Below are 57,671 nucleotides of genomic sequence, written 5' to 3' on the forward strand. Positions count from 1 at the left end.
TCAACATCTATAATCGGAATGATTAATATAGGAATCACTATTTATGATTCAGAAAACTTTTCGGAAGTTAATACCGGAGATGAGGTATTTGTATTGTTGGATGAAAATGATTCTGTAAAATAGTTTCGTAAAAATGAGGTTAGCCAGCTTATCTGGTTAACCTCATTTTTAATAAGTTAAGCGAATTCCAAAACGAAGAGATAATATTTGTGGCTCAGAAACTATGGCCTGTGCATTGTCAGCTTATTATTGTTTGATGATGAATATTATATCGGAGAGAATAAGATTTCAATTATTGATGGGGGGATAAAAGAACAAGTAAAGCACTTAAAAGAACTATTGATTGTTAAAGATAACACTATAACAAAGTTTAACTTTCAAAGTCCTAAATAAAGAAAGTAGGGAAGAAGATGGAATATGAGTTGTATTTAGTTTCGCAGATAAATCAGACTACACTAAAGTATATGTTATCAGAAATAGTGGGTAGCGTTGTAGGGGAGCAAGTAAAAATAAGTGCAGATCATGATGATGATGAGTATTGCTATGTTAGCTGTCAGTATTTTTCCGCAAGTATCGAAACGAAAGATATATATGATGTTGAATATCTAAGGGAGGAATACAAAATGACTATAGATACAGAAATTAGCATTCAGTTAATTACAAAAACATATGAGGAAGGAATTAGAGCACTATTTGAAGTTTTTGGAAAAATCCTGAAAAAAATAAAAGGGGACATGGTCCTCGAAGAAAACGGATCGAGACAGTTATTTATGAAAAAGGGCGATGTATTAATTGTTAATACGAAATTACACGAATATCAAAAACAAATAATGACAAAAGAACTGCTCAATTTACTTAGCCATCCATATATAGAGAAGGATTTATCGGAGTAAAACAGCTTATTAAATATCACCAGAAGAAAATACCTTAATTTGACCGATAGGAGATGCTTCACTTGTACGATGAATTTGACCAATATATTACAGAATTTTCTGATGAAAATAGTAAAAACGATTTCTGGTATGATGTAGGTGCTGTAAAAGCCACTGAAATCTTATCGAAATTCAGTCAACAAGATTGGGAGGTTTTATTTAATGAAATTAGTAATAAAACTATGGGATGGAAACACAGTTTGGCTTATTGCTTAGATGATGCAAATAATATTAATGAACTGAGAGCGCTATTTATGTTGATTGATACTGATGATGAAGAATTGATAGAGCTATGTGTAGACTCATTGAGAAGTTTTGTTAATGAAGACAACAAGCAACTTATTCTGAATAATACAGGTCTTATAGAAAACATCAGAAAAAAAGTGAATGACAGCGGCCACGCAACAAGAGCTGTGTTTGCAGATTTTCTTCAAAGATTAAATGATTAAGTTAGTTTTCAGTTAGTTCAAAAAGGTCGATTATGGTTGAAGTGAATCCCTTAGAATAAACATTGGAAAAACCCCTGGTGTTACTCTGATGAATTCTAAGGGGGGCCTTTTTAAGGCGATTAAAGGACGAAAGTTCGAGTCATATTCTGAAGAATGGAAGCTAGAAGCGATTCGGCTTTATCGGCTTTATATAGAAGAGAAGTGGACATACCGGGAGACCAACGCATGCCTTGGCATTCAAGAGCTGGATGACATCAAGAACTTTGGCGGAGGCACAAAGTTGAATCGAGAAATACATACTATTTTACAACCGGAAACAACCACAGCGAAATTTATATATTGATGCCGGCAGGTTACCGACAATAGTAGGCTGCCTAGGTGTTTCTTCAATGTCCTTTGAATAGGGTCTTAATCAGGACAAGTATTACCATAGTTAATCTGTTTTTTATCTTTCTTCACCATGTTCATTGAGACACACCATATTCCATAGAATAAGTCGCTATAATTGGTATATGGATAAACATCAAGTGATCGAGGGAAGTGAGACGGTGCATTTTGATATTCATGAAATACGCGATTATTATGATTCAGACCTACATAACTATGATTTTAATGGTTTAGTAAGTATCGGAGTAAGTCTAGAAAATGCAGATTTTATGACAGACATAGGAGTGCCGGAAGCATATAATGAGTTTGTATTCTATGGTTTAAATGATTTTCAAACGATGTTAATTGAGGATGTACCATTTATAAAAATCGGCCACTATACGTCTTATGGATATGGACTTTACTTTAAAGTAGGCTGCGATGAGCTTTTTACTAGCTCTCCTTATCATCTGCCTTTAATTTATATGCTTAACAAGGACTTGAAAACATTCTTTTTGTTTCATTTGATTAGGCATGAAATATCAGCGAGGATGAGAAAAGAAGGCGTATATACTTCATACCTGTATGCGGTTGAGCTGCGCAGGTTGTATACGGAAATTGACCCCATAGCAATGGGAGATGTGGAAGGATACTGGTCGCATTTAATAGAGGATTATGAAACTGGTTTATGATAAACTTTCAAAGCTCCTTTCCAACCATCTTTGATTATGAGTGGGAATGGACTTTTTTTATGTCACAAATTATAAGTTTAGGATTGTTATATAGACAGACAAGGAAGTGATCTTTTTGCAGCCAATCCTCGGAAAAGCGGAAGATACGGTTCAGGAAATATTTATTTATGTCCACATGAACCTTTATAGGAAGCCCGAAGACCAACAGGCCTGGAAATGACGATCACCGTTTTAAAAAAAAGCAGCCAGAAAGGGAAAAACGATGAACAGACCAAAAGAAAATGTATCCTCCATTGCTCAACTGCTGAAGAAATCCTCATTGACCTTAACCGCGGTAGCAGTGCTGGGAGGTGTGATCCCCTGTGCCGGAACGCTGACCGAGGCTAAGGCAGCGGCCTTAGATGAGGCATTAAAACCGGCTGTGCCATACAGTAATTTGCTGACGGCGGCTACCGGCGCGGCCGGGAACGCCACACCCGCCAACCTCAGCGTGACGCATGACGGTGTGACACTCCGGGTAACCCATCTAATTTACGACAAAACACGGTTGTCCTTTGTCATAGAGCGCCAGGGCGCAAATTTACCGGATGATGAATCGGTTGTTCTTCTTAATGAAGAAATAGAAAAAAACAAAAAGGGGAAAGGGTATATTAAAAGACCAACCCTATTCATTGACGGACAAGAATTGGGGGCTTTGGGCGCCTTTGGCGACAATCCGAAAATCAAAAGCTCAAGCAGGTATGAAATCGGCAAAAAAGCCGATTGGCCCGACCAGTTTGAGTTGACGATCCGGGTCCAAGTGACGGGGGTCAAAGAAGCCTTTGAATTCAAGGTACCGGTAAATATCGATGAGAAATCGATCCTCGTCAAGCCGAACCTCACGAAAAAGCACAAACAGTTCAGCTACACCGTCAAAGAACTGTATATGTCGTCGTCTACGACTCAATTGGTCATTGACAGCACGGGCAAGGTGCCCGCAACTTCAAAGCAGGCGGGTAAATATATCGCAAGTATGATGTATTACGATATCGTGGACGACCAGGGGAATCTCATAAAGCAGCAGATGTTCCCTTATTACAACTTTCTGCCGAAAACCAAGTATCACATTGACGAAATGTACAACCCGGTGAAAGGAACGCCGAAGTACCTTACGATCAAGCCGTTTACACTGACGGTCAATAAAAAAGACTGGAGCGTCGTCGGTCAAACAAAAAACAGCGTCGGAACTAAAACCTATTGGAAAGAACTAGAAATGAAGATTCCCTTGGATAAAGCCAAAAATTAGCCGGACAGGCTGTTCCAAGAGCAGCTTTGATAAGCTCCTCATAGGCATAAACGGGTGAAATTATAAAAAGAACAGAAATATACCGTTAGTTCAAACAGGTTGATTATGGTCAGAAACTGCCATGATTGACCTGTTTTTTTGATTTACCGCCGCCGCTTGAGCACAGAGATGTGGCCCTATTGAGATTTATTTTGCCAAAAGAAGCGCCTATAGAATGGACAGGAGGAGAAGTGAGTGCGACAGACCATGATCAATTGACTTAAGTAGGACCCAAGCCAGGCTTGGCCACCTTGAACATGTCCATGATCAGGTCCATGAAGTGCATCTCTTAGAATAGACATGGAAAAAAAAACTATATAAAATGAACTCATGATTTAATTGAGAAGCCATTTTGGGTAGGTACGGGTTATACAACAAATGTCTGAGGACGAACACGGTTACATTGCTCAAAATCGATGCATCGACATCCGACCCGGCACCTCGTGTCTAGATGGTGCCCGCGGCTGTCCGCAGGAAGATGTGGGAGGCATTTGGGGGCATAAGCATATGCTAGATGTACTGCATACTCCCAATCATCCGGAGAGGGAGCATTTTATCGGCTGGGTTCGACAAGGATATGATCCCGAACATTTCTCCTGTGAAGAAGTGAATCAGGTGCTTCAACGACAGAAGGACAAGCTGATCCCCAAGTCACTGGTTAAGAAGCCGACAGGAAAAAAGCCTGTTAAACTGACGAAGTCTGCTCTTAATAAGCATCTGAAGCAACTAAGCCATGACCAGCTTATCGATTTGGTCAAGGCTTATTATGGCGCCAGCAAAGATATGCAGAAGTTTCTTGCCGTAAGAATTCTAGGGGATGAAGCGATAGAATCCCTGTTTCAAGAATATCGCAAGAAGGTGGAGCAAGAGTTTTTCCCTGAACGAGGCCATGGGAAGTTGCGACTTAAAGAGGCGGAACAAGCGGTATCTGAATTTGAGCGATTAACCGAAAGTGCACGGTACAGTCTGGAATTGAAATTGATCTACGTCGAAAATGGAGTCGATTACACCTTAAGCTACGGGGATATTGATGCACGCTTCTATTATAATATCGTGTCCATGTATGCCGAAATCATCGATCAAGTGAATGAGGATGAAACGGCCGAGTTGTTTGATAAATTTGAGGAGCGTCTCGAAGCCGCTGTTTCGAAAACAGAAGGGATCGGCTGGGGTTTTCATGACAATTTGGCCGAACTGTATGTTCAAATACGATGGATTTAGTTGAGGGGTATTATGCGAAAAAAAGCGAATCAGATCCAAAACTCGGAGTCCGCGCAGATATTGGAGCAAGACGAGAATTTCTACTTTATCGCCGGATATACGGATGGGGGCTTTCCCTATGGCATCACGTGGGAGGAATATGAGGCGGAACAACATAGTGAGGTGGAAAATGTGGAGAAATATAGAATGCGGCCTGTGAAAGAATTGAAATTGACCAAGCAGCAGTTTCAGGAGATCGTGGATGCCCATGACATGTATGTAGAAGGGATGGAGTCCTTCCTGAATATCGAATCTGGCGATGTTGTCATGTTACGGACATTTGATATGGATGAAGAGGACGAAGAATTAAGCGAGATCATTGAAGAAGGATTTAATGAAATATATTTTTTGATTCCCGTGCGGGAGTCCAAAGAAGGATACGCAGATATGGCCAATTTTGCTGTAACAATAGAAGATAAGACGTTGCAAACCCAATTGATGTCCATTTTGAGCGGCGGCAAGAGGATATTCCGAAGATTTAAGGATACGTTATCTTCCAACAGTGAGCAGTTAGAGCGGTATTACCAGTTTGTTGAGGAACAGAATCGTAATCGAGTTTTAGATTGGTTGGAATCCATTGATGTGAAGTTGATTTTCGAGTAATTAGGGTTGAAGTGCTTGGCTCTATATTGTTAGTAGAGCTGGACTAGGAGTTGATTACAATGGAGCAAAAACTTCATCCGAATGTCATTCGATATTGGCAAATCACATTTGGCATACATACGTTCAAATGGATCCTTATCGGCTGCATTCCTCTCATGATCAGGATAATATGGTTACCGGCCTGGGGGTGGTTAACCATAATTTCCTGTCTGGTGGAATTCTATTTCATCACCAAAGGACTTGCCTTCATTTGTTTCGGCGTCTACAGAAAATATTCCCGAAGAAGCTATCTCTTAGGAGATGAAGAGCTGATGATTCGATGGGGGAATGTGTGGTCAGATAACTCCTCCATTATTCCGCTTAGCCGGGTGCAGCATGTAGATCAAGAACAGAACATGCTTGCCAAACGATTGGGCTTATCGGAGCTAACCATTACAACAGCAGGGGATCATCACTTTATTGTGGGACTGACAGAAGAGGACGCTGCTCTGCTGCGCAGACAAATCATTGAACTATCTAAATTAGATAACAAGGATGCTTATTATGATTAAGCGCCATCATCCCATTACCGTCATTTATAAAATCTACAGTCAAATCCGGTATTCAATTATTCCTCTTACCGCTTTTGTCTATAACGAGATTCGAGCAGGAACCGGACAACAACCTGATTGGGTATATCTGGCAGCCACGATATACGGCGTTGTGACAGGTGGCTGGTCGATTCTTTCTTGGTTTAAAGAAACCTATAAACTGGATTCCAAGGTGTTGCTTATTACGAAAGGTGTATTCACCGTAACACAAAGAGCGATTCCACTTATGAAGATTAATAACATAAAAATCGAACAAAGGTGGCTGTATCGGCTTATCGGGATCGCCAATGTTGAACTTCAAACGAGTGATTCCAATGCTGATGCCGATGCCCGCTTGGTTACATCCCGAAAGATGGCAGACTTCCTCAAGAAAACTATTGGGCTGACCGAAAACCCAAGTGCGATTCCTTCAACCAAAGAACATCATGTGACCAGAAAAGAAATCATGATGCAATCCATGAGTTCAAATACATTCTGGTTAGGACTTCCTGTCACAATCACCGTTATTCAACATTTGTGGAGTAGGTTATTCCCTACACCGGAAGGGGAACAAGTTAGCTTCGTGGATCTATTCAAGAAAGAAACTTGGAGCGGAATAACCTCAGATGACAGTATAGAAATGACACTGTATTTGGCGGCTTTCTTGGGGATATGCGCAATCATTACTTGGCTGTTTTCTATTGGCGCGGCACAATTACGCTATAAGGGATGGCATCTATCAAGAGCTGGCAATGTAATTTCCATTCATTATGGTTGGATGGAACAGAAATCGGTGCAGATTCAGATAAATCGTATCCAATCCCTGCGAATTAAAGAGCTGATGTTTGGGCGTTTGTACGGATACGCCTCTATATGTATGGATTGCGTCGGATATTCAGGGGAACGGAAGGTCAAAATGCTGATTCCTTCCATCCGTAGCTCGGTAGTAGTCGAAGTGCTGGGCCGGTTGCTTCCCGAGTTTGGCATTCGGCCTCCCAAGCGTAGTTTACAACGTCATACATTATACGCTGCAGCAATTCCAAGATTAATGTTGCTCGCAATCGGTATCTTAATAGGGTCTTATTTTACCATATGGCTTTTGACAATTGTTTTGGTCCTTTACATCATCTATAAGTACATGTCTTACGTCTATGTTCATACGAAATGGGAAATCGCCGCGAACTTGTTTATTTTACGCAAAGCAGGCTTCAATCAAACGACTGTGTATCTTCTGCGTGAATCCATCGAATCCTTAAGTATCAGGCAATCATGGTGGGAGCGGATATTTCGTATTTATGAGCTGGAATTGGACATTGATTCTCCTGCGAACGTCCGAGAATACCGTTTGTCTGGGGTCACGAAACAAGACTGCGATGAGATTCTAAAGTGGTATAAGAATAAAAAGTTGAAACTCCCTGAGGGAGTATGATTGAGCAGAAACTCTACTCACAAAGGAGCTAGAAACTATGAACGACCAGCCCACTGAACTTCATTGGCAAAGGGAGCAAATTTGGAAAGGCTGTATGTTTGCCGCCATCGCGCATGCCATTATGGTTGCGCATTTTCCCGAGTTTTCGCATGAGCATTCCTGGGATGGAATTAACTACAATGTTCAAGATACGGAAGGGATAAGAGGGACGGTGACCTTTGGACCTAACTATGTTGTGGCCGCCTTCCGCGATGAGCACAGTGATCGCTTGGCTGTAAATGATGTACGTGAAGCCGCGGATTATTTTAAAGGAGCACCGGACGAAGTGCTTGAGTTTGCAAACAGCGAAACCCTGCAGTATTTGCTGGATGAGGTGGATGGACAGGTGAAGCCGCTGATCACCGGTTCTTTTTGGACAACGGCTAATCGTACCTACACTTTGAATCGGCAGGAAGAGCTTTACAAGGGTGGTCTATCCATTTTGGAATATCAGCTTATGGAGCCTGATGAAGCGCTGGAGGCTTGGAAGGAAAACTATGGGATGACGGACGAGCAGTGTGAGCTGCTGTTGTCGGTATACAACCGGAAAATTACAAGCCCAGAGGAAAAGATCGTTTTGACCAAAGACGAAGTGAAACAAATAGGTGAAGCAGATGAAGAGGGATTAAACGAAAGCAAAATCTCCTTTGAAGAAATCGGTATAGAGTGGGAGTGAAAAAAACTGCTGTTAGTGCGGCCTGGGTGATCGGGTTGGGGCATGTCCACGCTCGTGTTTGATGGTTTGCTGCTGTATTATAGTGCCTGCTGCAGTTTTGTTTCTGCTGCATTTTAGTGCCTGCTGCATTTTAGTGCCTTCCTGACGGGTATCTCGGGTAGAAAAAGTGCAGTAGACACCCGCCAGAAATGGCACAGTGAACGAAATGAAGTCAGTTTACGGATTACAGTCAGTTTATGGATTACAATCAGTTTACGATTACAGTCAGTTTACGAATTACAGTCACAGATTACAGTCAGTTTGGCGGTCTACAGTCAGCTTACGGACCTGTCTTCTGGTTCATGCTGCGGCCAGCAGGCAGTTTTAATTCTGTATAAGCCGCCAGTGAATTAACTCCCCTCAAGCGTTGACAGCGAAACCATGATCCATGGGGAAAATTTGTCTCCGAGTTCCCTATTGGGGTCGTGGATTCGGAACAGATACGCTTCGCCTGATTGATTTTTCCAGACGATATAATCGCCTGTGACTTCGCCGCTTGTCTGCAGATACAGCTCCGCATAACCCAAAGGATGCTCGATCAGTTCTCCACTGTAGTCCTTAGGTTTACCATTGGCGGAAAGTTCGGTTTGCCCCTGCTTCTTCAGAGCAGCAAGGTCGTAGCCGGCTGGCAGCGGTTCAATTTCCGCATAATAGTCCGGGTCCTCGGTGAGCGACAGTCTACCGGACTTCGGATCAAAGGTAAAGCCGTCAAAAATATACAGCGAATAGCCGTCACCCTGCTTTAATGTACCTTCTTGCCCGGGAACTCCGCCTTCCTGTTCGCCAAAAGACTTCGTCTGCGGGCGTTCGGACGGCTGCGCGCTGCCTGCTCCTGGTCCAGCGGACGCCTCTGCCGCCGTGGCCTCCGGCGCGGCGGATGGTGCAGTGCTGGCTGCCGCTTCCGGCGCGGCAGACCCTTCAGGACTGGCCGGGGTTTCGGGTGCAGCAGATGGCGGCAGACTTGCAGCAGGTTCGCTAACCGGCGCGGTGGCTGCACTTGATGCCGCAGGCGTTGGCTCATTTGCGGCGTTATTGCTGCAGGCACCGAGCAGCGAGGCGGATACGAGCATTAGGCTTGCTGCTGTGGTTAATCCTATTTTTTTCATATGATCCCTCCTCTTCGGAATACTGCTTATTACCCGATTTTTCCCAAATTACCCCAATTGGTGGCCCGCTCAATAATCCTCCGTACCCGAGGAGTCGAGCGGAGCTGCGCCGCCGGCATGCCGTTTGCGGTATTCGCCCGGCGTGAGGCCTGAGCTGCGTTTGAACATCCGGATAAACGAGTTGGCGTTCTGGTAGCCGACCTGCAGCGCGATGTCCTGGATTCGCAAATCGAGGTTTGTCAGCAGTGCCTTGGCCCGTTCGATCCGCAAGCTGTTCAGGTATTCGCTGAAGTTCACATTGGTTTTTTCTTTAAAAATACTCGATAGATACCCCGGCGTTAAATTCAGCTTATCCGCCACCAGATTCAGGTTGATATCCTCCCCGTAATGCTGATCCAGGTAATCCAGCACAAAGCCGATCACCGGATCTCTTGTCTCCGTGCGGCTTGAGATCGCCGCCAGCACCGGGCGCACCAGCCCGTGCAGCCAATCCCTGTATTGCTCCGCCGAATAAAACGTTTCCGGCGGCTTGCCGTTTGGCGGCACCAGCTTTTCCGCCGCCTGCTCGGGCAGGTTCAGCTTGACCACGGTTTTGCCGATCTGCTCCGCGGCCCCCCTGGCGAATGCCCGGAAATCGGCCGCCGCCGCATCTTTGCTTCGCAGCTGCTCCAGCTGCCGGCCGATCCAGCCGAACACGGCGTCTTCGCTGCCGGACTGCAGCAGGTTGTGCAGTTCTTCCCCGTGCGTCACTTTTAAATGGAAGGATTTAGCTGAAGAAGCTCTCGGCTCCACGATCACCTGTGTTTCCCCGTTTAATCTCCGCTCGTTCAGGAGCGGCAGCAGATTATTGTAAGCTTCCGTAAACGCCGTTTCCCCGGAATACACGGGACTTACAGCAATGGTCAAATACAAAGACGGCTCGTTCCGCAGCACCTCTTTCAGCGTATCCAGCACCTGAAGAATGCCGCTTTGCGGGCCCGGATCAAACAGGAGCAGCAGCAGCTGGTCCTGTTCCGGCTGCAGCGCCACGCTTTCGCCCCCGTCGCCGGTGAACAGCTTCTGAATCAGCTCCCACAGCATCAGAGTGTGGCGTTCGGACGCATCCGGCTGGTCCTTAAAGCTGATTTTGAACAAAATCGAGGCATAAGGGCGGTCCGGCGGCAGCAGATCCTCAAGCTCCGCCAGCTTGGAGCCAAGCGGGATATTTTTTACTTTATGCGTAAAAGCATACTGGCGGACCAGCGAGTTTTTGCGCTCCAGATCGGTCTGGATGAACCGGTGGTTCTCCAGAATCGAGCTCAGCCGGTCGCCGATAATGGCAAATTCCTTCACGCTGCCCAGCTTGCCCGGCCCGCCGCCCGATTTGCGGTCCAGTGCGGCAATCAGGCGCTGCAGCGGCTGATTGACCCGCAGGCTGAAGAACAGGGAATACAGCACGCTGACCAGCACGGTGGCCGAGAGCAGCGCGGTCAGCAAGAGGCGCATGCCCTGCATGCCTTCCGCTATGGCAGAGACCTGAATCACGCGGGCATAGGTGAAGCCGGTTTGGCGTCCTTTTTCATAAAAATAATATTCGTTTCCGATCCGCTCGTGCAGGCTTCCGCCGTCCGCCAGCTGCGCCGCTCGGACCGGGTTCTCTCCAGTGGAATACAGCAGTTTCCCCTGTTCGTCAAGAATGTAAAACGGATTGCCCGCAGCATCACCGTAAGCGGTCAGCATACGCGCAGGGTCCAGCATGATAATGCCGTACACCTCTTCATAAGGAATCGCCTTGACCAGCACAGGCAGCATAAGCCCGAGCTGGCGCGTGGAATGCACGGTATTCTCCGTAAATGGCGCGGCGGGCAGCACCTTCATGAACTGATTGCCCATCGTTTCCCGTCTCCAGAAGTCCGCCGGATACGCGCCGCTGGCCCAGTATTTGCCGAACATGTCGTCCGCGCTGCTGAGGCCGTCTTTTTCCAGCACGTAGTCTTCTTTTTTAAAGAAAAGAATGAAATTCCGAATATGCAAAAAGGGGTTGGTGTACAGGGTGGCCAGGTCGGCATTGACCTCGCGCGGGATGTCGTACCGCCGGTTCTGGGCCAGATGGCTGAGGATGCCCACATTGGCGGTCCACGGTTCCGATTGGGTGAGCGTAAGGATCATATTCTGGGTGAGCCGGAAATGATTTTCGTACCCTTCGACCGTCTGCTGCAGGTTCAGCTCGTTCTGCCGGACAATCTCGTCGTAAACTTTATCACTTAAGTAGTAATAAGAGAACAGGGTGAATGAAGCAAAAGCCAAAATCACGCTGAGGAAGCTCAGCATCAGTTTGACGAACAGGGCATTCGGAGCGAATGTGCTTGCGCGCGGACTTTTCATATGGAATTCCCCCTTGAATGCAGCCGTTGATGATTGGATTTTATTTTATCATAGCTCCATAAAACTGACACGAACAATATACACTTTCTCCGATTCATACGCCGTTTTGAGGAAATCCGCAGATTGGACGAAAGTTTATATAACAGGGAGATAGCGCTTTCCAAAGAAATGCGGCTATAATTCGGAGACAAAGCCCGGGAAACCAGGGTAAGTAAGCTGACATCAACGAGGGTTGCCATTACATTAAAGAAGGGGTATGCCTATGGGCCAAGCGAACATGTTTCAAGAAATCAGACGGGAGCCGCCGGAGCTGGCACGCACGTCTCAATCGAAGCTGCTGCGCACCTGGAACAAAAACAAGGCGTTATGGCTGATGTTCCTGCCTTGCCTGCTGTATTATCTGATCTTCCGGTACGCCCCGATGTTCGGGCTTGTGATCACGTTTAAGGATTACAATCTGTTCAAAGGCGTGTGGGACAGCGATTGGGTTGGCTTCAAATATTATCAAATGTTTTTGCAGAACCCGGACTTTTGGCCGCTGATGAAAAATACGTTTTTGCTTGGCGTCTACAAATTGGTATTCGGGTTCCCGGCGCCGATCATTCTCGCCATTTTGCTGAATGAGGTCCGCAAAGCGGCCTTCAAGCGGTTTGTGCAGACGGTCAGCTATCTGCCGCATTTTATCTCCAATGTTATTGTGGCGAGTATGGTCATTATGTTCCTGTCCCCGACCGGAGGTCTGATTAACAACCTGCTGACCGGACTAGGATTTGCACCCATTAACTTCATGAACGAACCCGGCTTGTTCCGGGGGATTTATGTCCTGTCGGAGATTTGGCAGCATATCGGCTGGGAGACGATTATTTTTCTGGCTGCGCTGACCGCAATCGACCCGATGCTGTATGAGGCGGCCGAGATCGACGGGGCGGGCCGGATGCGCAAAATCTGGAACGTCACGCTGCCCGGTATTGCGCCCGCCATTGTGATTACGCTCATTCTGAATGTCGGCAAGGTGCTGGAAATCGGGTTTGAAAAAGTGTTCCTGATGCAAAATCCGGCGATATACGATACAGCCGACATCATCAGCACTTATGTTTATAGGGTTGGCATGGTGCAGGGCAATTTCAGTTACGGCGCTTCGATTGATTTGTTTATGGGCATCATCAGTCTGATTTTTATCTACTGCGCAAACTTCATCAGCCGCCGCGTAAGCGAGACGAGTCTATGGTAAGAAAAGAGGTGCGTATGATGCGATTCCCCCGGATTTCCTTGTTTCATATTGTGAGCGCCTGCGTTCTGCTGCTTGTGGTGACGGTTACGCTGTATCCGTTCCTGTACATGCTGGCCGTTTCCTTAAGCAGTGACGTGCATGTCATGAAAAACGATGTGACCATCTGGCCGAAAGGCTTCAATGTCGACATGTACAAACTGGTGCTCGGCGATCCTCAAATCTGGACGGCATACAAAAATACCCTCATTTACACCGTCCTCGGCACGCTGATTTCCCTGGCCGTCACCTCCACAGGCGCTTACGCGCTGTCCCGCAAGGATATGGCCTTGCGGAAAAGCTTCACGATGCTGATCGTTGTAACGATGTTTTTCAGCGGCGGGATGATCCCGACCTTCCTTGTAGTCAGCTCGCTGAATCTCGTCGATACCGTCTGGGGGATGGTGCTCCCGGGCGCCGTCAGCACATGGAACCTTATCCTGATGCGCACGTTTTTCTCCGGTATCCCCAAAGAGCTGGAAGAATCGGGCCGGATGGACGGACTAAGCGAAATCGGTATTTTTCTGCGGATTATCGTTCCGCTGTCCAAAGCGTCCTTTGCCACCATCGCTTTGTTTTACGCGGTAGGCATGTGGAATAACTTCATGTTCCCGCTGCTGTATCTGCGCAGTCCCGATTTATATCCGCTGCAGGTGCTTCTGCGCAACCTGGTGCTCGCCGGCAGCGCAAGCACGGGTGATGTAACCGGAATTGGAGGTGATAACCAGGTTGTCGAGGAGTCGCTTAAATATGCGACTATAATGGTATCCACGCTGCCGATTCTCGTAGCGTATCCGTTTGTGCAGAAGTATTTTGTCAAGGGGGCCATGGTTGGCGCGGTCAAAGGGTAATGCGAAAGGCGGCTGCAGCTGCCGCACAAATCCTCATAAAATCTTCACTAAGGGAGAGATGACGATGAAAAAATGGAAGTCCTTGATGCTGCCGCTGCTGATAGCGGCAACCGTAGTGTCGGGCTGCGGCGGAGGCGGCAACAACGCAGCTCCCGTGTCCGGCGCGGAAGGCGGCAATGGCGCCGCTAACAGCGGAGACGCCAAAACGGAAAAGACGTTCACGGCGCTGCTCGACAACAACCCGACGTTCCCTTATTCCAAAAGCTGGCCGGTCTGGACGTGGCTGAAGGACCGGACCGGCGTGTCGCTTGAGGTGCAGACGCCTTCCGGCAAGCTGGATGAAGCCCTGAACCTGGCCATCGCTTCCAAAGCGATGCCGGATCTGATGTATATGCCAAACCGCAAGGAATCCAACAAGTTTGGACAGCAGGGAGCTTTGGTCGATATTCTGGAGCATTTGGACAGCATGCCGAACCTGTCAAAGTGGATCGAGCAGTACCCCGATGAAGCCAAAGCGGCATTGTCCGCAGACGGCAAAATGTTTATGTTCCCGAACCAGGGTTTCGGCGAAACGAACCGGATGATCTGGCTGTACCGGAAGGATGTGTTTGACAAGGAAGGCATCCAGCCGCCGGCTACCTACGAGGAGCTGTACGAAGCGCTTAAGAAGCTGAAGGCGAAATACCCGGACAGCTACCCGCTCTCCATCCGCTACGGACAAATTCCGGACGAGATGAACGCAAACATGACGGTCAACTATGGAACCGGGGATGGCGCGTATTATGATTTTGACGCAAAAGAATGGCGGTATGGCCCAACCGAAGGCAACTATAAAACAATGGTCGAAATGTGGAAACGGCTGTACGACGAAGGGCTGGTTCCGCCCGATTTCCTATCGCTGCAGACCAAACAGTGGCAGGATATGATGTCCACCGGCAAATCGTTTGTGACGATTGACTACATCAGCCGGGTCGACTTTTTTAACAATGCGATGCAAAAAGAAAATCCCGAGTTCAGCATGCAGTTTATGGCTCCGCCAGCGGGAATCGAGGGCGGGAAGCAGCTGAATCCGTATTTTCACTACATGGAAGGCGGTTTGACTGTAGCCTCGACCTCCAAACATATCAAAGATGTGATGGCGTTTATGGATTTCTTTTATTCGGAGGAAGGCCGTACGCTCAGCAGCTGGGGCGTGGAAGGCGAAACCTTTGTTAAAGAAGGCGGTACGATCAAATTCAAACCGGAATTTACCGACGTGATCGAAATGCGGAAGCAGACCGGACTGCAGACGAGCGGCACCTACACCTGGATTGATTTTAACGCGCATCTGTCCCTGTTCTCGGACGATTTGAAGCATGCGTTTGAAGAAGCGGCCAAATACGATCCGCCGGCCATGCAGCCGCGTCCGGCCTTTACAGAGAAGGAAAACGAGACGATCTCCATCACCGGGCAGGCGATCAAGAAGCACCGTGACGAAAGTTTTGCCAAGTTCGTTACCGGTTCGCGGAGCCTGGCCGAGTGGGACAAATACGTGGAGGAAATGAACAGCCTGGGCGTGGACCAACTGCTCGCAACCTATAAAGAAGCTTATGACCGGGTGCAAAATATTCAGCTGAACGGCAATTGATCTTTATTGCCAACAGATACGGGCGAAAGGCGTCTCCCCTCGTTGTGAGGGGGACGCCGCTCTCTTCACGGAAGCCGATCGGGTGTGTAGTTACAAGTTCATACAACAATAAAGGGCCTTTTTCAGGCGGATGATAACGCTGCAGGCAACCGGGTGTGTGTGCGGCTAACTGCCGCAAATGTGCATGTCGCTTCATTCCACTTACTCAAAGGAGGCGTCGCTTAGTGAACCAAAGGCCGCTTGGACCCAAAAAGGGGCTAATCCTGCTGCTGCCGGTACTGCTGCTGATTGCGGTGATCGGAACCGCGTTCCCGGGCAAAACCCGGGCCGCCGGAATCCTTACGCTGGATGTGCCGCCTGGAGGATATGTCTCCAGCGGGGGGGTGCTGGAAATCACCGGCACGTATACCGGGCTGTTCGATATTCGTCTTTATGTAGATGGAACGGGGCAGTTCGAAGCCGTGCTGGACGACCCGGACGGGGATGACAGCGGACGCTGGTCGTACGCGCTGGACACTTCGAGGTATGACGGCAGCATCGGCCTGGTCGTCCGGGGGCTCGACACCTCCACCCGATACGGCGTGTGGAGCGAGCCGGTGAATGTGAAGGTGAACAACCCGGCAGGCGCTGCGCCGGATGTAACGATCACCGGGCCGGCCGAAGGCGTGTCTTTGAACGGCCAGGTAAAGATTACGGTGCAGACCGAGTCGGCCGCTCCGGTGTCGCTGGTCCAGGTGCGGGTGAACCGGGGGCCTTGGAAGCAGGCGGTCCGTAGCGGCAGCCAATACGCCTACAAATGGGATACGGCCGGATTCGGCGGCCGCACGGTCAGCCTGGAGGCGAGAGCAACTAATGCGCCGGGACGTTACGGCTACAGCCCGACCGTATATGCGCGCGTAGGGAAGGTGACGCCGGAAGCCCCGGCTGCACTGCCGAAGCAGGACCGCGCGATGTGGATATGGGAGCCGGAGAGCTATAGTCTGCTGCTTAATCCGGGTTCGCGGGCGGTGCTGGAGGCTTTTGTCACAGATACACAGACCTTTGGTTCGGAACCGGTGCGCACACTGTATCTGGCTGTGGGAAGTTATGCCGGCTATCGCGCGCTGGAGGAGCAGGAGGATGAACTCCGCTCGTTTATGCGCTGGGCGCATGCACGGGATTTAAGTGTACACGCACTGGTTGCCGGCGGCACCTCTCCGCCTTATATGGGCGCCTATGAACGCTACCACCATCATGCCGTGCGGGAGATGGAGCAGATTCTTAACTACAACCTCTCCGTGCCGGAAGAAGAACGTTTTGATGGCATTAACGTCGATATCGAGCCGTATATTTCACCTGATTTCAAGCATCCGGGTAAGTTCCTCCAAAAGGAATATTTGACCGGGCTGCAAAAAATGATCAAACGCCGCGAGGCGGCAGGCATCCGGCTGCCGTTTGGACCGGCCGTGCCCAAATGGTATGACTCCTCGGAGCAGGGAGCGGACATTGCGTGGAACGGTTCCGTGAAGTGGCTGTCCGAACATATCCAGGACATTTCGGACTATATCTCAATTATGGATTACCGGGATTCGGCGGACGGCAGCGCCGGAATTATCGCCGGTGCGGCGGGCGAGCTGGCTTACGCCGAGCGGATCGGGAAGCCAAATTCGGTGGTGATCGGCGTGGAAACGCTGGATATCGCGAACAGCGGCGATCCGGAGACGATTACCTTCCGTGAGGAAGGCCGGACCCATATGGAGGCTGAACTCGACAAAGTGTATGCGGCATCGGGACAAAGCGGGGCGTTTGGCGGCATTGCCGTCCACCATTACGACTCCTACCGTGCGCTGCCATCCTACTGGGGACCAGGCGGCTCGGCGTGGACTCCGCCGGCGGACAATCAGCCGCCGTCTGCTCCGGCAGGCGGGCTGCACGCCAAGGCTGCCGACTTCCAGACTGTGAAACTGAATTACGGAATGGCGGCCGACAATACGGAGATTGACCGGTATATCGTGTACCGCAGCACGGTTTCCGGCTTTGCGCCCGGCGCCGCTGATATTGCCGGACTCTCGCGCAGCCTGAACTTTACGGATAAAGGACTGCTGCCCGAAACGACCTACTATTACCGTGTCGCGGCGCGCGATTTGCAGGGCAATATCGGGCCCGCATCCGGTGAAGTCTCCGTCACAACGGGCACAACCGCGCTGAAGCCGGCAATCCTTAGCGGAATGCATGTATCACGCAGCGGCTCCGCGGCATCCGTCACCCTGAAGGTCCGCGATTACGCTACGGGAGAGGCGGTAGCGGACGCTCTGGTGGAAGGCCGGTTTACGTATGCAGGCGGCAAGTATGCGGCCGGGACAACAGGACCAGACGGGAGCGTTACGCTGAACTCGGAAGAGGTGCCAAGCGGCCGCCAGATCGGGTTCGAGCCGCGCAGAATCCAGGCGGCGGGGTATTATTACGCCTCCGGACACGATCTGACGCATATGGCGGCGCTGCTGCCGCATCAAGGATTAAGCGGACTAACCGCAGGTCCAGGGACGTGGAACAAGCCGTTCGCAGCGGAAGAAATGCGGTATACCGTCATGGTGGACGCTGCGGCGGCCGAGCTGCAGGTGGCGGCTGTTGCCGCCAGCCCATCTGACCAAGTGCGGATTAACGGAGAGGCGACCGAATCGGGCGCGGCCGTGACTGTGCCGATTGGTTCCGGTCCCGGCGAAGTCTCCGTGGTTGTTTATCATGCTGACGGAACCTCGGATGTGTACGTGCTGCAGATCAGCCGGAAAGCAGCGGCAGAACCCCGGCCGGTGGTTCCTATTAACGAGGACGCTTATGTCTATGAGCATCAGCCGTCGATGAACTTCGGGACGGAGCCTATCCTCGAAATTGCTGACATTCCGAAGGCACAGGGCGGGGGAGACCGGATAACGCTTATGCGGGCCGGGCTCCATCCGGATACAGCGCCGCTCCAATCCGTCACGCTGAATGTGTATGTACCGGAAGCGCCGCCGACCCCCGTAACCTTGGAGCTAAAAGGCTACAAGGGGGCGCAGTGGACCGAAAGCGCCTTAACCTGGAACAACCGCCCGGTCAGCGGCGGAACCCCGATTGGTTCTGCCCGGGTAAATGGGGCGGGCTGGTACAGCGTGGATGTCACCTCTTTTGTGGCGGAGAGCCTGGCAGCCGGTCTTGATCCAACCTTTCAGTGGTCCGATCCCAATACGTCGGGGATTCTTGTCCGGCTGAGCAGCAGAGAAAGTGACGAGCATGCGCCGTATTTGAAAGTGGAGGCAGCCGAGTAAATCTCGGGGCGGTTCCGGACATTTACGGAAGAGCCTACCTTATGGAGAAGCCTGTCTAGACTGGCCGTTGCAGTACTGCAACGCCAGGAATGCCAGGAATACCAGGAATGCCAGAATGTAGCGGAGTGAAAAACCAGCACACAGCGGGCCGGTGTGCCGGCCCGTCAAGGAGAGAAGTAGAGATGAACGATCTGATCCAGCCTATAGAAATTCACCAGGCGGACAACATGCCTGTACAGGTCTATGAGCGGCGTAAAGAGATGGGAGACGCCGCCGCCGCGCGTGTCGCGGACAACATCCGGGAGCTGCAGCAGGATGCGGGCCGGGTGGTTCGCATCGTGTTCGCCGCGGCCCCGTCCCAAAATGAACTTTATGCAGGTTTGGCCGGAGAACAAGGCATCGACTGGTCGCGGGTGGCTGCTTTTCATATGGATGAGTATATCGGTCTGGCAGCCGAGGCCCCTCAGCGCTTTGGCCGCTATTTAACGGACCGCCTGTTCAGCCGGGTTCAACCCGGCAGGGTGGAACTGCTGGACGGACTGGGAGATCCGGAGCAGGAATGCCGCAGATACGCGGAGCTGCTGAATGAGAGGCCGATTGACATCGTCTGCCTCGGCATTGGCGAAAACGGGCATATTGCGTTTAACGACCCGCCTGTCGCTGATTTTGCGGACCCATATCCGGTAAAAAAAGTAGAGCTCGACGAAGCCTGCCGCCGCCAGCAGGTGAATGACGGCTGCTTTGCGGAGATTGGCGGGGTGCCGACCCATGCGCTGACACTTACGGTGCCTGCGCTGATGGCAGGCCGCCGCCTGTATGCGATTGTGCCGGGGGCCTCCAAACGCGCCGCCCTGCATGCCGCGCTTCATGGCCCGGTCACCACGGCATGCCCGGCCAGCATTTTGCGCACCCATCCCGGCATTACGCTGTTTACCGACCGGGAGGCGTACGGCCTGTGAGCGGCCCGGTGACGGGCAGGCATTACAAAACCGGCAGGCCGGTTGAAGTCAGCCTGGCGGACGGGGGGATCAGCGCCGTTACGGAGCTTCCGGAGCACCCGTCCATGGCGGAGTGGCCTTGGCTTGCACCCGGCCTGATCGATGTGCAGGTGAACGGCGGCTGGGGGCTGGACCTGAATACGCTGCCGCTTACGCCGGACACGGTATCGGCTTTGTCCCGGCGGCTGCTAGCCCGGGGCGTCACCGGCTACTGTCCGACGTTGATCACCAACGGCGAACCGCAGCTGGGGCAGGCGGCTTCCGCCATTGCGGCCGCTGTCCGCCAGGATGCTGAAGCCGGCGCGGCTGTTCTGGGCATCCACCTGGAAGGCCCGTTCCTGTCGCCGGAAGACGGGCCGCGCGGCGCGCATCCGAAGGAGCATATCCGCCCGCCTGATTGGGACGCCTTCCTTCGCTGGCAGGAAGCGGCGGAAGGGCTGATCCGGATCGTGACGGTTTCGCCGGAGTGGCCGGACGCGCTGGAATTCATCTCCCGGTGCAGAGCAGCGGGTGTTATCGTCTCGATCGGGCATACGGCAGCGACGCCGGAGCAGATCCGGGAGGCGGTTGCAGCTGGTGCAGCCATGTCCACGCATCTAGGCAATGGAACGCATTTGACGCTGCCCCGCCACCCCAATTATGTGTGGGAACAGCTGGCGGCGGATGAGCTGTACGGCTGCATGATCGCGGATGGGCAGCATCTTCCGCCGTCCCTGCTGAAAGTCATTTTGCGGACGAAACAGGCTCGCGCCATTCTGGTCAGCGATGCCGTATCGCTAAGCGGAATGCCCGCGGGGACGTACCGCCTGCACATCGGCGGGGAGGTGGTGCTGACCGGGGAAGGCCGGCTGCACCTGGCCGGCAGCCCCGGGCTGCTGGCCGGTTCCACCATGATGCTGCCGGATCAGGCGGCTTATCTGGTGCGGACCGGCCTGGCCCGTCTGGATGAAGCGCTGGACTGCGCTTCGGTCCATCCGGCCCGGCTGCTCGGGCTGGATCAGGCGGCGGGGCTTGCAGCCGGCGCGCCGGCTGACCTCATTCGTTTCCGCCTGGGCGCCGGTGCCTTTGAGGGGATCGAATGCTGGAAAAACGGGCGCAAGCTGCCGCGCGGCAACGAAAACGGCAATGGAAACGAAAATGGAAATGGCCAGGTCGTAGGCGGTGGATAAAGGCCATTACACTGGCCCCGATATCGGTGATGATATAGGCATGACATCGGCCCCGACGTTGACGATTGTTATAGGCCATGACACTGGCCCCGACATTAATGATTATCATAGGCATGACATCGGCCCCGACGTTGACGATTGTCATAGGGCATGACATCATTCCTCACGTTGACGATTGTTATAGGCCATGAACTGACCCCGACATTGGCGATTAATATTGCGGTGTAACGAATTTCATATGTACACTTACGGGCCTGGCTTTCCGCCGGGCACAGGAGGAACCGAATGAAAAGTTTGATTCCACAGCCAAAGCAGATGGTGATGTCTGAACAGAAAGGGCTGCATACGGGCGACGGGGTTCGACTGGAACTTTATGCGGAATACGCCGATCGGCGGCTGGAAACGCACTGCCGCCGGGCGTTTCCGGCAGCGGAGCTGACGGTCAGTCCGGCGGAGCGGGGATTTACGCTTGTGATCCGGCTGCAGGCATCGGATCGTTCCGCAGCTGAGCCGGAAGGCGGCGAGTCTGCTGGTCCCGTTGCTGCCGAATCGGACGCAGCATCCGCTCCGCCAGTTGCAGCAGATGCTGCCAGCTGGGCCGGGCTAGATGGCCGGGCTGAAGGCTACCGGCTGGAGGTCGCTGAAGACCATGCGGTGCTTCGCGCGTTGGATGCGCCGGGCTTATATTACGGGCTGCAGACGCTGCTGCAGCTGCGCCGTCCGGAGGGCGAAATTCCGGCAGTGTCCGTGACGGACTGGCCAGACACGAGACTCAGGGCGATGAATTTCGACCTGCGCCAGACGTTTTCGAAGCCCGAACGGCTGATCCATTATATCGCGGATTTTTCCTGCTACAAAATCAACGCGCTGCTGATCGAATACGAAGACAAATTTCCGTTCCGCAGGCATCCGGAGGTGGTCCATCCCCGCCACGCTTTGAGTGAAGCGCAGCTGGAAGCGCTGCGGCAGACGGCTCACGAGCATTTTATCGAAATTATCCCGCTGCAGCAGAGCTTTGGCCATCTCGAATATGTGCTCCGCCACAGCCAGTGGCGTCATCTGCGGGAGACCGAGCAGTCTACCGGCGAGCTTTGTCCGTCGAATCCGGCTTCCTTCGTCCTGGTCACCGAACTGCTGGAAGAAATGATGGACGCCCATCCGGATTCGCGTTACATCCATCTTGGGTGCGACGAGGTCTACAGCCTGTGCGAATGCCCGCAGTGCAAGGAGCAGTTTGGCGGCGTGCGGGAGCGGGCGTTTATCGCGTTTTTGAACCGCTTGATCGCGTTTGCCGCCAGCCGGGGGAAAACCCCGATTTTTTGGCACGATATGCTGGATCAATGCCCGCCGGATGAACTGGCCCAACTGGACCCGCGCAGCGCGGCGATGATCTGGATTTACAACGGGCGCAATATCGAAGCGGAGGTGTCCGCGCTTACGGCCAAATTCAGGGCGCTTGGCATTGAAGTGATGGGTGCGCCGGCAGTGCGCAGCTTTGACTGGGCCGAGCATCAGAATTACCCGGTGCTGCCGAACCGGACGGACAATCTGCTACAGTGGGCGGAGACGGCGGATAAGCTGGACATCGGCTGTATGGTCGCCACGAACTGGACCGGACCGTTCAGCCTCGGCGTCCCTTACGGCATTTTTGAAACGACCTGGTATCCGATGCTGCTGCATGCCGATCTGGTCTGGAACCGCGCAGCCGATACGGAGTCCTTCATCGACCGGTTCCTGGAACGGTTCCATGGCGTAGCCCCCGCTGCTGGTCATGCCAAGCTCGGAAATTACCGGCTTGAGGATTACTACGAAATCATCTGGAAGCTGCTGGACGAGGTGCAGGAAAACAAGGACTACGCGGAGCTTATCAGCGTCATGCATGATTACGAGGTGGCGACGGACCGCTCGAGGGCGATCCACAAATATGTGTACCGCTGGGAGCTGTATCCGGGCGACGAGGCGGAATGGACTTCACTGCTGAACAATTACAGGCGGAACCGGAGCGGCCGCGATAACGTCCGGCCCCGGATGCAGGCCGCGCTGGAGCGTTACCAACCGTCCGATATGGCGGAGCATTATGTGAAGTCGCGGATGTACCTGCACGATTATTTGGAACGGACGCTGTACGCCGAGCTTGGACTTGGACGTGCGGAATAAACGTAAGCGGCACACAAGCAATAAAATGGGGAGGAATAAACCGGTGATGCAGTCAAGCCAAAAACGTTCGCCAGCAGCGCTGAACCTGGGAACCATGGAACCGGAAACAATGAAACTGGAAGACAAAATTGCCCTGATGTGCGTGGTCGGAACGCCCTCCCTTCAGGCGGAGCCGGAGTTTCGGCAACGGATGAACCGGCACAGATTTGGCGGGATCGGACTGTTCCCGTTTAATGTGCAGGATGAGCAGCAGACATTGGCCTTAACAGCTGAGGCGGGAAACATTGCTGATACGTACGGAATGCCGCAGCCTTATTATATTTCGGTGGATGAAGAAGGCGGCACGTTGTCCAAATTTAAAAGCTTTTACCCTTACCTGCCCGGCAACCGGGCGGTAGGTCTAAGCGAAGATCCGGAAGCCGCGTACAGCCTGGGCCAGCTAATCGGCAGCCAGCTTCACGCGCTTGGCATTCCGATGAACTGGGCACCTGTGCTGGATGTCAATACCAACCTCGACAATCCGGTCGTCGGTGTCCGCTCATTCGGCGAAGATCCCCGGCAGGTCGCCGCGATGGGCCGCAGCTTTATCCGGGGCATGCACGAAGCCGGGGTGGCGGTTACGGCCAAACATTTTCCCGGACACGGCCAGGTCAGCGGCGATTCCCATGTCATGCTGCCGGAATGCGGGCTGACGCTGCAGGAGCTGCTGGAAGGACCGCTGCTGCCATTTGCCGCGGCGGTGGAAGCGGGGACCGATGCGGTGATGATGGGCCATCTGGTTTTTCCGAACATTCCGGAGTCGGACGGTCTGCCGGCTTCGCTCAGCCCTTTTTTTGCAGCCGGTCTGCTGCGCGGACGCCTCGGGTTTGAGGGGATAATCTGTACGGATGATATCGAAATGGGCGCGATCCGCAACACGTACAGGCCGGAGGAGGCAGGGGTGCTTGCTGTGCTGGCCGGGAACGATATGATTTTGATGTGCCATACGCCGGAATTTCAGGATCGGGTGATTGAGGGGATACTGGAGGCGGTTCGGGACGGACGGATCAGCGAGACACGGATCGACGAGTCGGTTCGCCGGATTCTGCGGCTGTATGAGAAGTTTGGCGAATACCGCGCGGCGGCCCAGCCGATCCCCAGGGACCAGTGGGAAACAGCGGCACTGCAGCTGGCTCGAAAAACAGTGAAAATCAGCCGGGACCCGCAGCGGCTGCTGCCCCTGTCCCCTGTGCAAAAGTATCTGCTGATCCTGCCCGTGCAGGAGCGGCTGACGATTGCCGATAATTCGGGCGATGCGGAATTTCCGCTGGCTTCTCTGCTGGAGCAGGCGGGTTACTCCGTCACGCTGCGGCGCTGTTCCATGAAGCCGGATGACGCTGAAATCGGAGCAATTGCGGAGCAGGCGTCCCAATGCGATGCCGTCATTCAGGCGACGCTGAACGCTCATTTGTTTACCGGCCAGCTTCGTCTGGCCGAGACGCTTGCCGCCCGGAAGCCGCTGCTGAATCTGATTTTACGCAATCCTTATGATGATACGTTTTTGCCAAAAAATGCATGCAGCGTTCTGCTCTGCTCGGCGTCGGATTATTCACTGAAAGCGCTGATGGAGGTTCTGATTCCCGGAGACATAACCCGGTAAAGGGGGTTGTATTATCCGCTTGCTTCCCTGGCTTTAATCGCTAGTTGAGGGCAAAAAGGTGCTGTCTAATGAGTGCCTGGACAGCCCTTTACAATTCTCGGACCGCCTTCTAACAGCCCTCAGACCGCCTTCTAACAACTCTCAGTCCGCTTTCTAACAGCTCATAGACCGCCGTTTGACCGCCTAATCACTAATCACCTTCCTGCCGCAGGGGGTGATTTTTTTTCATCCCAATTGACAGGTTATGGAAGGCCTCGTTATAATCTAGCACGCGATGGATTTTTTTCATTGGCGCTTGAAGAAAAAGCTGGAGGCTAATAACATGCACAAATTACACATGCTGAACATTGAATTTGAACATCAAGGGTCCAAGCAGACGATCACACCGGTTCTTTTGGCGGAAGGCAAGGACGTTATACTGGTGGATTGCGGCTACCCCGGATTCCTGCCCTTGATTGAACAAGCCATGGAACGTGAAGGGGTGGCGCTCCAATCAATGACCCATCTGCTGCTGACGCATCACGACAACGACCATATGGGGACTGCCGCAGCAATCAAACGCACGCTGCCCGCGGTGTCCGTTCTTGCCCATGAGATTGAGGCGCCTTACATTGAAGGCAAGCGGAAGTCGGCGCGGCTGGAGCAGGCGGAAGCAGGGTTGGAGGAGTTGAGCGGAGAAGCACGAGCATTTGCGGAAGGTTTTATCCGGATGCTGCAGCAAGTGGAGCCGGCACAAGTGGACCGGACGCTGGCGAGCGGCGAAAAGCTGCCGTGGTGCGGAGGAATTGAGGTAGTCCATACGCCGGGCCATATGGCGGGGCATATCTCTTTGTATCTGCCGGCAGCCCGAACACTGATTGCGGGCGATGCCGTGGTCATCGAAGCAGGCAAACTGCAAATTGCCAATCCGTCGTTTACGCTGGATCTGAAAGAGGCGGTCCGTTCGGTACGCAAGCTGCTGTCCTATGACGTGGATCAGCTGATCTGCTATCATGGCGGCTTGTTTACTGGAGATGTGAAGTCGGCGCTGACCGGTCTTTTAGAGGAATACCAACCTTATGCTGCGGAGTAAAGACATTCGGCAAACGGGCTGTAATGTCCCCCTATTCCTGCTGTTTGAGCAGACCCTTCTGCATACGCTTGGAAAAAAGTTATCCGGCTCCTTCCGGTTAATGTGAACAATCCGGTCCATCAGGGCCGGTTTTTTTGTGTGCGGCAGCCGGAGTAAGTCATCACAGTAAGTCATCGCAGTAAGTCATCAAGGTAAGGAAAAGCACACAAGCCGGCGCCTTACCATTGTTATAATGAAAGCGTATTTATATAGAAGAAAGAGAGGGACAACTGATGAATCAACTGGTAACGGAACGTGATTTTAGCTGCACAAGAGAGGGATTGACGATTCGCGGTAAAGAATTTTTGCCAACGGACGGTGATTATCTTCCAGCAATTATTCTAAGTCATGGATTCGGCGGAAATTCAAAACAATTAGAGAGGGATTGCCAGGCGTTTGCTTCATGGGGTTATGCGGCGTATTGTTTCGATTTCTGCGGGGGCTGCGCTGACGGCGAAGGAAAAAGTGACGGCGAAACAACCGGCATGACAGTGCTGACCGAATGTGCGGACTTGCAGGCGGTTATGGATTACATCACAACGCTGCCTTATGTGGATGCAAGCAGGTTGACGCTGATGGGCTTCAGCCAGGGCGGGTTTGTCTCTGCGCTTGCGGCGGCCGGACGTCCGGAGGAGGTAAACGGGTTAATTCTTCTTTACCCGGCGTTGTGTATCCCTGACGATGCACGCAAAGGGGCGCTGGGTGGATCTTCTTATGATGTCCAAGCCGTTCCGGAGGTTATAGATTGCGGCAATATGCGAATCGGCAGGAGGTTTCATGAAACGGTGGTGGAGATGGATCCTTTTGAGGCGATACACGCATATAAAGGACCTGTGCTGCTAATGCATGGTACGGCCGATACAATCGTAGATTTCCATTACTCTGTTCAGGCCCAACAATCTTATGCGCCGGGCCAATGCCGGCTGGAGCTAATCCCGGATGCCGGGCACAGCTTTACGGAGGAGCAAATGGCCAGCGCGATGGAGTCCATCCGCCAATTTTTATCGGAGGTGTAGCGGCCGGGTTGATCATCCTCATCCTCCTTTTGCAGGCTGCTGTGGCGCAGCCAATTGTCTGCTTCCAATGTACACAAAAACAGCGCGCGGCGAACTCTCATTCGCCAACGCGCTGTTTGATATCCCCCAATCAGAATGCCGGCGTCCACTCCGCGCCGTTCTCCCGGGTTTGAACCGTAAATTCCTTGCTTTGCAGATTAGCGGACAGCTTGGCTTCAGTGTGCTCGTGCGTCCAGACAATTTCCAGCTCGTGTTCGCTGCTCTCCTGGATGCTGATGTCTCCATTAAACGCCGGGCAGCTGTTCCGGAACCGCAGCAGCTGGAACAGGCGCTGCACGACCGGACGCTGTACTTCCGCATCGATTTCCGCCTGGGAGTAATAATGCCGGTTGATGTTGCGTCCTTCTTTGGTGTTTTCCAGCAGTTCAATGTCGTTTTCCCCGGCAAGCAGGCCGACATAGTAGATTTGCGGAATACCCGGAGCAAAACACTGCAGCGCCCGGGCGAGCAAATAAGCCTGGTCGTCGTTGCCGAGTGCGGAATAATACGTACAGTTGATTTGGTAAATATCCAGGTTGTTGTACGCTTCGGTGCTGTAGATTTTTTTGACGTTGGCGCCTTGGCTGTACAGGGCTTCCCGCGTCATTTCCGCTTCTTCATCCGACAAAAGATCCTTTACGTCCACAACGCCGATGCCGTCATGCGTATCCAGTGTCGTGAACTGCTTGCGCGGGCAGATCCGCAGCCAGTGGGCCAAGCGGTTGACCTTGCCGCTGAACAGCGCATGCAGCACAAGCATCGGAAGCGCAAAATCGTACACATAATAGTCCTGACCGGCGATCTTCAGCTGAATGCTGTAATGCTCATGGATTTCCGGCAGCACCGTGATGCCGTGAGGGCGGACGATATCTTCGGAGAATTTGAGCATTTCCCAAATGTCCGGCTCGACAAAAAAGCAGTTGGTTCCAATTTTTTTGTTGGCATAAGCAAAAGCGTCCAGACGGATGATCGAAGCGCCTTTTCCAGCCAGGAACGTGAGGTTGTCCAGGATGAAGGTTTTTGTCGTTTCGGTGGTCACATCGAGGTCGATCTGCTGCTCGTCAAAAGTACACCATACTTTTTCCGTCGTGCCGTCCTTGAAGGTCACTTCCACATAAGGCGCGCGCGGCTTGCGTTTATAGATCAGATCAACGTCCGCTTCCGTAGGTTCGCCGCCGGGCCAGAAGTTTTTGTAGCGGATGAACAAATCGGCGTAAGCCGACTCGTCTTTTTTCTCCAGGAAGTCCTGGAAGTAAGGGGACTGGCGGGAAATATGATTAATCATGAAATCGTACATCATGTAAAATTTTTCGCTCATGGCTTCCACTTCGGACCAGTCGCCAAACGCTTCATCCACTTTGGTATAATCCATCGGCGCAAAACCGCGGTCGCCGGACGAAGGGTAGAAGGGCAGCAGATGGACGCCGCCGACGACTCCCTGAAGATGTTTGTCCAGCACTTCATTAAGCTCTTTCAGATTGCTGCCCAGGCTGTCCGCGTAGGTAATCAGCATCGCTTCATTTTTAATTTGCATAGCGACAAGCTCCTTTCTGTTTCAAAAAATTATAGCCTTTGCGTAAACTTCCACACCATGCTTTCGTAGTCTTCTTTCCACAAAGCGGGAATAGCAAGCCCGCTGTTCATCAATTCGTCGCCGCCGTACACCTTTCCTTGTTCGCAGGCGTAATCCGCCTGTTCATCCAGCCCCTGAAGCAAAATACGGCTGATGCGGCTGTTCGCTTCCGCCCCTGTCCGGAAGTAAAAGACGAGCGCATCACGTTTGTCCTTGGACACGAACATCCACGCCGTTTCACTGCCCTCAAACGGACTGAGCAGCCGGTACAAATCGCCGAACTGGATCAGCGCACGATGGGCGGAATAAAATTCGATTTGGCTCCGGATCGCCGTCTGTTCTTCTTCGCTTATAGCCGTCACGTCCAGCTCGTAGCCGAAGTTCCCGCTCATGGCGACATGCCCGCGCATTTCCAGCGTCGTGGTGCGGTGCACCTGGTGGTTCGGGACGGCGGATACATGGGCGCCCATGGCGCTGACCGGGTAGACGAGGCTGGTGCCGTATTGAATTTTGAGGCGGGACACGGCGTCCGTATTATCGCTGGTCCAGGTCTGGGGCATGTAATACAGCATTCCGGGGTCGAACCGGCCGCCGCCGCCGGAGCAGCTTTCAAACAGCACATGCGGGAACGCTGACGTCAGCTCTTCCATGATTTTGTATAAACCGAGCATGTAGCGGTGTGCGGTTTCGCGCTGGCGTTCCGGCGGCAGGGCGGGGGAGCCGATTTCCGTCATGTGGCGGTTCATGTCCCACTTTACGTAAGTGATTGGAGCCGAGCGCAAAATATCCGATACGCTGCGTACAATCTCGCTGCATACTTCCTCCCGCGTAAAATCGAGCACCAGCTGACTGCGCCCCTCCGACCGGCTGCGGCCGGGAACATGCAGGCACCAATCGGGATGTTTGTGGTACAGCTCGCTGTCCCGCGAAATCATCTCCGGCTCAAACCATAAGCCGAACCGCATGCCTTGATCCACGATGGAGCCGGCCAGTTTGCCGAGCCCGCCCGGCAGTTTGCTTTCATTTACAAACCAGTCGCCGAGCGATGTTTTGTCGTCATTGCGTTTGCCGAACCAGCCGTCGTCAAGCACAAACAGCTCCATACCGAGTTCGCGGCCCGCTTCCGCAAATTGTTCAATCGACTCCGCGTTAAAATCAAAATAGGTGCCTTCCCAGTTATTGATCAAGATCGGACGTTCCCGGTCGCGGAATTCGCCGCGGCACATCCGCTCGCGGAACAGGCTGTGAAAGGTCCGCGACATTCCGCCAAGGCCGTCCGCCGAGTAGACAAGCAGCGCTTCCGGACATTGGAAGGCTTCACCCGGTTCAAGCCTCCAGCTGAAGTCGAAATCGTTTAGCCCGATCGAAGCCCTTGCGGTGGAGAACTGGTCCACTTCCACCGAAGCGGTGAAGCTGCCGCTGTACACCAGGCTGAAGGCGTATACTTCGCCGGACCGCTCGGTGGCGTCTTTGCGCGCCAAAGCAAAAAACGGATTATGCTGATGGCTGCTTGCGCCTCTGCGGCTTTCGATAGACTGGATGCCGGTGTGCAGCGGCTGGCGTTCCACATGCCGCTCTCTGGCCCAGGCCCCCGGCAGATGCACAAGGTCGAAGCCGCTGTCGCGGAAATCGACGTTGGCGCTGAAAGCCCGCAGCACCTGCTGCGGCTGAGTTCCCTCATTGCGCAGGAGCACGGAGCGGGCAATCACGTTCCGCTGTTCATAGACGGTGTAGGACAAGGTGGCGGCCAGGCCGGACACCTCGTCCGCCAGCTCAATCAGCAGCGTTTCCGCTTCGCTGCCGTCTTCGGCGTAAGCGGCGGGCAGCCCGGGCAAAGCCGGTTTGCCCGCAACGATCCGGTGCGAACGCACCCGAAGGTCGGAGACGGTGGTGCCGTCCTGCAGCTGGACCTGATAAGCCGGATTGCGGAAATCCGTTGCGCCGAAGGCGGGATATTCCTGCGGCAGCGTGTCCAGCGAAAAGGTGCGGTCGTCCGGATCGGGATTCGGAGAAAATCCCCGGTCCAGGTATTGAAGCTTGTTGCTGCCGGCATAGCGGCGGAGCCGTTTGCCCCAGTACAGATGGCTCAAATAGCCGTCGCGGATGATTTGCATAACATAGCTGCTGCCGCCCGCAGTTAAATGAAAGATGCGGGATTCGGCATCATACTGAATACTCAAAAGGGCTCACTCCTTAGATATAGTTGCTGCTGTCGGCTGGATGCCGACAATCAGCGGATCAGCTCTTGACGGCTCCAGCCGACAGGCCGGCGATAAAGAAACGCTGAAGGAACAAATACAGCAGTGTCAGCGGCAGCATCGACATCAGGGAACCGGCGGCGACCCAGCTTATGTTGCTGGTGAACTGGGAGAAAAACGCCGACAGCGCCACAGTGAGCGTATGCATGCGGGTCGATTGCAGGAAAAACAGCGAAAACTGATAGTCGTTCCAGATCGACACGCCCGACAGAATGATCGCCGTTACCGTAACCGGCTGCAGCAGCGGCAAAATGATTTTGAAGAAGAGGCCAACGCGCGACGTCCCGTCAATCATTCCGGCTTCGTCCAGCTCTTTTGGAATGGTGCCGATAAAACCGGTGTAGAGGAAAATCGTCATCGGCAGGTTGAAGGTAACGTTCAGCAAAATTACGCCCCAGTAGGTGTTGAGGCCGTTCAGATCCACGACGAACTGGTACAGCGGCACCAGTACCGTCAGAGGGGGCACAATCAGCGCCGAAATAAAGACGATATAAACGAATTTGTTCAAACGCGTCTGAAAACGGGACAGCGGATACGATGCCAAGGAGCCGACGAGTATAATCAGCAGTACGGAACAAAACGTAATGATGATATTGTTAACGAACGCGCGGTCGAGATTGGCGTACTCCCAGGCGTTCTTGAAGTTGTCCATGTTAAGGTAACCCGGAAGAATCCATTTGGAGCTCAAATCGCTGTCTTTTTTCAGGGCCGTGCTGACAAGCAAATAGAGCGGGATGATATGAATCAGTCCGATCAAGCCCATTAAACCGATTTGCCACTTTTTAACTTTGGTCAGGTTCATGATGCATTCTCCTTTTTCCGCAGCAGAATCAGGGCGGCGATGCCAATGACGCTGGTAATAAAGAACATCAAGTTCCCCATCGAAGCCGCGTAGCCGGCATCCTGTCTGGAGAAATACATTTGATACATCATCGTCGACAGCGACTGGGACGCATAACCCGGACCGCCGTTGGTCAACGCGACGATCACGTCGAACAGCTTGAGGCCGCCGATAATGTTGATAACGACGTTGATGGTGATGGAAGGAGCCAGCAGCGGGAAGGTGACATTTTTGAACTGCTGCCAGGCGGATGCGCCGTCCAGCGAAGCGGCTTCGTAATATTCGGCGGAAATGGACTGCAGCCCCGCCAGATAAATAATCATCGCCGTTCCGACGAACTGGAAGGTGTTGACGAAGGTAATCAGCCAGACGTTCCACTGCGGGTTGGCCAGGAAGTTGACCGGTTCGCCGCCGAACAGCTTTACAATATCGTTCAGGGCGCCACCGTTCATTTGAAAAATAAAATACCAGATGTAACCCATAATCAATGGGCTGATGATGACCGGCAGATAAATGATGGTTCTGACAATCCCTTTGCCTTTAATGCTCATATTCAGGAGCAGGGCGTAGAGCAGGCCGATCAGGTTCTGCAGAATGGTACTGCCGATGCCGTAAATCAGCGTATTGCGCACAACCGTCCAGATGTTCGGGTCGGTGAACAAGCGTTTATAGTTGGAGAGACCGACCCATGCGGACGATTGAGAGTAACCGTCCCAGTTCGTGAACGAGATCCGGATGCCGTTTATAAATGGATAAAAAATAAACACGGCGAATAAAATCAGCGCCGGGAAGTACATCAGGTTGATGCTGAAGGTTGATTTCTTCACGCTTATCCCTCCTATATCAGGAAGAGAGAGCCCTCCTTACCGCGAGGACTCTCCGCTTCCTTTCTCTTTTGCTTATTTTTGCTGCTGCGATTTCAAGCGATCGACTTCCGATTTCATGTTTTCGCTGTATTTTTGCGGGGTGATGTTGCCCGCCAGCAGTTCCTGGGCGTTTGTGATCATCACGTCCCACATGCCGTTTGGCAGATAAACGCGGTCAAAATAAGGCAGCACCTTAACGTCTTTGTACTTGTCGTAGTATTCGCTGAATGCGCCGCCGCCCGATACGTCTTTAAACGCGGCCGGCGAGAGGGTGGCGTCGGATACTTTTTTTACGTTGTCCGGCTGGGCCAGATAGTTCAGGAACGCTTTGGTTTGTTCCGGATATTTGGTGTCCTTCCAGGCGGCCAGAGCCAGGCGTTCGCCGCCGGCAAAGGTAGGCTGATCGCCTGCTTTGATCGCGGGCAGCGGGGCAATCCCCATTTTTACGTCCGGATTGATTTTCTGGATATCGGCGTAGGAGGCCGGCGTATGGAATGCGAACGCCAGCTTGTCTTCGGCGAACAGGCGGGCTTCATCGGCATATTTTGCCGTCAGCAGGTCCTTGTTCGTGTAGCCTTTTTCGTAAATTTCTTTGAATTTCTCAGGCAGGTACGTCCACTTGTTCCAGTCGAACGTACCGTCCAGCAGCGCCTGCGCTTCATTTTGTTCAGGCGTGATCAGCAGCGGGTTCGCCATCATGTCGAAAAATTGGCCGATCATCCAAGGATCCAGGCCGGAAAAGAACATCGGCGTGACTTCGCCGCCGCTCTCCGTTTTGATTTTTTCCGCGGCAGCCAGCATTTCATCCAGCGTGGTCGGCGGCGTAACGCCGTATTTCTCAAGCACGGCCGCGTTGTAGAACAAGCCGTCTTTTGCTTCATTCAGCGGTAGCGCATACACTTTACCGCTTTCATCTGTAAGGATCGGTTTGATGGAGTCCGTCATGTTGGCGGCCCAAGGCTCGTTTTGCAGGTCCATGGTATAAGCGCCGTAGCGGATTTTCGCCCAGCCATGCGTATCAAATATATCCGGCAGCTCGTTCGAGGCCATTTTCATCTTCATGATGCTTTCGTAGTTGGAGCCCGGAAATTGAATTTCGATTTGAGTATCCGGATGCTCGGTCTCGTAGTTGTTCACGATTTCCTGAATCGCATCCCGGACGCCTTGTTCGCCGACGGTCAGCATCATGGTAAGTTTAGCGGTTTCCGCGTCTCCGGCAGCCTGATTTGAATTGCTGTTGCCGCAGGCGGCCAGTCCGAGTGCGAGAACGATTGACAGTGCCGTTAAAAGCCGTTTTTTCTTCATTGTTCATCCCCCAAGTTTGTATTGTTGCGCTTACATAGACAAGGATAACATGGATAAAAGCGCTCACAAATGACACCAATCTACGATAAAAGTGCTCATTTCTCGAATTGACTTCTCCCCATGCTTTCTCTATTCTTGTTGTAGCAAAGGAGAGGCTTCCTGTGAAACTGCATACGCTGCGATCCAAATTAACCTTGTCTTACGCGCTTATAATCGCTATTCCGGTTGCGATCATTATGATCTGCATGCCGGCTTATTATCAGTATCTGCTCGAGCGGGAGACCGAAGCGCTCACCCGGAACACGATGACTTCCATGACGGAGCATATCGTCACCTATCTGGAGCAGCTGGAGCAGATTACTTATCTTCCTTATTTTAGCCCCGAATTGATGCAGGCATTAATTACCAAAAATTCGCCGGATTATGCCGGCGGCACCGACTTCGTAAAATATCCCGTTGAAATGACGTTAAATTCTTTCCTTCCGGCTTTTCTTCTGACCTACGGGAACAATTTATCCGCCGCTCTGCTGCTAACGGAAGATGGCGGGGTATACAGCCAGACCAACGGCCTGTCCGACATTGTGGAAGACTATCCGTTCCGGGAACAGCCATGGTACCGGCAGGCGGTGCAGGCGGACGGCAAAGCAACTTTTATCAGCACCCACCGCCAAAATTATTTGACCACACCGCTTACGAAGCGCGTATTTTCAGTCGCCCGGCTGATCAAAGACCCGGAGACGATGCGGCCGTTGGCCGTGATCATGGCTGATGCGGAGACGTCCCTGCTCGACGAGATCGTCATCAAGGATTTTGGCGTCCGGTCAGTCAGCGCTATTCTTAACGAGCAGGGCAGTGTCTTTTACGCCACGGCACCGCTTTCACAGGATATTGTCCGTGAGATTTCGACAGAGGGAACGTCACAGGTGGAGGATGCGGAGGATTCGTATGTTGTCATTTCCAAGCCAATCCGCCAGGCGAACTGGAAGATGGTAGTGCTGCTGTCTAAATCGGAGCTTCGGGAAAAAGTCGAATGGATGTATATTGTCGGCGTGCTGTTTGCATTTATCGGCCTCGTGCTGACGCTGGTGCTGCTGCGTTATGTGTCCCGCTGGATCGTTGGTCCGTTTCAGCGGATGAAGCAGGCGATGAAGCAGGTGGAACGGGGCAACTTCCAGGTCCGCCTGGAGCCGGACGGCAAAGATGAAATCGCCAGCCTGGGCTACACCTTCAACCATATGATCGATACAATCAATGATCTGATCCAAAAGGAATATGTCGCCGTGCTGAATCAAAAAGAAATGCGGTTCCGCGCGCTGCAGGCCCAGATCGAGCCGCATTTTCTGTTCAATACCTTAAACGGGTTTGTGGCGCTGAACCGGATGGGGGAGAAAAAAAAGCTGGAGAACGCCATTCTTTCGCTTAGCCAGCTGCTGCGGTATACGCTTGTTCAGGAGAACTGGACAACCATCGGTGAGACCTTTGCGTTTCTGCAAAAATACTGCGGCCTGCAGCAGCTCCGGTTTGACGACCGCATGCAGGTTGATTTGCGTTTCGATCCGCTTACTACGGAGATGCGGATTCCTAAGCTGCTGCTGCAGCCGCTGGTGGAGAATGCCATTATCCACGGGATTGAGCCGTCCGCGGAGCCCTGCCGGCTGGTGGTCGAAGCAGGTCTTGAGCAGGGGGACGAAGCAATGCTGCAGATTCGTGTGATGGACGACGGCGTTGGCTTCCCGGATCCCGCGGAGGAAGCCAAAGATAGCATCGGGCTGCGGAATGTCGAGGAGCGGCTGAGGTTTGCTTACCCGTCCGCCGCTTTTGACATCTGCAGCTCGCCAGGCAAAGGGACAACCGTCACCATTCAAATACCGGTAAAGGAGATGCAGGAATGAACGTATTGATTGCAGACGACGAGAAGCTGTCCCGCGCTTCTTTGATCAGCATGCTGGAGGAAGCCGGGCGCGGCATTTCCATTGCCGGTGAAGCGGCTAACGGGGAAGAGCTGCTGGAAGCGCTGATTCGCCTGCAGCCCGACGTGGCTTTTGTCGATATCCGCATGCCGCGGATGAACGGGCTGGAAGCGATCGAGCGCGGCCGTAAGCTGTCGCCTCATACTGAATGGGTGATTTTATCGGGATATTCCGAGTTTGAATATGCGCGTCAGGCGATCAGCCTGGGCGCCTCAAAATATTTGCTGAAGCCGCTGGGCATGGAGGAGCTGGAAGAGGTTCTGGAGGCGCTGTTCATCCGGATGGAACAGACCAGCCGCAGACTGGATGAGGAATTCGGGCATCAGCTGCTCAGCACCATACGGAGTGGTCCGCCGGCGAAAACAGCAGGCTTCGATCAAACTGCCGAAGAGGAAGGCTGGCACTACAGAGGACTGCTGGCCGTGGCCGACACGGGAGCGACGGCGGAAGACCACGAGCGGATCATGCGGCAGCTGGCCGACGTGCTGCGGGACACGGCCCGCGGGAGATCGGGCCATGCGCAGCGTATCGCTGTGTTTCCGCTGGCGGCCGGACAAATCGCGGCGGTTGTCCGCCGGCCGGCCGGCGGTTCGGCGGAGGATCCGCGGCTGGACGGCTGGGCCAAAAGCCTCTGCACCCGGGTGCAGCTTTTATCCGACAGCCTAACCGTTTACACGCAGATTGACGGCGGATTATGCGCAAGCCGGACAGAGCTGCTGGAGCAGCTTGCGGACATGCACCGTTTGTCCCCGCTGCGCGCCGTGATGGGTGTAGGCCGTAAGCTTCTGATAGATGAGATGCAGCGTCAACCCGCCGAGACTGTGCGTTTGGGACAAACCCTGACGCAGCTGGCTGATGACTATCGCCGGCGCCAGTATATGGATTACTGCAGAGAGCTGGAGGAGCTGACGGTTCTGCTGCGGACAAATGCGTATCCTCCGGAAACTGAAAAAAACATCCGGCAGTATATCCGGTATGGAATCCAGGAAGGGAATACGGGCACGGGCGAACGTGAAGAGTTAAGGGACTTGAAGGATCTGAAGGATTCTAAGGATTTGAAGACCCTGCTGACCCGGTATGCCGACAAGCTTTTGGCCGACAAAAATAAAGCCGAAGGCGAACCCGCGGACATGATTGCGGAAGTGATCCATTATATCGAGCGGCATTATGCAAGCGATGTCTCTATCGCCCAACTGGCGGAAAAGCTCGGGATTACGCCCAATTATTTGAGTACCGCTTTTCACAAAAAAACAGGGTCCACCTTCACCAAATACCTGACCCGGCTGCGCATTCACCGGGCCAAAGAGCTGCTCAGCACGACCAGCCTTCCGGTCAAAGATGTTGCCCTTCAGGTCGGGTATTACAGTACCCGGCATTTCGTCAAATTGTTCAGCGAATACGAGGGCTGCTACCCGACGGAATACAAAAAGCAGCGCAAGCCGGCGGAATAAGGGATTGTGCCAGAAGCTTTTGCCGCCGGTTTTATCCACGCACGGAGCATTCCCATTCCGCTTCCAAAGCCGCTCACCTAGCCAGCTTTACACCGGCCGGACATAACGGCCGGACTTAACGGCCGCCAGTCCAATAAACGGACCAAACTGCTTCCGTCAAGGTCTGCGCTGGCTTTGGTTTGCCCAACCGCTTCCGTCCAGGCCTATGCCGGCTTTGGCGGAAGTTTTTTTGTGCGGATCGCACAAACGCATTATATAGTAGAAGAGAACCGGAGAGGGTTCGGATTTGTGAGGGGGAGGGAACAGGCAGCGGGTCAAGACAATCCGGCTGATTTTCTGTTTGACAGATCAGACCAAGTCCCTCATAATACAATCCATACTAAATATATAGGATTTATAGGAAGGGGAATGGAGTATGAAACACACTGGGGCTTTTTTACGAAAAACACTTTGGCTAAGCGCGCTTGCCTTGTTAATGGTCGTGGTGGTTGCGGGCTGCTCCGCATCCAATAATGCACCCGCTCAAGGCCAAGGAGCCGAAGCGAGTCCTAACGCAAGCGTTAGCCCTAGCAGCAGCCCGGACAGCGGGAGCGGGGAAGCGGCGGCGGGAGGAACGTTCGTATACGGCCGGCCGGCAGCCGTTAACTCGCTTGATTTACATAACCAGATTACGGCAAACAATGCGTTTGCGATTGACAAAATTTTTGAACCGCTCGTCTCCTTCGACAGTGAAGGCAAAATCGTGGATTGGCTCGCCAAATCCCACACCATCAGCGGCGACGGGCTTGTCTATACATTTGTGCTCCGCGACGGCCTGAAATTCTCGAACGGTTCGCCCGTCACGGCCAAGGATGCTGTCTTCTCTCTGGAGCGGCACTTGAAGGTTGGCGGCCCGCTTGCCATCGCGGCAAAGGTCGATTCGGTCAAAGCGCAGGATGACGCTACACTTGTCATTACGCTGAAAGAGCCGTATACTCCGTTTATTTCCGAGCTGTCCAACTTCTCCAACGGCATCCTGCCTAGCGATTTCGGCGGGGTATCCGAAGAAGAGTTCTTCAAGAAACCGGTGGGTACGGGACCCTTTACCGTGGAAGCTTGGGACCCTGCGGGCGACTTGACGTTTGCGAAGAACCCGCATTACTGGCAGGAAGGCAAACCTTATCTTGATAAGCTCGTTTACAAGCTGATTCAAGACGATGCGCAGGCGATCAACCAGCTGAAAGCGGGCGGGGTGGATGCCATCGAATCTTTGGCGCTGCAGAATGCGGATGAGATCAAAAACGGAACGGATACCACGGTTGTTACAAATGGAAGTTGGGTAACGGAGCAGCTGTTCTTCAACACGCTGGACGAACATTTTTCCGATGTCCACGTCCGCCGCGCGCTGGCGCTGGCGATTGACCGCGAAGGCTTGACCAAAGCGCTGACGTTCGGTTATGCGGAGACCGCAAACTCCCTGCTGCCGACAACGATTCCTTACCATTCCAACGACAAAATCAAGCCGCTTACCTTCGATCTGGAAGCTGCCAAAGCGGAGCTGGCCAAATCCAAGTTCCCTAACGGATTCAGCACCAAACTGCTGATTGCCTCCGGCAACAGTACCAGAGCCCAGGAAGCGCAGATTATTCAAGCGGCGGGCCAATCCATCGGCATCAAAATCGAAATCGAGTCGATTGAGCTGGCAGCGTTCCGCGAACGGTTTTTCGCTTATGATTATGCCGCCATGCTGAACAGCGGTCAAGCGGATTCGCCGGATGCGAACTCCATCGTTGCGTTCCAGACCGACCCGGAAGGCTTCAGCAAGTCGTATTGGACACACTACACAAACGATCAAGTTACCAAACTGCTGCATGAAGGCCAAAAAACGCCTGACGGCGACGCACGCGGCGCTAAATACGCCGAGCTGCTGCAAATCCTCGCCGATGAAGTGCCGTATCTGCCGCTGTACTACCCGGATATTCTGAAGGGCGTACGTTCTTCGGTGGAAGGCCTGACCGTACTGCCGAACGGCAGCATCCGGTTTGAAGAGGTCCGTGCGGGCAAATGACGGCGGGAAAGACAACGATCAAATCTGAAAGCCGCAGCCAGGCCCGTTATTCCTGGCTCGGCTTTGCTGTTGTGCGGGCGCTGGCGGTCATTTTCTGTGTGACGACAGCCGTGTTTTTTATCATCCGCATCGTTCCCGGCGATCCCGCCAAAATGATCCTCGGCGAATACAGCACGCCTGAAGCAATTGCGAAAATGCATCACACGCTGGGGCTGGATCTCCCGCTGTGGGAGCAGTTCGTCCGGTATATCCGGACACTGTTCACGAGCGGGGATACCGGCAGCTCCATCGTGATGGGAACGCCCGCGCGGACGCTGATTCTGGAGCGCGCGCCCGTGACCCTGCTGCTTATAGCGCTGGCGGTTGCCGCAGCGGTGGCGATGTCGCTGCCGCTTGCGGCGCTTGCTGCGGCCAAAAAAGACAAACTGCCGGACCACCTGATCCGCATCATCCCCACCATTACGTTGGGGATGCCTGTATTTTGGGTGGGCCTGCTGTTTATTGTTTTTTTCAGCGTCCGTCTCGGCTGGTTTCCTGTTGGGGGCGTGGGAGTAGGGTGGAGCGGCATGCTGTACAGTCTGGTGCTTCCGGCGGTTACGGTCGCGTTTTCGCAGATTCCTTCGCTCGTGCGGTCGCTCCGGGTACAGATGCTGGAGGTGCTGGAGTCGGACTTTATCGTTACATTAAAGGCAGCGGGGATTCCGGGCCGGGTCATTATGTTCAAGCATGTAGCGCGTAATGCCGCGCTGCCGGCGCTGATGCTGCTTGGCGTAAATTTGTCTTATCTGATCGGCGGTACGCTGGTCGTAGAGCAGGTGTTTGACATCAAGGGGATCGGCAGCCTGCTGTTCAGCTCCATTTCCAACCGGGATTTCCCGGTTATTCAAGGCATCGCGCTGTACTGCGCGGTTGCTGTCGTGCTGATCAGTCTGCTGGTGGAAATTCTGTCCGGGCTGCTCGACCCGAGAACGAAGGGGCAACGATGAAGCATACAATCGCAGAACTTCCATTACATAAAAACGGCCGAGAGACAAGCCTGACGCGCCGCATCGTGTCCATCCCTTCCCTTGTTGCGGGAGCCGCGATGTTTGCCGTGCTTGTGCTGCTCGCCGTGTTGATTCCGTGGCTCAGCCCTTATGATCCTTCGGCCCAAGATTTAAGCGCCTTTTTGCAGCCGCCATCCGCCGGACACTGGCTGGGCACCGACCAATTGGGGCGCGATTTGTTTACGAGGCTGATTTATGCCGCGCGGACCGACTTGACGATTATGGTGCTGGCGGAAATCGTGCCGTTTTGCCTGGGCATCCTGCTCGGGATGCTTGCGGGGTATTACGGCGGATGGGTAAATACGGTGATTTCGCTTATTACGGATACGCTGATTGCTTTTCCATTTTATCTGCTAGTTATTATTGTCGCTTTTGCCAGCGGCGCGGGCCAAAAAGGCATCTATATCACTTTTGTTCTGGTGGGCTGGATCGTGTTTGCCCGCGTGGTCAAAGGTCATACGGCCTCCCTGCGGAAGCAGGAATGGGTTGCATCCGCCGAAACGCTGGGGTTGTCCGGTCCAAGAATTTTGTTTCGCCATTTGCTGCCGAATGTGCTGCCGCAGGCCGTGGTCGTCTTGATGACCGATATGGTTGGACTGCTGGTGGCGATTGTGACGCTTGGTTATCTTGGCATCGGCATTACGCCGCCGACTCCCGACTGGGGAACGATGATTTCGGACGGGCGGCCTTTCATTACCACTGCCTGGTGGCTTTCGGCGGTTCCGGGCTTCGCTGTGGTGTATACAGGGATTGCGCTGTCGCTTGTGGGCGACGGTCTGGCGGATTTATGGAGGAAAAAATAATGACGGAACAAGCGATATTGAACGTTGAAGGCCTGGCTTTATCCGCTTCGTCCGGTCAGCAGCTGGTAGATGGCGTCAGCTTTTCATTAAGCCCGGGCGAAAGCCTCGGGCTTGTCGGCGAATCCGGCTCGGGCAAATCGCTGACGCTGCGCGCGATCCTCGGCCTGCTGCCCCGCGGGGTGGAGCAGACTGGGGGGCGCATCGGCAGCAGGCTTCGCAGCGCCATGGTGTTCCAGGACCCGAGAGGCGCGCTGGACCCGCTGTGCCCGGTCGTTAAGCAGCTGTCCGAAGTGGTGTATTACCGGCAGCGGACCAGCCGCAAAACCTCGCGCCGCATCGCGCTGGAGCTGCTGGAAATGCTGGGGCTGCCGGATGCGTTAAAGACGGCGGACCGGTATCCGGGCCAGCTGTCCGGCGGGCAATGCCAGCGTGTGGTGATTGCCATGGCGCTGGCGTGCAAACCCGGCATCTTGCTCTGCGATGAGCCGACCACGGCGCTGGACGTAACCGTTCAGCGGCAAATTATAGAGACGATTGCGCGGCTGCAGCGGGAGCTCGGGTTTGCGATGGTATTTGTCACGCATAATCTGGCGATTGCCGGCCTGTTATGCTCCAAGCTGTGCGTGATGAAAGCGGGCCGGGTGGTGGAGCAGGGCGGAAGCTCGGATTTGCTCCGCAATCCGTCCGATCCCTATACCCGGATGCTGATTGATTCCGTGCTGCCGCTGCCGGCGCTTGAAGGGAGCTGATCCAAATGGAACCGATGCTGCAAGCAAAGCAGCTCACTGTACGATACGGCGGATTTGCCGCGTTGGATCAGGTTTCGATTGAACTTCAGCGGCATGAGACCCTGGGACTCGTCGGCGAATCCGGCTCCGGCAAATCGACGCTTGCGCGGGTGATTGCCGGTCTGATTGCGCCGGACGCAGGTGAGGTTCTGCTCGGCACGGAGGTTCTGCGGAAGCGCAGAAGCCGTGAACAGCGGAAGAGCATCCAGATGATTTTTCAAAATCCCGATGCTTCGCTAAATCCGAGGCATCAGATCCGCTATATTTTATCCGAAGCGCTGCTGTTTCACCGGATAGTGGACCGCTCGCGGGTGGAAAAAAGGTGCAAAGAGCTGCTGGAGCTCGTCCAGCTTGAATCCGGCGCGCTGAACCGGTACCCGCATGAATTCTCCGGCGGCCAGCGCCAGCGGATCGCGATTGCCCGGGCGCTTAGTGTGGAGCCAAGCCTGCTGATTGCGGATGAGCCGACCAGCGCTTTGGACGTATCCGTGCAGCTGCATGTCCTGGAGCTGTTTAAAACACTAAAGGCCGAGCTGGACTTGACGATGCTGTTTATCTCGCATGATCTCGGGGTCATTCATGCGATCAGCGATACGGTGGCGGTTATGCGCTCGGGAAGGCTGGTGGAGGTCCGGCCCAAAGACGAATTTTTTATCCGGCCGGAAAATCCCTACAGCCGCGAGCTGCTGTCCGCCGTACCTAAACTGGAAGAAATCGATAACAGGAGGCTGCTATGAACCAAGAACCCGCTGGATTTACTCCGCTGCTTCGGGCGGAATTTGATCAGCTGACCCGGTCGCTTGCCGGGCTGCTGTCCACAGAGCACTCGCCGGTCCTTATTCCGGGAGAAGCCATTTTGGGCATTGAGGCGGTGGCGGCCGGAATTTCGGCGCCAGGCCGGACTTTTCTTAACGTAGTGACAGGGCCTTACGGCACGTTATTTGGCCAATGGCTGAAGCGCGGCGGCGCAGCGGTTGTGGAAGTGAAGGTTCCGTTCGACGAAGTGGTTACGGTAGAGGCTGTGGAAGCGGCGGTGCGGCGTTTTAAACCGGACGCGTTGTCCTTTGTGCAGGCCGAAGTGGTGACGGGCGGCTCCAATCCCGCCGAAGGGCTGTTCCGGCTTGCGCGGGCGCATGGGCTGATTACGGTGTCGGACTCCGTTTCAGCCGTCGGAGGCGAAGCGCTAAAGGTCGATGAATGGGGAGCGGATTTTGTGGTGATTGGCGCGCAAAAGGCGCTGGCCGGTCCAAACGGCGTCAGCGCAGTTAGCGTATCGCCGCGCGGCTGGGCGTATGTGGAGTCGAACCCTCATGCGCCGCGGCAGTCGATTTTATCGCTGCTGGATCTGAAGCCTTACATCGACGGCTCGGAGCCGTCCCGGGTCCCGCCCCATCTGCCGGTGCTGGAAGCAAAAGCGCTGCTTGCCGTGCTTGACCGGATAGAAGCGGAGGGACTTCCGCAGGTGATCCGGCGCCATGAACGGGCTGCCGCATCCGCGGTTGCGGGCATTCAGGCTTTGGGACTGTCTCCTTGGCAGAAGGATGGAGCACATTATTCCACGCTGACAACGACGGTGCGGATTCCCGGTGAAGCGAACCTGCGGATCGATGGACCCGAAGGGATTGTCGCTCCCGGAGACGGAGAACTGTTTGGACGGCTGCTGCGGATCAACCATTTTGGCGCAAATGCGAGCCGGTCAAGTGTGGAAGCGGCAGTTCGTGTATTGGCGCGGCTGACGGGAAAAGAGGCGGAAGCCGCGGTGGCGGCGGCAGGCCGGGTGTGGGAAGACGGCGGCGCCAAGGAAGACGAACACAGCGGGGAAGGCGTGGACGCCAAGAAAGACGGCCAGGTCAGGGAAGATGGCATTCCCAAGGAGAGCAGTCATGCCAAGAACGACGGGGATGTTCAGGAGGACAGCCATGTCTAATCACACTGCGGATAACCTGTCTTACCGCGCTGTATATATTGCAGGCATCAAAGACAAACGTTATGACATTGAAATCAAGGACGGCCGGTTTGCTTCGGTTGCCGAATCCGCGCGGGGAGAGCCTGTTCCTCCCCCGGAACGGGAACTGTGGATCGGGCCCGGCTTCATTGACCTGCATACCCATTTGGCCTGGACCGACTTCGATCATGCCGATCAGCTGAAACGCGATCCGCAGGAGGTAGAAGCGCTGCAGGCGGAAGCTTTTGCGGCCACGCTGCGGACCGGGGTAACGGCGGCGCGTGATGCGGGAGGATTGGCGCCGGCGGAAGTCCGGCACCTCGCAGCCCGGTACGGGCTGCCGCTGCAGGTGTTCAGCAGCGGTCTGATGCTGGGCGCGGCGGAGGCGGCGGACCGTTCTTATCTGAAGCGGCGTCTCACAGAGGCCTTCGCCTCCGGCGGGGAATGGGTCAAGATCATGGCGACAGGCGGACTTGGCGCGCCTGCCGAAACGGTACTCGACCCGATATTTGCGGAGGACGATTTCGCATTTATCGTACGCGAAGCGCATGCCCGCGGCAAAAAAGTGCTGGTCCACACCTGGGGCGGCGTGACAGTCGACTGGGCGGTTCAAGCCGGTGTGGAATCGATCGAACACGGGATGTTCCTGGAGGAGGATCAGGCGTACCGGCTGGCGGAGGCCGGGGTGGCGCTGGTGCCCACCGCCTCCATCTACCGGATCGCCGCCGATCCGAAAGGCGCGCTGGCGCTGCCCCCGCTCATCAATGACCGGGCCGCCCGCGCGGCCGAAGCCCATACCCGCGCCGTCGGATACGCCAAACGTGCGGGTGTTCGTATCGGCTTCGGTACAGACTATGCGACACCCGCCCTGCACGGCCGCAATCTGCAGGAGCTGGACACGCTGATGGACTGCGGCTTGACGCGGGCGGAAGCCTGGCGGGCCGCCACGGCGGACGCCGCCGCTATCCTGGGCGCAGAGGGCGGACTTGGCCGGATTGCGGAAGGCTGCCAGGCGGATGCCGTCGTTTTTGACGCAGATCCGTTCCAGGCCCCGAATGCGGACGCCCTGCGGCGGAGCATCGCCGCCGTAATTAAGAACGGTCGGGTCATTGCGGATCTGTGATTGTTCAGCATATGAAATGAACAGTCTGGACCAACGCACACACCATAATAATTTACAAGCGGATGACCTCTGTATGAAGAAGGGGTCATCTTTTTTTATGTATCAGATATATGCGGCGTCTTCTGGTTGTGGCTTGTAAGGATGGAGCCGGGAACAGGTGGAAATAGGTGGATATGGGTGGATATTGGTGGATAGGTGCGAAGAGGCTAGGGACCGCTGTCTTTTTGCTGTTAAGAAAATCTTTAGAAAAAACCGGATAGAGTCCTAAGAGTTTATTTGTACGATGGGTTCACTGCTTTTTAAATACATCCAAGTTTAGGAGATGAAAAGGTGACTCATCGTACAAAACCAAATTCCCGTTCTGCATGGCTTTCTCTTTTGTGGCTGACAGCTATTCCGGTGCTGAGTATTTTTTACGGTATTTTAAACCGTCCGGCGGAGCGCGTCTACAGCCTCATGATAGACCTGGACCGTCTAACTCCGTTTGTCCCCGCATTTGGGGTTTCGTATGTGCTTTGGTATTTGTTTATTCCGGCGGTGCTGATCGCGCTGGCGTTTAAAAATAAAGCGGTCTACTATCAAACCCTGTTTGCGCTGTGCGGGGGGCTGGCAGTCTCTTATCTTGTTTATGCGCTGTTCCAAACCACCGTTCTCCGTCCGGATCTGGCTGCCGAAACCGGTCTGTTCCATCAGCTCGTTCGTTGGGTCTATCAGCACGACCAGCCGTTTAACTGTTTTCCAAGCATTCATGTGTTGACCAGTTACCTGATGCTGCGGGAAGCTGGGGCTTTTAAACGCAGCATCAGCCTGGTGGTGGCAGGAATGTCCGTCCTGATCATTGCCTCCACGTTGTTCATCAAACAGCATGTATTGGCGGATGTGGCAGGCGGCATTCTAGTTGGTGAACTTTTGTTCAGGTCGGCGGGTCTATTCGTCCCGCTCATTCGGAGATACGGCGGCCGTCTGCTGTGGAAAGGGGAGAAACGCCATGTTTCCGCTGAATGAGGAGCGGCGTTCCTTCCTGTCGTTATTTTTGAGAAATCCGAAGCAAATCGGCAGTGTTACACCCAGTTCGTCTCAACTGGCACTTAAAATGGTGAATACGATTCGTGACGATTCGCTAGGTTCAGTCGTGGAGCTGGGGGCGGGGACCGGGGCGATCACCCGTGCATTGGCGGACAGGGTCCGTGAGGATACGAACGTTGTATTGTTTGAAAAAGAACCGGAACTCGCGGCGGCCCTCCGCCACCATTATCCGGAGTATCCCTGTTACCCAAACGCCGAGGAGCTTGTGGAGACGCTTCACAGTGCCCATTTGCATCAGGTAGACTGTATTTTAAGCGGACTGCCGTTCTTTAATTTTTCTCCTGCTTTAAGAGAGCGGCTGCTGGATCAAATTTTCGCCGCACTAAAACCCGGGGGACAATTTATTGCGTTTCAATATTCGCTGCAGTTGAAGCGCCATTTGACCGAACGTTTTGAACTGGAAGCGATTCGTTTTGTGCCGGTCAACATTCCTCCTGCCTTCGTATACTGCTGCCGTAAGAGAGCTGGAGAAAAACACTTGAAGAAAGGCAGCATTTGAAAAAAAGGAGGTGCAGCGCTCTTGAGCCAGCCGACCGTGCTTATCGTTGATGACGAACAGGATATCCGCGATATTATCAAGGTTTATTTACGTAATGAAAATATGCGCACACTTGAAGCGCGCGACGGATTGGAAGCATTGGACGTATTGAGCAAGGAAACCGTAGATTTAGTGATTTTAGACGTGATGATGCCGCGTATGGACGGAATTATGACCTGTATGCGGATCCGGGAAACTTCGGAGGTCCAGGTGCTGATGTTATCCGCGAAACAGGAGGATATCGACAAAATCACAGGACTGACGATGGGGGCAGACGATTATTTGGGAAAACCCTTTAACCCGCTGGAGCTGGTAGCCCGGGTCAAAGCGCAGCTTCGCCGCCAAAAACGGAACTCCCTTCAACAAAATGACGGAATCATCCAAATCGGGGACCTGGTTGTGGATATACCGCGTCACCGGGTTAATGTCGGGGACAGGCCGGTTCAATGCACGCCAATCGAATTCGGCATTCTAGAGCTGCTTGCGAAACATCGGGGGCAGGTGTTCAATACCGATCATATTTATGAAGCGGTCTGGAAGGAGCGGGCCGGAAACTCAAATAATACGGTCATGGTTCATATCGGGAAATTACGCGAAAAAATCGAAACCAATCCACGGGAGCCGAAATATATAAAAACCGTGTGGGGCGTAGGGTACAAGATTGATGCGTAGGCTTCGGCTGTTTTTTGGAGCAAACAATTTACGCCTCAGGCTGTTTTGGCTGATGGTTCTAAGCTGGCTGCTCGCGTTGTTCCCGACACTGGCGGCAGCAAATCTACTTTTGAGTTGGACCGCTACATGGGACCCGGAATATTATTCGATACCTGCAGCCAGTTTACTGGGACTTTTGCTACTTACGGTTTTTCTGCTTAGCTTTGCGCTGTTTTTCTTTTTGCTGACACGCCGCGAAATCCGTTTTCTCCAAAAGGTGGTAAACATCCTATCCGTAATGGCGGCAGGCAATTTAGGTGAACGCATTCCCGCTTCCAGAAAAGATGAACTTGGGCAAGTGGCGATTCACATTAACAGCATGGCCGAAGAGCTGGAGAAGCAAAGACACAAGGAACGCCAAAATGAAAGGAACCGGATGGAGTTAATTACTGGGGTTTCGCATGACCTCCGTACTCCGCTTACCAGCATGATCGGGTATATTCATTTGCTCAAGGACCGGGGATATAGGAGCGACGAAGAATATAATCGATACGTGGAACACACCTACACACAAGCGCTGCGGCTGCAAAAACGGATTGACGATTTATTTGAATACACCCGGCTTACTTCTCCGGAGGCTGCGGTTCAGCTCCAGCGGATTTTTATTGGGGAACTGCTGCAGCAGCTGCTTTTTGAGTTTCAACCTCTCGCCAAGGAATATGGCCTTACGATTCGCTATATCCCGCCCGGCGAAGAGATTGAAATGGAGGTCGATCCTGAAAAAATCGTGCGTGCACTGGACAATCTTTTGATGAATGCGCTGAAATTCTCACGCCGCCCGGGTGAAATAGATGTGCATTGTGCCGTGGAGGAGGACTGGCTGCGCATTGACGTGGAGAACGAAGGCGTACCTTTAACGTCCGAAGAGGAGGAGCGGCTGTTTGAACGGTTCTACCGGGTCGATTCTTCCCGCACGTCGGGCGAGCCAGGACTGGGAACCGGATCGGGGCTGGGGCTTGCCATTTCAAAAAGCATTGCCCAGATGCATGGCGGGAAACTCACGTTAAACCATACGCAAGGCCATTATCAGTTCCGTCTGGAACTGCCAAGAATAGCGGGAACGTCTTTTTGACGATGCAGCAAATCAGAATACAAGCTGGCGGCAGTCTGTCCATGATGGCTGGCTGCTATGATTTAACCTGAAGGCTGAATCTGGTCATTTTATGACTGGGTTCAGCTTTTTTGCTGTTTTCATTTTTAACTTGCCCCGCTGGTGTATACTGATAACCGGAAAGCGGCGGCTGACAGCGGTTTTTTATCCTGAATATGGCGTCGGATTGCTGCTTCCATCCTGCTTTTTGGCGGGTTTTGCCAAAAAACACATGAAAAACACACGTTGCTGATACACTGGTCAAGACTAAAGCAAAAGAGGGATTTCCGTGAATTATAGCGTGCTTCTGGTAGAAGACGAAAAACGCATCCGCGAAGTTGTCGCCGATTATTTTATTATGCAGGACTGCGAGGTTTATGAGGCGTCTAATGGACAACAGGCGCTCGCTCTGCTGGAGGAGCGGGACCCGAAGCTTGTCATTCTGGATATCATGCTGCCGGGGATGGACGGATGGACAGTCTGCCGCGAAATCCGCAGCCGGTCCACGGTACCGATTATTTTGCTGACCGCAAAATCGGAAGAGGAAGATAAACTGCTTGGCTTTCACAGCGGGGCCGACGACTATGTGACGAAGCCGTTCAGCCCGAGGGTGCTGGTCGCCCGGGCAAATGCGCTGATCAAGCGGCTGGAAGGCCAGCCCCCGGCCGCACGCGTCGTGGAGTTTGGCACCGCGGTATTCAATTTATCCTCCCGGCGCCTGGAAGTGGAAGGGACACCGGTTGAGCTGACCGGCAAGGAATTTGATATTTTGCAGCTGCTGGTGCTGAACAAGGGCATCGTAGTTTCCCGGGAAATGATTTTACAGCGGGTATGGGATATGAACTATGAAGGCGACCCGCGCGTCGTCGATACACATATTAAAAAACTCCGCAGCAAGCTGGGGCCGGAGTCCGGCTGGATCCGGACCATCGTCGGCACGGGTTATAAATTCGAGGAAAGCCCATGAAGACCCGCGGCGTTACTTTTAAGTTATTTATGCTGATTGTTGCGGTTTTCCTGTGCTTTTATGCCATGATCATTTTTTTTCAGCTGTTTTTTTTCGAGGATTTTTACAAAAATCAAAAGATGTCGAGAATCGAAACGAAGCTGGCCGCGTTCAGCAGGGAATACGCCCGGGAAGGGTGGGAGAACGGGCGTCTGCTGCGCGAGACGGCAAGATTCGGCCGGGATAACAAGGGTCAGCTGGCGGTTGTTACTCCAGATGGCTACGTTAAATACAACGATCCTTACCGGTTGGAGTTAAAAAAAACGGACGGGTCTACAGCTGATGTCACCTTATCGTCTTTCCTGAACCAGTTCGGCAGCGACCTCCTGTCCCTGCATTTGCATGCGGGCGACACCATTGAGGTTCTGGGCGAACTAGATAACGAGGGCGGAGTAAACGTGATTTATCCGCTCAGCATCCGCAAGCCGGGAAGTTCTGCTGTCGGGTATCCGAATCCGCAGGAACAATCAGCGTCCGTGATTTCTTATACGGGTGTTGTCACAGAGGTGGAGCTCCCGGACTACAAAAATCTGATCTCCAGGCAGGGCCTGTTATTCCTGGCGCTGGAGGAATGGTTTCCTTTGTCCGACGAGCACCTGCAGACCCTTACCGGCGGCCAGATGGTGATTGAGGAGTGGATCGAGCCGTGGACCGGCGTCCACAACGTCATTGCCGTACAGCCGGTCAAGTCGGGGACGCAGAACATGGAGCTGCTGTTCTCCGTCACATCACTACAGGAAATCAGTGAAGCAAATTCCGCGCTGCAGATGTTTTTTGTTTATGCGGGTCTGGGCGGAGCTTTGCTGATCGTGATGCTCTCCTTTGTCCTGTCCCGGATGGTAACCAAACCGCTTATTGCGCTCGATGAATCGGCCAAACGGATGTCGAACCTGGACTTTACGGATATTGCGCCGCTGGAGCGCAGCGACGAGTTCGGCAGCCTTTCGGACAGCCTGCATGTGTTGTCGCATAAGCTGGACACCACGCTCAGCGAGCTAAATCAGGCGAACGAAAAGCTGCTTGAGGATGTCGAAAACCGGGAGCATATGGAACGGCTGCAGCAGCAGTTTTTTTCCAACGCATCGCATGAGCTGAAGACGCCGCTGAGCATTATCAAAAGTTATGCGGAAGGCATCCGGGACGGCGTCAACCGCGACAAACAGGACTACTATCTGGATGTGATCGTGGAAGAATCGGAGAAGATGGAGACGCTGCTGCAGGATATGCTGTATTTGTTCAAGCTCGACTCCGGCACCGTGAAGCTGAAAAAACGCTGGTTCACTCTGAGCGACAAAATCGAAGAGGTCGTCAGCCGGCTCGCCTACCCGATGCGGGACAAATCGCTGGACGCGGTGATCATCCCTACGGACGAGTCGCCGGTGTACGCGGATGTGGAGCGGATCGAACAGGTTATTTACAACCTGATGGTTAACGCGATTAAGTATGCGGCACCGGGTAGCCCTATCACGATCCGGATCACCGGTTCGGCAGCGGGTGCGTTTTTTTCCATCGAGAATCAAGGCCTGCCGATCCCTGAAAGGCTGCAGAGCAGGCTGTGGGAGCGGTTTTACCGGTTGGAGGATTCCAGAAGCCGGGAAACGGGCGGCACCGGGCTTGGGTTGTCGATTGTGAAGCTGATTCTGGACCTGCACGGATTTACGTACGGTGTCGATAACACGGCGGAGGGCGTCCGCTTTTATGTAAGTCTGATTAACCACTCCGATGCGGAGTAAAAGGAGATACAAAAAATGAACCGGTATTGGATACCCTTGCTGTTTACGATAGGAAATCTGGCCTCGGGGGTCGCTTCGCTGCTGATGACCTTCAGCGGACATTATGAGCGGGCCGCTTGGCTTATCCTGGCTGCCGCCATGTTCGATGTGGTGGATGGAGGCGTTGCGAGATGGCTGCGCGCCTGCTCCGCGATCGGGAAGGAAATGGATTCGCTGTCGGACATCATTTCGTTTGGCGTTGCGCCTGCCATGCTGCTGTTTGTCCCGGCTGAAGGCGGATTCCATTGGTCCGGCCAAGCGGCGGCTGTGGTTTTTGTCGTATGCGGCGGTCTGCGTTTGGCCCGGTTTAACTGCCAGCCGTCTTCGGTCACCTTTACCGGGCTGCCGATTACGGCAGCGGGAATGCTGCTGACAGGTTTTACTTTGTGGGCTGACAAGCTGCATATCAGCGTGTCCTTTATTGTCTGCGGTCTGCTGTCGCTGCTGATGATCAGCCGTTTCCGGTTTCCTTCGCTTAAGAATCTGCCGTCACAGCTGAATCTGGGCAGGAAAAACAGGCAGGAGCAGTTCATCAAGTAGCCTACGGCCAAAAGCAGGGAGAAACGGGGATTTTCATGGAGTTTATTACGGACTTTGTTAATCAATACGGTTATCTTGCCATTTATTTGCTGTTGTCGCTGGGTATCATCGGCCTGCCGGTCCCGGATGAAATTTTGATGACACTGATCGGATATTTGTCGCACCAGGGTGTGCTGAATTACCCGATGAGTCTGACGGTCAGCTGCCTTGGCGCTTTAACCGGAATGTGCATCAGCTACGGGATCGGGCGGAAGGTCGGGCGTCCGATTATCACCAAGTGGGGCAAATGGATTGGTCTCAACGAAAAAAGGTATCAGAAAGTGGAGGACTGGTTCCGCCGCTTCGGCGGCTGGACGATTGTGTTCGGATATTATATCCCGGGCATCCGGCATGTCAGCTGTTATATTTCCGGAATCAGCCGGATTCCCTTTCGGATCTATGTGCTGATTGCCGCCTTTGGTTCTTTTCTCTGGTCCGCGGTGTTCATTACGATCGGCTACTATGTTGGTGTAGCGGCCTGATTTCATGGTAAGATTGGAATGGACAGGTGGACGAGGAGGTGGAAGAATGCCGAAGTTTAATATGAATGCGCTGCTGCTGATTTTGTTTGCATTCCTGATCAGTATTGCGATGCCGGTCGGCTTGCTGGTGGTTATGAGCGTAACCTTTGCAACTGTAATCATGAATTATACCGAGACCAAAAAAATGCGCAAGGATCTGAACGAGCTTAAGGAAAGCTTGCAGGGGGCCAAACCCCGGCGGGCAACGGAGCTGACGCCCGTTCCGTCGCGGTTGGTTAAGGAGGAGGCGGATAACGCCGGCCTCCCGGGCGAAGAGACGGACAAACCGCAGCACACGGAACGGATGAAGAGCAAGTAACGCGGTTCCGGGCTGCCGGTTTTGTCATCCTGCGATACTCGCATTTTTTGTATTCCTCGCTTCACCGCGCGTCATCAACCGGTTGCGCAGCGCCTGCAGACACAGGACAAGGTGATGGTATGGAATGAAATCGCTTTCTGAACATTGCAGCTTTCTGAACATTGCCAGAAGTATGTATACTGATCTTTAGGCAGGACGCTGTATTCCAAGTGAATTCAGGTACTTGCAAATTCGGGAAGTTATTTATCATATCCATCCCAAAAAGGCAGAGTCCCCTGGACCCTGCCTTCGCTGCTGTATCGAGCTCCTCAACGTGTGTTGTCGTCATTTGGACGTCGTTTGGGCTCCGATTCGCCTGTCCGCGGATCGGCATTCAGCTCGTTTGCATCTCCGAGTAGTCCGTCCACAACTTCCTCCAGCTTTGGGCTGAAGCCTTGCTTCGGATCGTCGGGTCCTGGAATCGGATGCACGCCGGCACCGCGGTCGTCCCAGTTGTCTTTCGATTTGTCGGCCATCGTTCTCCTCCCTTTCTGCGGCTAACGGGAATTGCCTTGTGTCCGTCTATGTAACGAAAGTAACCTTGGCGGGGCATTTTGAACCAGCTTACCGTCCAGTATAGCCGCATCCGGGCAGCGGCAAACCCGTTAACGGCGGAGCCGTTTGTTGTGCTCAAACCGGGTGGCTTCGCGCTCCAGATGGGTGAACGACCCGTCAATCAGCCGCAGTCTGACCCGTTCCTCCGAAAACATTTCAATCCGTCCATAGCCGATTTGGGCGTACATTCCGTCCGGATCGAGTTTCCAGGCGGAGACGAACGTCTGCGACAGGGCGGCAACCCAAAAATCGGTATCGTCTACAAGTTTATGAGGCATGGCCGGTCCCTCCATTTTTTTATCTGCTATTATAGTCGGGTTGACCGGCTGGGGCAACAGGTAATGCCGTCAGTCTGTTGGCGAATGGAGACAAAAAGGGTAGCGGAGAGCAGAGAGAAACGGAACCAGCTCACGGAAGCGGGCGGCCATCCGGCTGTATTACGCGTCATCCGACCGCACAACGCGGCCATCCGGCCGCATTTGCGGTCAGAAAGCCGCCGCGAGATGGACAGCAGCTTAAGCTTTTTTGATTACCGGCACGTAGATGTCCATTACAAGATCATGGTCGCCATGCGAGCGCTCATCGTACCATTCGAAATCCGCTCCGCCCGGAGCGTATTCGTAGCCGGAATTCGGAAACCATTCATTGTAGATGTATTCGGTCGTGCCTTGAATTGCCTTGGTGAAGGCCCGGTCCGCTCGGTCGGCCGCAGGAGTGGTGAATACTGCATAAGTTGCAGCAGGGATCTCTGTTCCGTAAATGCCTTCAGGGAGATTGTTCAGGTCCGCCACTTCAACTCCAATCAGGTATGTGAAATAGTCCTGCGTTTCTTCATCCATGATGCAGGCGCCCAGCTCCGCATGGTGTACGGGGCGAAGCACCTCATGCAGCATATGCACCCAATTTTCCTCAAAATAGCGGTCCCAGAATTTCGGGATATCCACGGAGTTTTCTCCTTCGGTTGATGTGGTTTTCAGGGCATAACCTGCCAGTTTCATTGCGGGTTTGGTAACAAAAGTGGGTCTCATCACAATTCCTCCATTTAATTGGTAACCAGCCAGCTTCGCAAGGTCCACCTTCTCGGGAACTCGCCCGGTGGCGTGCATACGGTATTTCTCCGGCGTCATGCCGTAGGTCTTGCGGAAGGCTTTGGTGAATCCGGCGTGGGTCTCGAACCCGTATGCCAAGGCAATTTCGATTACCCGCCCCGGTCCCGCCAGTTCGGCGGCTGCATAAGCAAGCCGGCGTCTGCGGATATACTCCATAACTGGCAGTCCCACATTGACCTGGAACACCTTGTAGAAATGATACAAGGAAAATCCGGCCAACTGTGCCAATTCGGCGGCGGTTGGCGGCTGCTGAATATTGTCTTCAATCTGGTCGATACATTGCTGGATGGCTGCTTTATAGTCCATAAATTACGTTCCCTCCCGATCGGTGTCTTCATCTTACCAAAGAGTGAACCTCCGCGTTTATCCGTTTTTGTTAAATTGGTATAATATAGGCTGAACTTGTTCCATTCAGGAAGGAGAGGGAAAAGAATGGGTTACGGTACATTGGCGCATACGGTTGGCAGACTCCCGCTGCGCCAGCTGGCCGAAAGGCTGCGGGGACTGGAGCTGGACTTCGTTCAGCTCGCACTTTCGAAAGCGGTTGCAGACATCGATTTCGGCACAGGGAAGCTGAGTCCCGGGCTTGCTGCTTATGTCGGTGAGCACTTTAACCGGGCGGGTGTGAGGATCGGGGTTTTGGGCTGTTACATTGATCCGGTGCATCCCGACCGCGACACAAGACGAGGGGGAATCGATCGGTTTAAAGAACATCTGCGGTTTGCGCGGGATTTTGGCACCTCCATTGTGGCGACGGAAACGGGCGCGCTGACGGCCTATATGGAGCAGGACCCGATCCGGTACAAAGAAACCGGCTGGAACGTGCTGCTTGAATCGGTCCGGGAGATGGTCGAGGAGGCGGAAAAACGCGGCGTAACAGTGGGCATCGAGCCGGTATCGGTACATACCCTGCATTCGGCGGAGCTGACCGCCCGGCTGCTGGAAGAAGTGCCATCGGGCAATCTCGGCATTGTGTTTGATCCCGTTAACCTGCTGACCGTAGACGAAATCGGCAATCAGACCGCCTTCTTCGACGAAGCGTTCCGGCTGTTCGGCGACCGGATTGTACTGGCGCATTTGAAGGATGTCCAGGTGAGCGGGGGAGCAAAACAAGAGCTGCGGACCGGCTCGGAGGGCGGCCAGTTCAAGACGGCCGAATTCCTGTCCAGACTGCACGAAGCAAAACCGCTGATTGACATCTCGCTGGAATGCCTCACCGAAGAGACGGTGCTGCCGTCGATCCGTTATGTAAAATCGCTGGAGAAGACGGAATAGCAGACAGCCAATGCTCCAGGCTGGTACCAGCACTTGGAACTGGAACTGCAACCGGCCGCACCAATGGCTGCGGAGCTGGCTGGATCAGCGGTTAAGCGGCGGCTAAAAGTCCAAACAGAAGCATGCAGGAGCTGTCCCGAGGTCATAACCGGCTTTAGGCGGCTCCATATTTTTGCTAAATATTTAGTTGGAAAAGTCAGTTTCCCCGTTCCGCCAAGCTCTCCAACTCTTCCGCAACTGGCCATAGAAAAAGCAAACGGAGCTGTCTCTAAGACAGCCCCGCTGAGATGTAACAAATTAAAAGAGCGGTGAAAAAAGATTTCGCTCCTTCACCGGTCATTGACCTGAAGACAGCGCCCTGGCCGGAGAAGACTCCGGAGACACGGCAGACACATCGCCCGGAACCGGAAGCGGGGACGGAGGTGCGGCAGCGCGTTTTGCCTGCTTGTAATTCGTCCGGATCGGCCCGACGATATACTTGCCCGGGGGCAGCTTGTTGATGAGATAGCCAGCCAGCATAGACAGCAGCACCGAAGTGATGAAGATGATCGCCGTTTTCAGGTACACATTCATGTCCGTGTAATTCGTCAGGAACAACGGCCGGGTCACCAGCATAAACGCCAGCGTATGCAGCAGATAAATGCTGAAGGAATAATCGCTGATGAGGTAGAAGATGGACGGTATTTTTTTGAACCAGCCTGCGATCAGGAACACGAAAAAGATCATGCTTGGCGAAAAGGCCAGATAAAACACGGTTTTCGAGCTGGTCGTTTCCGGAATGTCCATCATCTTGAGCGCGGCCAAAATCAGAAACAGCGGCACTGGAGCAAGCAAAACCTTCCACTTATGTTTGCGGAGCAGGGCGAGCATCGTGTCATAATGCTTGCCGCAATAATAACCAAGGGCGAAATAAAACACCCAGCCCAGCGCCGGCAGCCAGCTGTATTCATTCCATACTTTCTCTGCACCCGAGAAGCCAAACGGCGGAACGAAATTAAAAAAGCCGAGGTACACGAAGTTTATGGCGAAAGCCAAGGTCAGCATGTTGAGCGGACGGCTTGCGGACAAACGCCGGTGGAACAAATGATGCAGCAGATAAAACTGCATAATGACCAGGATAAAATAACCCACGTAATCGCCCAATACGATATTTTTCAGCGACTCTATCACAAAGGTGCCAAAGGTCAAGCTCATGCCTTCGATCCGCATGTCGACATAAGCGTAAATCATACCCATGCAGATAAAGGGGATCACAAGAAATTTGAACCGCTTTAGGAAAAACCCGGAGGGCAGCCGGTCGGGATACGATTTGGCGAGGAGAAATTCGGACATAAACACAAAAGCGGGGGTACCGAAGTTAAGAAACAGCCGAAGCGCGGTCAGCAGCTGGGCGTCCCGTTGGGCTATCGGATCAAACACCTCGATCACCCATACTGCTGAATGAACCAGCACAATGGCCAGACAGGACAAACTGCGCAGCAGGATGACTTCAAGCGATATTTTTTTTGCCATAGTTCCACTCCTTTTCCAGATTTTCTGTCTGTTCTCTCTACTGGTATTGTAACAAGCCGTCCGCAGGAATACCGTTACTCTAAAGTATCAATCGGCCCCCCGCTTAAGAGGGGGATATAAAGGGGAATGTTGGCGATAAGCCTCGTTAAGTCTCGTAAGCCGTCAGCAGAAAAAGAGGAAAGATGGCGATTCCTGACGAATAGGTATAAGGAACTTGTTCTCCGCTTCCCTAACGGCGCGTGATGGGATAAAATTATCTTTTGTCAGCATTTTGTGCGAATTTACGCCAACGGGCTGAAAACAATTCGTGCAGGATCAGCAGTCTATCACGAAGGAGCGGAAACCATGGCCAAGCAGAAACACTATGTCGTATGGGCCGGACGCAAGCCGGGAATATACGGGACCTGGGCGGAATGCCAGGAGCAGATCAATCACTACACGGGTGCCAAATATAAATCGTACGAAACCAAAGCGGCGGCCGAGCAGGCCTACAAAGCGGGCTGGCAGAGCAGTCTGGGAGCCGGGTCCGGGTCCGGC

Annotated in this window: 50 protein-coding genes (1 of these 50 running past the window's edge); 39 read left to right on the plus strand and 11 right to left on the minus strand. The window is 53.4% G+C overall.

From position 1 onward, the window contains the following. The first annotated feature begins 410 nt into the window (after positions 1–410). The 9 genes from ACE6ED_RS24960 (at position 411) to ACE6ED_RS25000 (ending at position 8,339) form a co-directional block, all read left to right on the plus strand. Complete coding sequence (locus ACE6ED_RS24960; RefSeq protein ID WP_410830141.1) at positions 411–893, plus strand: hypothetical protein; 483 nt, start codon at positions 411–413, stop codon at positions 891–893. 62 nt (positions 894–955) lie between these two features. After that, positions 956–1,381 (plus strand): hypothetical protein, encoded by a 426-nt coding sequence (locus ACE6ED_RS24965; RefSeq protein WP_410830142.1) that lies wholly within the window; start codon positions 956–958, stop codon positions 1,379–1,381. Between the two features lie 527 nt (positions 1,382–1,908). After that, on the plus strand, positions 1,909–2,439 hold the full coding sequence (locus ACE6ED_RS24970) for a hypothetical protein (protein ID WP_410830143.1): 531 nt from the start codon (positions 1,909–1,911) through the stop codon (positions 2,437–2,439). Positions 2,440–2,701: 262 nt separating this feature from the next. After that, positions 2,702–3,724 carry a DUF5643 domain-containing protein gene (locus ACE6ED_RS24975; protein WP_410830144.1) on the plus strand — a complete coding sequence of 341 codons (1,023 nt, stop codon included), beginning with the start codon at positions 2,702–2,704 and terminating at the stop codon, positions 3,722–3,724. Positions 3,725–4,141: 417 nt separating this feature from the next. Then, positions 4,142–4,984 carry an IS1096 element passenger TnpR family protein gene (locus tag ACE6ED_RS24980; RefSeq protein ID WP_410830145.1) on the plus strand — a complete coding sequence of 281 codons (843 nt, stop codon included), beginning with the start codon at positions 4,142–4,144 and terminating at the stop codon, positions 4,982–4,984. A 12-nt stretch (positions 4,985–4,996) separates the two neighbouring features. After that, the gene (locus ACE6ED_RS24985) at positions 4,997–5,626 is read left to right on the plus strand and encodes a UPF0158 family protein (protein WP_410830146.1); all 630 of its coding nucleotides are present in this window, start codon (positions 4,997–4,999) and stop codon (positions 5,624–5,626) included. A 59-nt stretch (positions 5,627–5,685) separates the two neighbouring features. Beyond that, positions 5,686–6,177 carry a PH domain-containing protein gene (locus ACE6ED_RS24990; RefSeq protein ID WP_410830147.1) on the plus strand — a complete coding sequence of 164 codons (492 nt, stop codon included), beginning with the start codon at positions 5,686–5,688 and terminating at the stop codon, positions 6,175–6,177. Beyond that, complete coding sequence (locus ACE6ED_RS24995; RefSeq protein ID WP_410830148.1) at positions 6,170–7,624, plus strand: PH domain-containing protein; 1,455 nt, start codon at positions 6,170–6,172, stop codon at positions 7,622–7,624. Before ACE6ED_RS24990 ends, ACE6ED_RS24995 begins: the two co-directional genes overlap by 8 nt. 37 nt (positions 7,625–7,661) lie before the next feature. Beyond that, complete coding sequence (locus ACE6ED_RS25000) at positions 7,662–8,339, plus strand: hypothetical protein (RefSeq protein WP_410830149.1); 678 nt, start codon at positions 7,662–7,664, stop codon at positions 8,337–8,339. Positions 8,340–8,728: 389 nt separating this feature from the next. On the opposite strand, the gene ACE6ED_RS25005 is transcribed toward ACE6ED_RS25000, so the two are convergent. After that, positions 8,729–9,484, minus strand: a complete 756-nt coding sequence (locus ACE6ED_RS25005) for a hypothetical protein (protein WP_410830150.1) — start codon at positions 9,482–9,484, stop codon at positions 8,729–8,731. A 69-nt stretch (positions 9,485–9,553) separates the two neighbouring features. Further along, positions 9,554–11,848 carry a helix-turn-helix domain-containing protein gene (locus tag ACE6ED_RS25010; protein WP_410830151.1) on the minus strand — a complete coding sequence of 765 codons (2,295 nt, stop codon included), beginning with the start codon at positions 11,846–11,848 and terminating at the stop codon, positions 9,554–9,556. 262 nt (positions 11,849–12,110) lie between these two features. Between ACE6ED_RS25010 and ACE6ED_RS25015 the strand changes: the two genes are divergently transcribed. The 10 genes from ACE6ED_RS25015 (at position 12,111) to ACE6ED_RS25060 (ending at position 26,967) form a co-directional block, all read left to right on the plus strand. Further along, on the plus strand, positions 12,111–13,079 hold the full coding sequence (locus ACE6ED_RS25015; protein WP_410830152.1) for an ABC transporter permease: 969 nt from the start codon (positions 12,111–12,113) through the stop codon (positions 13,077–13,079). A gap of 17 nt (positions 13,080–13,096) precedes the next feature. Further along, a complete protein-coding gene (locus tag ACE6ED_RS25020) occupies positions 13,097–13,966 on the plus strand; it encodes a carbohydrate ABC transporter permease (RefSeq protein WP_410830200.1) in 870 nt (289 codons plus the stop codon). Positions 13,967–14,030: 64 nt separating this feature from the next. Then, positions 14,031–15,593 (plus strand): extracellular solute-binding protein, encoded by a 1,563-nt coding sequence (locus ACE6ED_RS25025; RefSeq protein WP_410830153.1) that lies wholly within the window; start codon positions 14,031–14,033, stop codon positions 15,591–15,593. A 224-nt stretch (positions 15,594–15,817) separates the two neighbouring features. After that, positions 15,818–18,877 (plus strand): CBM96 family carbohydrate-binding protein, encoded by a 3,060-nt coding sequence (locus tag ACE6ED_RS25030; protein ID WP_410830154.1) that lies wholly within the window; start codon positions 15,818–15,820, stop codon positions 18,875–18,877. A gap of 182 nt (positions 18,878–19,059) precedes the next feature. Next, the gene (locus tag ACE6ED_RS25035) at positions 19,060–19,836 is read left to right on the plus strand and encodes a glucosamine-6-phosphate deaminase (RefSeq protein ID WP_410830156.1); all 777 of its coding nucleotides are present in this window, start codon (positions 19,060–19,062) and stop codon (positions 19,834–19,836) included. Further along, entirely contained in the window at positions 19,833–21,044 is a 1,212-nt protein-coding gene (locus ACE6ED_RS25040; RefSeq protein WP_410830157.1) for an N-acetylglucosamine-6-phosphate deacetylase, read from the plus strand. Before ACE6ED_RS25035 ends, ACE6ED_RS25040 begins: the two co-directional genes overlap by 4 nt. 285 nt (positions 21,045–21,329) lie before the next feature. Next, positions 21,330–23,201 carry a DUF4838 domain-containing protein gene (locus ACE6ED_RS25045; RefSeq protein ID WP_410830159.1) on the plus strand — a complete coding sequence of 624 codons (1,872 nt, stop codon included), beginning with the start codon at positions 21,330–21,332 and terminating at the stop codon, positions 23,199–23,201. A 46-nt stretch (positions 23,202–23,247) separates the two neighbouring features. Next, the gene (locus ACE6ED_RS25050; RefSeq protein ID WP_410830201.1) at positions 23,248–24,840 is read left to right on the plus strand and encodes a glycoside hydrolase family 3 protein; all 1,593 of its coding nucleotides are present in this window, start codon (positions 23,248–23,250) and stop codon (positions 24,838–24,840) included. Positions 24,841–25,162: 322 nt separating this feature from the next. After that, a complete protein-coding gene (locus ACE6ED_RS25055) occupies positions 25,163–25,912 on the plus strand; it encodes an MBL fold metallo-hydrolase (protein WP_410830160.1) in 750 nt (249 codons plus the stop codon). A 272-nt stretch (positions 25,913–26,184) separates the two neighbouring features. After that, positions 26,185–26,967: an alpha/beta hydrolase family protein gene (locus ACE6ED_RS25060; RefSeq protein WP_410830161.1), complete on the plus strand. Its 783-nt coding sequence runs from the start codon at positions 26,185–26,187 to the stop codon at positions 26,965–26,967. Positions 26,968–27,097: 130 nt separating this feature from the next. Here the strand turns inward: ACE6ED_RS25060 and gtfA are convergent, their stop codons facing one another. From gtfA to ACE6ED_RS25085, 5 genes are all read right to left on the minus strand, one after another. Then, on the minus strand, positions 27,098–28,540 hold the full coding sequence (gtfA, locus tag ACE6ED_RS25065) for a sucrose phosphorylase (RefSeq protein ID WP_410830162.1): 1,443 nt from the start codon (positions 28,538–28,540) through the stop codon (positions 27,098–27,100). 29 nt (positions 28,541–28,569) lie between these two features. After that, positions 28,570–30,759: an alpha-galactosidase gene (locus tag ACE6ED_RS25070; RefSeq protein WP_410830163.1), complete on the minus strand. Its 2,190-nt coding sequence runs from the start codon at positions 30,757–30,759 to the stop codon at positions 28,570–28,572. 58 nt (positions 30,760–30,817) lie between these two features. Beyond that, entirely contained in the window at positions 30,818–31,639 is an 822-nt protein-coding gene (locus ACE6ED_RS25075) for a carbohydrate ABC transporter permease (RefSeq protein ID WP_410830164.1), read from the minus strand. After that, positions 31,636–32,475, minus strand: coding sequence for a carbohydrate ABC transporter permease (locus ACE6ED_RS25080; protein WP_410830203.1), 840 nt, complete (start codon positions 32,473–32,475; stop codon positions 31,636–31,638). The genes ACE6ED_RS25075 and ACE6ED_RS25080 overlap by 4 nt, the downstream gene beginning before the upstream one ends. Before the next feature lie 102 nt (positions 32,476–32,577). Further along, entirely contained in the window at positions 32,578–33,849 is a 1,272-nt protein-coding gene (locus tag ACE6ED_RS25085; protein ID WP_410830165.1) for an ABC transporter substrate-binding protein, read from the minus strand. 161 nt (positions 33,850–34,010) lie between these two features. On the opposite strand from ACE6ED_RS25085, the gene ACE6ED_RS25090 reads away from it, so the two are divergent. The 18 genes from ACE6ED_RS25090 to ACE6ED_RS25175 all read left to right on the plus strand — a co-directional run bounded on the left by ACE6ED_RS25090 (position 34,011) and on the right by ACE6ED_RS25175 (position 52,644). After that, positions 34,011–35,741, plus strand: coding sequence for a cache domain-containing sensor histidine kinase (locus ACE6ED_RS25090; RefSeq protein WP_410830166.1), 1,731 nt, complete (start codon positions 34,011–34,013; stop codon positions 35,739–35,741). Beyond that, entirely contained in the window at positions 35,738–37,270 is a 1,533-nt protein-coding gene (locus ACE6ED_RS25095) for a response regulator transcription factor (protein ID WP_410830168.1), read from the plus strand. Before ACE6ED_RS25090 ends, ACE6ED_RS25095 begins: the two co-directional genes overlap by 4 nt. A 415-nt stretch (positions 37,271–37,685) precedes the next feature. Then, a complete protein-coding gene (locus ACE6ED_RS25100; RefSeq protein WP_410830170.1) occupies positions 37,686–39,317 on the plus strand; it encodes an ABC transporter substrate-binding protein in 1,632 nt (543 codons plus the stop codon). After that, positions 39,314–40,303 (plus strand): ABC transporter permease, encoded by a 990-nt coding sequence (locus tag ACE6ED_RS25105; protein ID WP_410830171.1) that lies wholly within the window; start codon positions 39,314–39,316, stop codon positions 40,301–40,303. Before ACE6ED_RS25100 ends, ACE6ED_RS25105 begins: the two co-directional genes overlap by 4 nt. Further along, positions 40,300–41,166 (plus strand): ABC transporter permease, encoded by an 867-nt coding sequence (locus tag ACE6ED_RS25110; protein ID WP_410830172.1) that lies wholly within the window; start codon positions 40,300–40,302, stop codon positions 41,164–41,166. Before ACE6ED_RS25105 ends, ACE6ED_RS25110 begins: the two co-directional genes overlap by 4 nt. After that, entirely contained in the window at positions 41,166–41,915 is a 750-nt protein-coding gene (locus ACE6ED_RS25115) for an ABC transporter ATP-binding protein (protein ID WP_410830173.1), read from the plus strand. The genes ACE6ED_RS25110 and ACE6ED_RS25115 overlap by 1 nt, the downstream gene beginning before the upstream one ends. 5 nt (positions 41,916–41,920) lie before the next feature. Continuing rightward, the gene (locus ACE6ED_RS25120; protein ID WP_410830174.1) at positions 41,921–42,691 is read left to right on the plus strand and encodes an ABC transporter ATP-binding protein; all 771 of its coding nucleotides are present in this window, start codon (positions 41,921–41,923) and stop codon (positions 42,689–42,691) included. After that, complete coding sequence (locus ACE6ED_RS25125; protein ID WP_410830176.1) at positions 42,688–43,881, plus strand: pyridoxal-phosphate-dependent aminotransferase family protein; 1,194 nt, start codon at positions 42,688–42,690, stop codon at positions 43,879–43,881. The genes ACE6ED_RS25120 and ACE6ED_RS25125 overlap by 4 nt, the downstream gene beginning before the upstream one ends. After that, complete coding sequence (locus ACE6ED_RS25130) at positions 43,874–45,022, plus strand: amidohydrolase family protein (RefSeq protein ID WP_410830177.1); 1,149 nt, start codon at positions 43,874–43,876, stop codon at positions 45,020–45,022. The genes ACE6ED_RS25125 and ACE6ED_RS25130 overlap by 8 nt, the downstream gene beginning before the upstream one ends. Before the next feature lie 330 nt (positions 45,023–45,352). Next, the gene (locus ACE6ED_RS25135; RefSeq protein WP_410830179.1) at positions 45,353–46,027 is read left to right on the plus strand and encodes a phosphatase PAP2 family protein; all 675 of its coding nucleotides are present in this window, start codon (positions 45,353–45,355) and stop codon (positions 46,025–46,027) included. Beyond that, positions 46,011–46,607: a class I SAM-dependent methyltransferase gene (locus ACE6ED_RS25140; RefSeq protein WP_410830180.1), complete on the plus strand. Its 597-nt coding sequence runs from the start codon at positions 46,011–46,013 to the stop codon at positions 46,605–46,607. The genes ACE6ED_RS25135 and ACE6ED_RS25140 overlap by 17 nt, the downstream gene beginning before the upstream one ends. Before the next feature lie 21 nt (positions 46,608–46,628). Further along, entirely contained in the window at positions 46,629–47,318 is a 690-nt protein-coding gene (locus ACE6ED_RS25145) for a response regulator transcription factor (RefSeq protein ID WP_410830181.1), read from the plus strand. After that, positions 47,311–48,429, plus strand: coding sequence for a HAMP domain-containing sensor histidine kinase (locus tag ACE6ED_RS25150; protein ID WP_410830182.1), 1,119 nt, complete (start codon positions 47,311–47,313; stop codon positions 48,427–48,429). Before ACE6ED_RS25145 ends, ACE6ED_RS25150 begins: the two co-directional genes overlap by 8 nt. Before the next feature lie 307 nt (positions 48,430–48,736). Beyond that, entirely contained in the window at positions 48,737–49,414 is a 678-nt protein-coding gene (locus tag ACE6ED_RS25155) for a response regulator transcription factor (RefSeq protein WP_410830183.1), read from the plus strand. Further along, positions 49,411–51,186, plus strand: a complete 1,776-nt coding sequence (locus ACE6ED_RS25160; RefSeq protein WP_410830184.1) for a sensor histidine kinase — start codon at positions 49,411–49,413, stop codon at positions 51,184–51,186. Before ACE6ED_RS25155 ends, ACE6ED_RS25160 begins: the two co-directional genes overlap by 4 nt. Before the next feature lie 15 nt (positions 51,187–51,201). Further along, complete coding sequence (gene pssA, locus ACE6ED_RS25165; protein WP_410830186.1) at positions 51,202–51,765, plus strand: CDP-diacylglycerol--serine O-phosphatidyltransferase; 564 nt, start codon at positions 51,202–51,204, stop codon at positions 51,763–51,765. A gap of 35 nt (positions 51,766–51,800) precedes the next feature. Next, positions 51,801–52,286 carry a DedA family protein gene (locus ACE6ED_RS25170; RefSeq protein WP_410830187.1) on the plus strand — a complete coding sequence of 162 codons (486 nt, stop codon included), beginning with the start codon at positions 51,801–51,803 and terminating at the stop codon, positions 52,284–52,286. 46 nt (positions 52,287–52,332) lie between these two features. Continuing rightward, entirely contained in the window at positions 52,333–52,644 is a 312-nt protein-coding gene (locus ACE6ED_RS25175) for a hypothetical protein (RefSeq protein WP_410830188.1), read from the plus strand. Between the two features lie 308 nt (positions 52,645–52,952). On the opposite strand, the gene ACE6ED_RS25180 is transcribed toward ACE6ED_RS25175, so the two are convergent. The 3 genes from ACE6ED_RS25180 to ACE6ED_RS25190 form a co-directional block, all read right to left on the minus strand. After that, positions 52,953–53,159, minus strand: coding sequence for a hypothetical protein (locus ACE6ED_RS25180; protein ID WP_410830189.1), 207 nt, complete (start codon positions 53,157–53,159; stop codon positions 52,953–52,955). 129 nt (positions 53,160–53,288) lie between these two features. Continuing rightward, the gene (locus tag ACE6ED_RS25185; RefSeq protein ID WP_410830190.1) at positions 53,289–53,516 is read right to left on the minus strand and encodes a hypothetical protein; all 228 of its coding nucleotides are present in this window, start codon (positions 53,514–53,516) and stop codon (positions 53,289–53,291) included. Between the two features lie 237 nt (positions 53,517–53,753). Further along, a complete protein-coding gene (locus ACE6ED_RS25190; protein ID WP_410830191.1) occupies positions 53,754–54,653 on the minus strand; it encodes an AraC family transcriptional regulator in 900 nt (299 codons plus the stop codon). Between the two features lie 126 nt (positions 54,654–54,779). Between ACE6ED_RS25190 and ACE6ED_RS25195 the strand changes: the two genes are divergently transcribed. Next, positions 54,780–55,622, plus strand: a complete 843-nt coding sequence (locus ACE6ED_RS25195; RefSeq protein ID WP_410830192.1) for a sugar phosphate isomerase/epimerase family protein — start codon at positions 54,780–54,782, stop codon at positions 55,620–55,622. Positions 55,623–55,958: 336 nt separating this feature from the next. Here ACE6ED_RS25195 and ACE6ED_RS25200 read toward each other — a convergent pair whose 3' ends face one another. Continuing rightward, complete coding sequence (locus ACE6ED_RS25200) at positions 55,959–57,134, minus strand: acyltransferase family protein (protein ID WP_410830194.1); 1,176 nt, start codon at positions 57,132–57,134, stop codon at positions 55,959–55,961. A gap of 345 nt (positions 57,135–57,479) precedes the next feature. Here ACE6ED_RS25200 and rnhA point away from each other — a divergent pair, with 345 nt between their 5' ends. Then, on the plus strand, positions 57,480–57,671 hold the start of the coding sequence (rnhA, locus tag ACE6ED_RS25205; RefSeq protein WP_410830195.1) for a ribonuclease H. Its footprint extends 459 nt past the window's final position; 192 of the gene's 651 nt are visible here — the first part of the coding sequence; it begins with the start codon at positions 57,480–57,482; its stop codon lies beyond the right edge, outside the window.

This window comes from Paenibacillus nanchangensis, assembly GCF_046543445.1.
In the GTDB taxonomy this organism is placed as follows: Bacteria; Bacillota; Bacilli; order Paenibacillales; family Paenibacillaceae; genus Paenibacillus_AQ; species Paenibacillus_AQ nanchangensis.

Coding starts and splice junctions, on each gene's coding strand:
- ACE6ED_RS25170 (WP_410830187.1), top strand. CDS start 51,801: ATGGAGTTTATTACGGACTTTGTTAATCAATACGGTTATCTTGCCATT.
- ACE6ED_RS25085 (WP_410830165.1), bottom strand. CDS start 33,849: ATGAAGAAAAAACGGCTTTTAACGGCACTGTCAATCGTTCTCGCACTC.
- ACE6ED_RS25015 (WP_410830152.1), top strand. CDS start 12,111: ATGGGCCAAGCGAACATGTTTCAAGAAATCAGACGGGAGCCGCCGGAG.
- ACE6ED_RS25045 (WP_410830159.1), top strand. CDS start 21,330: ATGAAAAGTTTGATTCCACAGCCAAAGCAGATGGTGATGTCTGAACAG.
- ACE6ED_RS25175 (WP_410830188.1), top strand. CDS start 52,333: ATGCCGAAGTTTAATATGAATGCGCTGCTGCTGATTTTGTTTGCATTC.
- ACE6ED_RS25010 (WP_410830151.1), bottom strand. CDS start 11,848: ATGAAAAGTCCGCGCGCAAGCACATTCGCTCCGAATGCCCTGTTCGTC.
- ACE6ED_RS24980 (WP_410830145.1), top strand. CDS start 4,142: ATGTCTGAGGACGAACACGGTTACATTGCTCAAAATCGATGCATCGAC.
- ACE6ED_RS24990 (WP_410830147.1), top strand. CDS start 5,686: ATGGAGCAAAAACTTCATCCGAATGTCATTCGATATTGGCAAATCACA.
- ACE6ED_RS25050 (WP_410830201.1), top strand. CDS start 23,248: ATGCAGTCAAGCCAAAAACGTTCGCCAGCAGCGCTGAACCTGGGAACC.
- ACE6ED_RS25035 (WP_410830156.1), top strand. CDS start 19,060: ATGAACGATCTGATCCAGCCTATAGAAATTCACCAGGCGGACAACATG.
- ACE6ED_RS25110 (WP_410830172.1), top strand. CDS start 40,300: ATGAAGCATACAATCGCAGAACTTCCATTACATAAAAACGGCCGAGAG.
- ACE6ED_RS25195 (WP_410830192.1), top strand. CDS start 54,780: ATGGGTTACGGTACATTGGCGCATACGGTTGGCAGACTCCCGCTGCGC.
- ACE6ED_RS24995 (WP_410830148.1), top strand. CDS start 6,170: ATGATTAAGCGCCATCATCCCATTACCGTCATTTATAAAATCTACAGT.
- ACE6ED_RS25075 (WP_410830164.1), bottom strand. CDS start 31,639: ATGAACCTGACCAAAGTTAAAAAGTGGCAAATCGGTTTAATGGGCTTG.
- ACE6ED_RS25000 (WP_410830149.1), top strand. CDS start 7,662: ATGAACGACCAGCCCACTGAACTTCATTGGCAAAGGGAGCAAATTTGG.
- ACE6ED_RS25100 (WP_410830170.1), top strand. CDS start 37,686: ATGAAACACACTGGGGCTTTTTTACGAAAAACACTTTGGCTAAGCGCG.
- ACE6ED_RS24960 (WP_410830141.1), top strand. CDS start 411: ATGGAATATGAGTTGTATTTAGTTTCGCAGATAAATCAGACTACACTA.
- ACE6ED_RS25020 (WP_410830200.1), top strand. CDS start 13,097: ATGCGATTCCCCCGGATTTCCTTGTTTCATATTGTGAGCGCCTGCGTT.
- ACE6ED_RS25150 (WP_410830182.1), top strand. CDS start 47,311: ATGCGTAGGCTTCGGCTGTTTTTTGGAGCAAACAATTTACGCCTCAGG.
- ACE6ED_RS24975 (WP_410830144.1), top strand. CDS start 2,702: ATGAACAGACCAAAAGAAAATGTATCCTCCATTGCTCAACTGCTGAAG.
- ACE6ED_RS25200 (WP_410830194.1), bottom strand. CDS start 57,134: ATGGCAAAAAAAATATCGCTTGAAGTCATCCTGCTGCGCAGTTTGTCC.
- ACE6ED_RS25005 (WP_410830150.1), bottom strand. CDS start 9,484: ATGAAAAAAATAGGATTAACCACAGCAGCAAGCCTAATGCTCGTATCC.
- pssA (WP_410830186.1), top strand. CDS start 51,202: ATGAACCGGTATTGGATACCCTTGCTGTTTACGATAGGAAATCTGGCC.
- gtfA (WP_410830162.1), bottom strand. CDS start 28,540: ATGCAAATTAAAAATGAAGCGATGCTGATTACCTACGCGGACAGCCTG.
- ACE6ED_RS25095 (WP_410830168.1), top strand. CDS start 35,738: ATGAACGTATTGATTGCAGACGACGAGAAGCTGTCCCGCGCTTCTTTG.
- ACE6ED_RS25190 (WP_410830191.1), bottom strand. CDS start 54,653: ATGGACTATAAAGCAGCCATCCAGCAATGTATCGACCAGATTGAAGAC.
- ACE6ED_RS25080 (WP_410830203.1), bottom strand. CDS start 32,475: ATGTACTTCCCGGCGCTGATTTTATTCGCCGTGTTTATTTTTTATCCA.
- ACE6ED_RS25105 (WP_410830171.1), top strand. CDS start 39,314: ATGACGGCGGGAAAGACAACGATCAAATCTGAAAGCCGCAGCCAGGCC.
- ACE6ED_RS25125 (WP_410830176.1), top strand. CDS start 42,688: ATGAACCAAGAACCCGCTGGATTTACTCCGCTGCTTCGGGCGGAATTT.
- ACE6ED_RS25185 (WP_410830190.1), bottom strand. CDS start 53,516: ATGCCTCATAAACTTGTAGACGATACCGATTTTTGGGTTGCCGCCCTG.
- ACE6ED_RS25180 (WP_410830189.1), bottom strand. CDS start 53,159: ATGGCCGACAAATCGAAAGACAACTGGGACGACCGCGGTGCCGGCGTG.
- ACE6ED_RS25140 (WP_410830180.1), top strand. CDS start 46,011: ATGTTTCCGCTGAATGAGGAGCGGCGTTCCTTCCTGTCGTTATTTTTG.
- ACE6ED_RS25130 (WP_410830177.1), top strand. CDS start 43,874: ATGTCTAATCACACTGCGGATAACCTGTCTTACCGCGCTGTATATATT.
- ACE6ED_RS25160 (WP_410830184.1), top strand. CDS start 49,411: ATGAAGACCCGCGGCGTTACTTTTAAGTTATTTATGCTGATTGTTGCG.
- ACE6ED_RS25115 (WP_410830173.1), top strand. CDS start 41,166: ATGACGGAACAAGCGATATTGAACGTTGAAGGCCTGGCTTTATCCGCT.
- ACE6ED_RS24985 (WP_410830146.1), top strand. CDS start 4,997: ATGCGAAAAAAAGCGAATCAGATCCAAAACTCGGAGTCCGCGCAGATA.
- ACE6ED_RS25120 (WP_410830174.1), top strand. CDS start 41,921: ATGGAACCGATGCTGCAAGCAAAGCAGCTCACTGTACGATACGGCGGA.
- ACE6ED_RS25060 (WP_410830161.1), top strand. CDS start 26,185: ATGAATCAACTGGTAACGGAACGTGATTTTAGCTGCACAAGAGAGGGA.
- ACE6ED_RS25025 (WP_410830153.1), top strand. CDS start 14,031: ATGAAAAAATGGAAGTCCTTGATGCTGCCGCTGCTGATAGCGGCAACC.
- ACE6ED_RS25055 (WP_410830160.1), top strand. CDS start 25,163: ATGCACAAATTACACATGCTGAACATTGAATTTGAACATCAAGGGTCC.